The 54,773-nt window shown below is 65.8% G+C and carries 63 protein-coding genes and 1 pseudogene (2 of these 64 cut by a window edge); 55 read left to right on the top strand and 9 right to left on the bottom strand.

Annotated elements, in window-relative coordinates; all coding sequences use genetic code 11:
* The 54 genes from GH681_RS04080 to GH681_RS03815 all read left to right on the top strand — a co-directional run.
* A protein-coding gene (locus tag GH681_RS04080; protein ID WP_003050429.1) for a hypothetical protein crosses the window boundary here: on the top strand, positions 1-522 show its 3' portion. 225 nt of this gene lie to the left of the window's left edge; the window shows 522 of its 747 coding nt (coding positions 226-747); the start codon falls outside the window, past its left edge; its stop codon occupies positions 520-522.
* Between the two features lie 119 nt (positions 523-641).
* Entirely contained in the window at positions 642-854 is a 213-nt protein-coding gene (locus tag GH681_RS04075; protein ID WP_003050427.1) for an AlpA family transcriptional regulator, read from the top strand.
* 42 nt (positions 855-896) lie between these two features.
* Positions 897-1,772, top strand: a complete 876-nt coding sequence (locus tag GH681_RS04070; protein ID WP_003050424.1) for a ParA family protein — start codon at positions 897-899, stop codon at positions 1,770-1,772.
* On the top strand, positions 1,756-2,025 hold the full coding sequence (locus GH681_RS04065) for a hypothetical protein (RefSeq protein ID WP_003050422.1): 270 nt from the start codon (positions 1,756-1,758) through the stop codon (positions 2,023-2,025). Before GH681_RS04070 ends, GH681_RS04065 begins: the two co-directional genes overlap by 17 nt.
* Positions 2,018-3,691, top strand: coding sequence for a ParB family protein (locus GH681_RS04060; protein ID WP_003050404.1), 1,674 nt, complete (start codon positions 2,018-2,020; stop codon positions 3,689-3,691). Before GH681_RS04065 ends, GH681_RS04060 begins: the two co-directional genes overlap by 8 nt.
* 14 nt (positions 3,692-3,705) lie before the next feature.
* Complete coding sequence (locus tag GH681_RS04055; RefSeq protein ID WP_003050401.1) at positions 3,706-4,266, top strand: DUF2857 domain-containing protein; 561 nt, start codon at positions 3,706-3,708, stop codon at positions 4,264-4,266.
* Positions 4,267-4,269: 3 nt separating this feature from the next.
* Complete coding sequence (locus tag GH681_RS04050) at positions 4,270-5,502, top strand: STY4528 family pathogenicity island replication protein (protein ID WP_003050398.1); 1,233 nt, start codon at positions 4,270-4,272, stop codon at positions 5,500-5,502.
* Positions 5,503-5,921: 419 nt separating this feature from the next.
* The gene (locus tag GH681_RS04045) at positions 5,922-6,716 is read left to right on the top strand and encodes a PFL_4669 family integrating conjugative element protein (protein WP_003050396.1); all 795 of its coding nucleotides are present in this window, start codon (positions 5,922-5,924) and stop codon (positions 6,714-6,716) included.
* Positions 6,713-7,240, top strand: coding sequence for a DUF3158 family protein (locus GH681_RS04040; RefSeq protein WP_003050393.1), 528 nt, complete (start codon positions 6,713-6,715; stop codon positions 7,238-7,240). Before GH681_RS04045 ends, GH681_RS04040 begins: the two co-directional genes overlap by 4 nt.
* Positions 7,241-7,313: 73 nt before the next feature.
* Complete coding sequence (locus tag GH681_RS04035; protein WP_003050391.1) at positions 7,314-7,766, top strand: single-stranded DNA-binding protein; 453 nt, start codon at positions 7,314-7,316, stop codon at positions 7,764-7,766.
* 276 nt (positions 7,767-8,042) lie between these two features.
* Positions 8,043-10,076 carry a DNA topoisomerase III gene (locus GH681_RS04030; protein WP_003050384.1) on the top strand — a complete coding sequence of 678 codons (2,034 nt, stop codon included), beginning with the start codon at positions 8,043-8,045 and terminating at the stop codon, positions 10,074-10,076.
* 929 nt (positions 10,077-11,005) lie between these two features.
* A complete protein-coding gene (locus tag GH681_RS04025; RefSeq protein WP_003050381.1) occupies positions 11,006-11,563 on the top strand; it encodes a hypothetical protein in 558 nt (185 codons plus the stop codon).
* Positions 11,564-11,896: 333 nt separating this feature from the next.
* Complete coding sequence (locus tag GH681_RS04020; RefSeq protein ID WP_003050378.1) at positions 11,897-12,118, top strand: hypothetical protein; 222 nt, start codon at positions 11,897-11,899, stop codon at positions 12,116-12,118.
* A 21-nt stretch (positions 12,119-12,139) separates the two neighbouring features.
* A complete protein-coding gene (locus GH681_RS04015) occupies positions 12,140-12,532 on the top strand; it encodes a hypothetical protein (protein ID WP_003050375.1) in 393 nt (130 codons plus the stop codon).
* 180 nt (positions 12,533-12,712) lie between these two features.
* The gene (locus tag GH681_RS04010) at positions 12,713-13,399 is read left to right on the top strand and encodes a hypothetical protein (RefSeq protein ID WP_003050366.1); all 687 of its coding nucleotides are present in this window, start codon (positions 12,713-12,715) and stop codon (positions 13,397-13,399) included.
* A gap of 83 nt (positions 13,400-13,482) precedes the next feature.
* A complete protein-coding gene (locus GH681_RS04005; RefSeq protein WP_003050363.1) occupies positions 13,483-14,214 on the top strand; it encodes a hypothetical protein in 732 nt (243 codons plus the stop codon).
* Positions 14,215-14,310: 96 nt separating this feature from the next.
* Positions 14,311-14,589 (top strand): hypothetical protein, encoded by a 279-nt coding sequence (locus GH681_RS04000; protein WP_003050361.1) that lies wholly within the window; start codon positions 14,311-14,313, stop codon positions 14,587-14,589.
* A gap of 288 nt (positions 14,590-14,877) precedes the next feature.
* Positions 14,878-15,702 (top strand): hypothetical protein, encoded by an 825-nt coding sequence (locus tag GH681_RS03995; protein WP_003050359.1) that lies wholly within the window; start codon positions 14,878-14,880, stop codon positions 15,700-15,702.
* 124 nt (positions 15,703-15,826) lie between these two features.
* Complete coding sequence (locus GH681_RS03990; RefSeq protein ID WP_003050357.1) at positions 15,827-16,180, top strand: DUF3085 domain-containing protein; 354 nt, start codon at positions 15,827-15,829, stop codon at positions 16,178-16,180.
* Positions 16,181-16,330: 150 nt separating this feature from the next.
* The gene (locus GH681_RS03985) at positions 16,331-16,867 is read left to right on the top strand and encodes an XF1762 family protein (protein ID WP_003050355.1); all 537 of its coding nucleotides are present in this window, start codon (positions 16,331-16,333) and stop codon (positions 16,865-16,867) included.
* 228 nt (positions 16,868-17,095) lie between these two features.
* Positions 17,096-18,001: a DUF3577 domain-containing protein gene (locus tag GH681_RS03980; protein ID WP_003050351.1), complete on the top strand. Its 906-nt coding sequence runs from the start codon at positions 17,096-17,098 to the stop codon at positions 17,999-18,001.
* 144 nt (positions 18,002-18,145) lie between these two features.
* Positions 18,146-18,973 (top strand): DUF932 domain-containing protein, encoded by an 828-nt coding sequence (locus GH681_RS03975; protein WP_003050347.1) that lies wholly within the window; start codon positions 18,146-18,148, stop codon positions 18,971-18,973.
* Between the two features lie 94 nt (positions 18,974-19,067).
* Entirely contained in the window at positions 19,068-19,757 is a 690-nt protein-coding gene (locus tag GH681_RS03970; protein WP_003050344.1) for a DUF3275 family protein, read from the top strand.
* Positions 19,758-19,851: 94 nt separating this feature from the next.
* Entirely contained in the window at positions 19,852-20,190 is a 339-nt protein-coding gene (locus tag GH681_RS03965) for a hypothetical protein (RefSeq protein ID WP_003050341.1), read from the top strand.
* A gap of 106 nt (positions 20,191-20,296) precedes the next feature.
* A complete protein-coding gene (locus tag GH681_RS03960) occupies positions 20,297-20,704 on the top strand; it encodes a hypothetical protein (RefSeq protein ID WP_003050329.1) in 408 nt (135 codons plus the stop codon).
* 16 nt (positions 20,705-20,720) lie between these two features.
* A complete protein-coding gene (locus GH681_RS03955; RefSeq protein ID WP_003050326.1) occupies positions 20,721-20,981 on the top strand; it encodes a hypothetical protein in 261 nt (86 codons plus the stop codon).
* A 76-nt stretch (positions 20,982-21,057) separates the two neighbouring features.
* A complete protein-coding gene (locus GH681_RS03950; protein ID WP_153160115.1) occupies positions 21,058-21,708 on the top strand; it encodes a hypothetical protein in 651 nt (216 codons plus the stop codon).
* A 25-nt stretch (positions 21,709-21,733) separates the two neighbouring features.
* Complete coding sequence (locus GH681_RS03945; protein WP_219641870.1) at positions 21,734-22,882, top strand: DUF6094 domain-containing protein; 1,149 nt, start codon at positions 21,734-21,736, stop codon at positions 22,880-22,882.
* Positions 22,883-22,931: 49 nt separating this feature from the next.
* Entirely contained in the window at positions 22,932-23,252 is a 321-nt protein-coding gene (locus tag GH681_RS03940; RefSeq protein WP_003050315.1) for a hypothetical protein, read from the top strand.
* A gap of 85 nt (positions 23,253-23,337) precedes the next feature.
* Positions 23,338-23,643 carry a hypothetical protein gene (locus tag GH681_RS03935; RefSeq protein ID WP_003050312.1) on the top strand — a complete coding sequence of 102 codons (306 nt, stop codon included), beginning with the start codon at positions 23,338-23,340 and terminating at the stop codon, positions 23,641-23,643.
* Positions 23,644-23,775: 132 nt separating this feature from the next.
* Complete coding sequence (locus GH681_RS03930) at positions 23,776-26,055, top strand: helicase-related protein (RefSeq protein ID WP_153160114.1); 2,280 nt, start codon at positions 23,776-23,778, stop codon at positions 26,053-26,055.
* Between the two features lie 137 nt (positions 26,056-26,192).
* Positions 26,193-26,792 (top strand): PilL N-terminal domain-containing protein, encoded by a 600-nt coding sequence (locus GH681_RS03925; protein ID WP_013520773.1) that lies wholly within the window; start codon positions 26,193-26,195, stop codon positions 26,790-26,792.
* Positions 26,789-27,433: a hypothetical protein gene (locus tag GH681_RS03920; protein ID WP_013520774.1), complete on the top strand. Its 645-nt coding sequence runs from the start codon at positions 26,789-26,791 to the stop codon at positions 27,431-27,433. Before GH681_RS03925 ends, GH681_RS03920 begins: the two co-directional genes overlap by 4 nt.
* Positions 27,434-27,447: 14 nt before the next feature.
* Positions 27,448-28,173 carry a TIGR03759 family integrating conjugative element protein gene (locus GH681_RS03915; RefSeq protein ID WP_153160112.1) on the top strand — a complete coding sequence of 242 codons (726 nt, stop codon included), beginning with the start codon at positions 27,448-27,450 and terminating at the stop codon, positions 28,171-28,173.
* Positions 28,155-28,757, top strand: a complete 603-nt coding sequence (locus GH681_RS03910) for a transglycosylase SLT domain-containing protein (RefSeq protein WP_013520776.1) — start codon at positions 28,155-28,157, stop codon at positions 28,755-28,757. Before GH681_RS03915 ends, GH681_RS03910 begins: the two co-directional genes overlap by 19 nt.
* Positions 28,754-29,302, top strand: coding sequence for an integrating conjugative element protein (locus GH681_RS03905; protein ID WP_013520777.1), 549 nt, complete (start codon positions 28,754-28,756; stop codon positions 29,300-29,302). The genes GH681_RS03910 and GH681_RS03905 overlap by 4 nt, the downstream gene beginning before the upstream one ends.
* A gap of 4 nt (positions 29,303-29,306) precedes the next feature.
* On the top strand, positions 29,307-31,499 hold the full coding sequence (gene traD / locus GH681_RS03900; protein ID WP_013520778.1) for a type IV conjugative transfer system coupling protein TraD: 2,193 nt from the start codon (positions 29,307-29,309) through the stop codon (positions 31,497-31,499).
* Complete coding sequence (locus tag GH681_RS03895) at positions 31,496-32,257, top strand: TIGR03747 family integrating conjugative element membrane protein (protein WP_013520779.1); 762 nt, start codon at positions 31,496-31,498, stop codon at positions 32,255-32,257. The genes traD and GH681_RS03895 overlap by 4 nt, the downstream gene beginning before the upstream one ends.
* Positions 32,258-32,355: 98 nt before the next feature.
* Positions 32,356-32,739, top strand: coding sequence for an RAQPRD family integrative conjugative element protein (locus GH681_RS03890; RefSeq protein WP_003050229.1), 384 nt, complete (start codon positions 32,356-32,358; stop codon positions 32,737-32,739).
* The gene (locus GH681_RS03885) at positions 32,736-32,969 is read left to right on the top strand and encodes a TIGR03758 family integrating conjugative element protein (protein ID WP_003050225.1); all 234 of its coding nucleotides are present in this window, start codon (positions 32,736-32,738) and stop codon (positions 32,967-32,969) included. Before GH681_RS03890 ends, GH681_RS03885 begins: the two co-directional genes overlap by 4 nt.
* 16 nt (positions 32,970-32,985) lie before the next feature.
* Positions 32,986-33,345 (top strand): TIGR03745 family integrating conjugative element membrane protein, encoded by a 360-nt coding sequence (locus GH681_RS03880; protein ID WP_020307818.1) that lies wholly within the window; start codon positions 32,986-32,988, stop codon positions 33,343-33,345.
* Positions 33,346-33,356: 11 nt separating this feature from the next.
* Entirely contained in the window at positions 33,357-33,755 is a 399-nt protein-coding gene (locus GH681_RS03875; protein WP_003050133.1) for a TIGR03750 family conjugal transfer protein, read from the top strand.
* Complete coding sequence (locus tag GH681_RS03870; protein ID WP_003050116.1) at positions 33,752-34,444, top strand: PFL_4703 family integrating conjugative element protein; 693 nt, start codon at positions 33,752-33,754, stop codon at positions 34,442-34,444. Before GH681_RS03875 ends, GH681_RS03870 begins: the two co-directional genes overlap by 4 nt.
* A complete protein-coding gene (locus GH681_RS03865; protein ID WP_153160111.1) occupies positions 34,441-35,355 on the top strand; it encodes a TIGR03749 family integrating conjugative element protein in 915 nt (304 codons plus the stop codon). Before GH681_RS03870 ends, GH681_RS03865 begins: the two co-directional genes overlap by 4 nt.
* The gene (locus GH681_RS03860; RefSeq protein ID WP_047350884.1) at positions 35,345-36,763 is read left to right on the top strand and encodes a TIGR03752 family integrating conjugative element protein; all 1,419 of its coding nucleotides are present in this window, start codon (positions 35,345-35,347) and stop codon (positions 36,761-36,763) included. The genes GH681_RS03865 and GH681_RS03860 overlap by 11 nt, the downstream gene beginning before the upstream one ends.
* On the top strand, positions 36,744-37,193 hold the full coding sequence (locus tag GH681_RS03855) for a TIGR03751 family conjugal transfer lipoprotein (protein WP_003050109.1): 450 nt from the start codon (positions 36,744-36,746) through the stop codon (positions 37,191-37,193). The genes GH681_RS03860 and GH681_RS03855 overlap by 20 nt, the downstream gene beginning before the upstream one ends.
* Positions 37,193-40,075 carry a conjugative transfer ATPase gene (locus tag GH681_RS03850; RefSeq protein WP_003050106.1) on the top strand — a complete coding sequence of 961 codons (2,883 nt, stop codon included), beginning with the start codon at positions 37,193-37,195 and terminating at the stop codon, positions 40,073-40,075. The genes GH681_RS03855 and GH681_RS03850 overlap by 1 nt, the downstream gene beginning before the upstream one ends.
* 24 nt (positions 40,076-40,099) lie before the next feature.
* The gene (locus GH681_RS03845; RefSeq protein WP_003050104.1) at positions 40,100-40,864 is read left to right on the top strand and encodes a thioredoxin domain-containing protein; all 765 of its coding nucleotides are present in this window, start codon (positions 40,100-40,102) and stop codon (positions 40,862-40,864) included.
* Positions 40,865-41,040: 176 nt separating this feature from the next.
* Positions 41,041-41,535: a JAB domain-containing protein gene (locus GH681_RS03840; protein WP_003050103.1), complete on the top strand. Its 495-nt coding sequence runs from the start codon at positions 41,041-41,043 to the stop codon at positions 41,533-41,535.
* A 163-nt stretch (positions 41,536-41,698) separates the two neighbouring features.
* A complete protein-coding gene (locus GH681_RS03835; protein WP_087747799.1) occupies positions 41,699-42,145 on the top strand; it encodes a TIGR03757 family integrating conjugative element protein in 447 nt (148 codons plus the stop codon).
* Positions 42,142-43,089: a TIGR03756 family integrating conjugative element protein gene (locus tag GH681_RS03830; RefSeq protein WP_003050097.1), complete on the top strand. Its 948-nt coding sequence runs from the start codon at positions 42,142-42,144 to the stop codon at positions 43,087-43,089. Before GH681_RS03835 ends, GH681_RS03830 begins: the two co-directional genes overlap by 4 nt.
* Before the next feature lie 10 nt (positions 43,090-43,099).
* A complete protein-coding gene (locus GH681_RS03825) occupies positions 43,100-44,494 on the top strand; it encodes an integrating conjugative element protein (RefSeq protein WP_003050095.1) in 1,395 nt (464 codons plus the stop codon).
* Complete coding sequence (locus GH681_RS03820; protein WP_003050094.1) at positions 44,491-44,838, top strand: hypothetical protein; 348 nt, start codon at positions 44,491-44,493, stop codon at positions 44,836-44,838. The genes GH681_RS03825 and GH681_RS03820 overlap by 4 nt, the downstream gene beginning before the upstream one ends.
* A 15-nt stretch (positions 44,839-44,853) precedes the next feature.
* A complete protein-coding gene (locus GH681_RS03815) occupies positions 44,854-46,377 on the top strand; it encodes a conjugal transfer protein TraG N-terminal domain-containing protein (RefSeq protein ID WP_087747801.1) in 1,524 nt (507 codons plus the stop codon).
* 6 nt (positions 46,378-46,383) lie between these two features.
* On the opposite strand, the gene GH681_RS03810 is transcribed toward GH681_RS03815, so the two are convergent.
* From GH681_RS03810 to GH681_RS03800, 3 genes are all read right to left on the bottom strand, one after another.
* Positions 46,384-46,743, bottom strand: a complete 360-nt coding sequence (locus GH681_RS03810) for a DUF3742 family protein (protein WP_003050090.1) — start codon at positions 46,741-46,743, stop codon at positions 46,384-46,386.
* 84 nt (positions 46,744-46,827) lie between these two features.
* Positions 46,828-47,460, bottom strand: a complete 633-nt coding sequence (locus tag GH681_RS03805; protein WP_003050087.1) for an RES family NAD+ phosphorylase — start codon at positions 47,458-47,460, stop codon at positions 46,828-46,830.
* Positions 47,461-47,472: 12 nt separating this feature from the next.
* Entirely contained in the window at positions 47,473-48,099 is a 627-nt protein-coding gene (locus GH681_RS03800; RefSeq protein WP_003050085.1) for a hypothetical protein, read from the bottom strand.
* A 315-nt stretch (positions 48,100-48,414) separates the two neighbouring features.
* Here GH681_RS03800 and mobH point away from each other — a divergent pair, with 315 nt between their 5' ends.
* Positions 48,415-50,277, top strand: a complete 1,863-nt coding sequence (mobH, locus tag GH681_RS03795; RefSeq protein WP_003050081.1) for a MobH family relaxase — start codon at positions 48,415-48,417, stop codon at positions 50,275-50,277.
* A 50-nt stretch (positions 50,278-50,327) separates the two neighbouring features.
* Here mobH and GH681_RS03790 read toward each other — a convergent pair whose 3' ends face one another.
* The 6 genes and pseudogenes from GH681_RS03790 to GH681_RS03765 all read right to left on the bottom strand — a co-directional run.
* Entirely contained in the window at positions 50,328-50,810 is a 483-nt protein-coding gene (locus GH681_RS03790; RefSeq protein WP_013520789.1) for an AAA family ATPase, read from the bottom strand.
* Between the two features lie 47 nt (positions 50,811-50,857).
* Positions 50,858-51,097: a hypothetical protein gene (locus GH681_RS03785; RefSeq protein ID WP_202626418.1), complete on the bottom strand. Its 240-nt coding sequence runs from the start codon at positions 51,095-51,097 to the stop codon at positions 50,858-50,860.
* 62 nt (positions 51,098-51,159) lie between these two features.
* A pseudogene (locus GH681_RS03780) lies at positions 51,160-51,339 on the bottom strand (transposase); the annotation flags it as partial.
* 46 nt (positions 51,340-51,385) lie between these two features.
* Positions 51,386-53,326: a triacylglycerol lipase gene (locus tag GH681_RS03775; protein ID WP_003050063.1), complete on the bottom strand. Its 1,941-nt coding sequence runs from the start codon at positions 53,324-53,326 to the stop codon at positions 51,386-51,388.
* Positions 53,323-54,357, bottom strand: a complete 1,035-nt coding sequence (locus GH681_RS03770) for a DUF4105 domain-containing protein (protein ID WP_003050060.1) — start codon at positions 54,355-54,357, stop codon at positions 53,323-53,325. The genes GH681_RS03775 and GH681_RS03770 overlap by 4 nt, the downstream gene beginning before the upstream one ends.
* A gap of 8 nt (positions 54,358-54,365) precedes the next feature.
* Positions 54,366-54,773 carry the 3' portion of a TetR/AcrR family transcriptional regulator gene (locus GH681_RS03765; protein ID WP_068679673.1) on the bottom strand. It continues 231 nt past the right edge of the window, so 408 of the gene's 639 nt are visible here — the last part of the coding sequence; its start codon lies beyond the right edge, outside the window — the gene reads right to left on this strand; it ends in the stop codon at positions 54,366-54,368.

Below are 54,773 nucleotides of genomic sequence, written 5' to 3'. Positions count from 1 at the left end.
ATCACGCTCAATGATCCGAAGCTGCTGCAGTCGCCGGATCTGACCGTTCGCCATGTCGATCTGAAGCGCTGGATGCGCAACCACTATCCCGAGCACCGGCCAGGATTCCTGTTCAGCCGTGGCGAACGCATGGCGCATCCTTTTATCACCTTGGAAACAGGACAGGCGATCCTGATCGAGCGACTGGCCCTTCAGGCGGCCCTGGAGCATGCGCGTCGCCAGATGCAGGAATTGCAGGAGCAGCGCGACACCTTGCTCAAGCAGTCCACCGCGCTGCTGGCTTCCAAGCAATGCGAGATCAGCGAGCGAGCGGAGACGACGTATCTCAACATCATCGGCGGGATGCTGACGCTGATGCTGGGCCAGTCCCCTTCGGGTGTGCCCTATTCCAGCTTCAAAACACAGGAGGCACTCGTCTCGGCATTGGTCGCCCACTTCGGCGGCACCATGGGCATCACGGAGCGAACCTTGAACGGCAAGTTCGCCAACGCCAGGAAGTACGTCCGTAGCGCAAGCGCATGAGGTTTTTCCAGCTTGTATGTGCAACCGCGGAGATTGCATTTGCAATGTCTTTCCGCAGCCAGGTCTATTGAATAAAGGTCACGCCAACAAACGCCACCGAGCGTTCAGGAGTGACCGCCATGTCGCAGCCCCCTGTACTCCCGCCGAACGAGCGCCGCATCCTGCGGCTCGATGAAGTCGAAGCCAAGTCCGGCTTCAAACGCGCCCACATTTACAACCTGATGAAGAAGCGCCAGTTTCCCCAGGCGCTGCGCCTGGGCGTGCGCGCCGTCGGCTGGGATTCGATCGAAATCGACCAGTGGATCGCCGAGCGCCTCAACCACCGGACCTGACCCGTTCTCCCGCGGACTTCCCATTCCCAGCCGGAGAGCGCCATGCAGGTCGTATCCATCATTTCAACGAAGGGCGGCGTCGGCAAGACCACGACGGCCGCCAACCTGGGCGGGCTCGCCGCGGACGCGGGCCTGCGCGTGCTGCTGCTCGATCTCGACGTGCAGCCCACCTTGTCCTCCTACTACGAACTGACCCAGCGCGCGCCGGGCGGCATCTATGAGCTGTTGGCCTTCAACGAGCGCGACCTTGGCCAGCTCGTGTCCCGCACGATCATCGCGGGCCTGGACCTGGTGCTGTCCAACGACCACCGGGGCGAGCTGAACACCTTATTGCTGCATGCGCCGGATGGCCGCCTGCGGCTGCGGCATCTGCTGCCAGCACTTGCTCCCCTCTACGACCTGGTGCTGATCGACACCCAGGGCGCGCGTTCCGTGCTGCTGGAGATGGCGGTGCTCGCCTCCGACCTTGCGCTGTCGCCCGTCACGCCGGAAATCCTCGCGGCCCGGGAGCTTCGACGCGGCACCATGCAGTTGCTCGAAGACATCGCGCCGTACCGGCACCTGGGCATCGAACCGCCGCCGCTGCACCTGCTCATCAACCGCGTCCACCCGGTGTCGGCGAACGCCCGACTGATCCAGCAGGCCCTGCGCGACCTGTTCCAAGACCATGCCGGCATCCGCGTGCTCGCCACCGACGTGCCAGCCATCGAAGCCTATCCGCGCGCCGCGACGCGCGGCCTGCCGGTGCATCGGGTCGAGCACCGCCAGCCGCCCGGCAGGGTCGCGCCGGCCTCGCTCGACACGATGCGCGCGCTCGCAAGCGAGCTGTTCCCGCAATGGCAGGACAGATTTGCCGCAATGTCCGGTCGCCCGCCACGTCCTCTTGATGCCGGGAGGTCCCATGGCGAACGCACATGAACTGGCCCGCGGCCACAAGCGGCTGCGCGCGCTGATCGAGTTCGCGGTCGGTGAAGGCTGGCACGTCAAGCGCACGCCGGGCGGGCACCTCAAGTTCACCAAGGCCGGCTGCGCGGCGATCTACACCAGTTCGACCGCGAGCGACCACCGGGCCGAATTGAACGCCCGTGCGCAGATCCGCCGCGCCGAGCGAGAGGCCCGCATGGCGCCGGCCGGCGGTCGTGGGGACTGCGAGGGGTGCGGCCATGGCTGACATGACCTCGCAGGACATGGCCGGCAAGCTGCTCGCGGCCGGCTTCGAGCGCAGCGGCCCAGCGGCTACGGCCTTGAGCGACCCGATCGCGGACACGCCCATGGTCGTGACGCTGGACCAGCTGCGGCCCTACGACCATGACCCGCGCATGAAGCGCAACCCCGCCTACGAGGAAATCAAGGCGTCCATCCGCGAGCGCGGCCTGGACGCGGCGCCAGCCATCACCCGCCGGCCCGGCGAGGACCACTACATCATCCGCAACGGCGGCAACACGCGGCTGGCGATCCTGCGCGAACTCTGGTCGGAGACCAAGGACGAACGCTTCTTCCGCATATCGTGCCTGTTTCGGCCATGGCCGGAGCGCGGTGAAATCGTCGCGCTGACCGGGCATCTTGCCGAGAACGAACTGCGCGGTGGCCTCACGTTCATCGAGCGCGCGCTCGGCGTCGAGAAAGCACGCGAGTTCTACGAGCAGGAGAGTAGCGCCGCCCTGAGCCAGTCGGAACTGGCCCGCCGCCTGGCGGCCGATGGGTTCCCCGTCCAGCGGTCGCACATCACCCGCATGGCCGACGCGGTGCGCTACCTGCTGCCCGCCATTCCCACTGTGCTCTATGGCGGCCTGGGGCGCCACCAGGTCGAGCGGCTGTCGGTCATGCGGACGGCCTGCAAGCGCACCTGGGAGCACTATGCCAAGGACCGCACGCTGCCGCTGGACTTCGACAGCTTCTTTCAGGAGGTGCTGGCGCAGTTCGACACGCAGGGCGACGAGTTCGCGCCGCAGCGCGTGCAGGACGAGCTGATCGGCCAGATGTCCGAGCTGCTGGGCATCGGCTACGACGTGTTGGCGCTGGACCTGACCGAATCGGAAAGCCGCCACCGGGCGCTGGTCAGTGACCCGACGCCACCTGCGGCGCCGCCGGCGTTGCCTTCGCCCACCGCCGGCACGCCGCCTCCCCCGGGCGTAGCATCGTCCATCGCCAAGCCTGCAGCGGCGGCCAGTCCTCCACCCGCCAGCCCTCCGGCGTCCGAGCCCACCTTGCGCGAGGATACGGCCCGAGAGACGACAACGGAAAGCCCCACGGCCGCACCAGGCGATCTGCTTCTCGAGCACATCGTCTCGCCGGCACCGACGACCGAACGGCTGCAGTCGATCCAGCGCATGGTTGCCGACCAGTTGGGCGATGCGCTGCCGCCCGACTTCTCGGCGAGCGTGCTGCAGTCCATCCCGGTGCAAGCCGGCGGGCTCTATCCGATCTCCGACGTCTGGTACATCGACGCCGGCCTGGACACGCCCGATCGGCTGCGCATCCACATCGCGCAGTTCGCGCGCGAGATCGCCGGGGAGGCAGCCCTGGACGAGTGCATCGAGGATCGCTCCGATGGCATCGGCTTCGTTTGCTGCGCGCCCGCCCATGCACCATCGCCGCTCGGCCGGGCGGTGCTGGCGCTGCTCATCACTCTGACGGGTCAGCCCACTGCTGAAGCGGGCGTGGATGGCGCGCAGCTCGCCGCCGACTTGCCAGCACTGCTGCACGGCCAGGGTCAACACCACGGCGACTGCACAAGGCGCTTGAGCGACACGGCGTTGGTCAAGCTATTTCGGCTGCTCCGCCTGGCCCGGCGTCTGCTGGACCTGGAAGCCGGCACCACGGCGCCCGGGACGTGAGCGAGGGAGGCCGCATGTCCACATCGCATCCGCTCAACCAGGCCGTGATTGCCCAGGCGCTGTATGACCTTCGCAACGGCCAACTGCGCCGCTGCAAGGCCATGGGCTTCGGCGAGGCCGAGCTGGATGCGCTCAAGCACCCCGCGCTGATCAGCGTGCTGGCCAACGCCAGCGTCTCGTGGTGCTCGGTCACGGTCAACCGCGAAGTGCTGCAGCGCCTGCTCAACCAGGCACAGGACGTGGAGAAGGAAATCGCCACGGTCGATCGCATGCTGCGGCTGGGGGCCAGCACGGAGATGGTCAGCCGCTTCTATGGCCTGACCCATCAGGAAGTCGCCCTGCGGCGGGAGATCCTCGGCCTGCCCAAGCGCAAGGGGCGCCACCCCGTCCTGGACGAGACCCAGGACACCGAACTTTGGCGGCAATGGAAAGCCGTGACCAGCAGCAGGAACGTCGATCTGGAGGATGAGACCTCGATTCTCGATGCGGCCATGGACCTGGCCGAGGGCATGTCACTGCCGCTCTCGGTGGTCTGGGCCGCGATCAGGAACTGGGTCGATCAGGGATTGGACTAGGCCATGGCCGTGGACGACACCGCCCCACGAGCCCCGCGTCAAGGCCCCATCGCACTCGCCGACCTGTTCGACGCTGCGCTGAAGGACCTCACGCCCAATCCAAATCCCCGCGCGCCAGCGCCCATGGCAGTGCCCACGCCTGCGGCGTCCGGCGACGCCTTCCTATTCAGTGGCAATCGGCACGAGAGCGTGCCGCGGCGGCTGTTCGTCGACCGCCGCCTGACACCGCTGGAGCGCAACGCCTGGCAGGTGTTCCGGCTGATGCTCAACGACGACGGCGTCACGACGTTCCCGACCTATGAGCAGTTGCGCCCATGGCTGGCGTCCATGCCCTGCGCGGGACAAGCCTCCCACGAGACCGTCGCGCGGGCGCTGACGCTGCTGCGCCTGACGCGCTGGCTGAGCCTCGTGCGACGACGGCGCGACCCCAAGACCGGCCGCATCCTCGGAAACCTCTACGTCCTGCACGACGAACCCCTGACACTGTTCGAGGCCATGCAGCTCGACGCCGACTACCTGGCCCTGGTCAGCCAGTCGCTGGGGCATTCCGCCAAGGCCGTCCAGGTGGTGGGACTCAACACCCTCCAGGAGATCGCGGACGACCCGATGTTGTCCGGACGCACCTTGCCGTCGCGGCTGCAAGTGCTCGCCGAGCGCCTGGCCGACCAGGGCATCACCGCCACCGCAAGTTATCCACAGGAGGATGCGATCCACGATTCCGAAGAAGGGCCCGCCAGCCTTCTTCGGAATGGCGAACGCCCTTCTTCGGAATCCGAAGCAGGGCCGAAACCCGCGCCAGACGGCGCTCTTCGGAATCCGAAGCAGGACCGTACAGTACGTAGTAGTCGTATTGATGAAGTACGTACTACCGCGCAGGCGCGCGCGCTGGGCGACCTGCAATGGCCCAAGCGTTTCGCGGAACTGAAGGCGGAACAGCAAGCCGGCGCCAGGATGGCGTTGCAGCAAGTGGACGCTGCCCTGCGGCAGGCTGTGCTGGACGAGTGGGCCGCACGGTGCGGCAAGCATGGCATCCGCAACCCCGCCGGGTACCTGTTCGGCATCATCCAGCGCGCCATGCGCGGCGAGTTCAATGCGTGGGCCAAGCAGACCAGCCCGGCAGCGCCAACACCATCGGCGGCGCGAGCGCCACCGCCCGAGCCGCCGCGCAACGTCGTGCCGCCCGCGGTGGCCCGGCAGCACATCGAGCGCCTGCGCGATCTGCTGCGCAAATCCTGAGCGCAGGGCCTGGCAAGGCCATGAAGCAGACCTCCTTGGCGGTCGGCAGAAACGGTCCCCAGGGGACGGCTGTGTGGTGAAACGCCGGACGACGGCGCGACATGCTGCGCAAAACCTGAGTAGAGCGCCTGCAAGACCATGAAGCAGACCTCCATGGCGCTCAACGGAACGGTCCACTGGGGACGGCTGCGCGGCGAAGGATCGTGTCGAACGGCAGCGCGACGTGCGGTGCAGTACGCATACCGTCAACGACCGAGGCACGGAGCGCCAACGTGAATGCTCCGGCCTCCAAGGGACCGTTGCGCGCTGCGCCGCCAGCGCGCATAGAACCGGGGGCCGGCTCATTTCGGTTTGTTGACTGACTGCCTTCCGCTGCATGCGGATGCTGGCGGCTCCCTGTCCAACTGCGAGCGCTCACCATGGCAACCAGCAACGAACCATTGCAACTCAACCTCGGCTCCCTGCGCAGCGCGATGTCGCTGACGCTGCACACGCATCACGCTTCCCGCATCTGGCACGGCCGCGCCGCCGCCGAAGGGCGACCCGGCATCGTCGGCCTGAACGGCTACATCGCGGTGATGAATAAGATGAAGCGCGGCTCGGAGCAGGACGACCCCTACAGCGACTGGTGGATGCTGCGCATCGAGGACAAGCTCGACCAGACCAGGACCACGCTGCAGACCTTGCGCAAACAAGTGGACCAGGCACTGGCGGGCGTGCCTGCGGCATTGAGCCTGGGCGAGAACCTCAACGTGCAGCCCGTCAAGCTGCCGCTGTTCGTCAATGCGCAGTTGGGCTTTGCCGCCGTCTATCTCCTGGCCGACTACGACGACATCGCGCGCAAGCTGATCCTCGCCCACCACACCGCGCTGATCGACCGCAGCACTTTGGAGCGCTGGCTCAACGAGGGCGCGCACGCGCTGCGCAGCCTGTTCTCGCTGGCCCAGCAGTACCGCTACTCGGGCTGCACCCGCGACGATTTCGCGGCGAAGAATGCCGCAGCGCGGGTCGCGCTGGAGAAGTTCGGCGAGTTGCCGCAGGACGTCCTCGAAGGCACGCGCCGCTCGACGTTTGCGCCACCCATGGTGCGCCGTGGTCTGCAACAGCGCGGTGAGAATCCTGCCGCAGCCGCTACCAGCGTCGATGGTGATGCGGCCGCTGCTGCCGACCCGTCCGAAGGCGCAGCCACTGCCGGCGAGGACGAATCCGCATGAGCGATCTGAACCAGCCGACCCGCTACTTCCGGGGCCTGCAACAGGGAGCCTTCATGCGCCTGGAACACGCGGCCTCTCTAAAAGGCCTTTTAAAGCCTTTTAAAGGTAAAGGGGACTTGGAGGCCTGGGCCAGCCAGTGCTTCGCCATGCGCGACGAGTTGATCGGCCTGGCGCAGCGACAAGTGCTGCAACAGGCCGGTGGGCATCCCTTCCATCTGCTGCCCGTGGAACTGGCCCAGCAGACCACTGGCGCGGGAACGACGTTCCTGCGCTGGCGCAGGAACGACCGCTCGGCCATGGGCGTGGCCCTGTGGCAGGAGCTGATGGCGAGCACCAGCACGCCGGTCAACCTGCTGGCCGACCTGCACGCGATCGAGCTGCAGCGCATCACGCTGAACATGCAGATCAGCCTGTTGCACACCCTGGGTAGGCAGGCCCAGGAGTGCGCCAGCAAGGCCGCCGAGGCGGAAGACGCCTACCTGCGCCGGCTCGCGTCCATACCCCCCGGAGTGCGCGATCGGTGATCGCGTCGGGCACCCCAGCACGCGCCCGACGCCGACATGGCACGGGTATTTCAACCACCAAGGAGATTGCACCATGAGCACGCATTTTTCGGGCGAAGGCAACATCGGCTCGCCCCCCGAGTACCGGGAGTTCCCCAACGGCAACGACGAACCGCGGCGCTTGTTGCGGCTGAACGTGTATTTCGACAACCCCGTTCCCACCAAGGGCGGTGACTTCGAGGACCGCGGCGGCTTCTGGGCGCCGGTGGAAATCTGGCACCGCGACGCCGCACACTGGAAGGACCTTTACCAGAAGGGCATGCGCGTGCTGGTCGTCGGCCGCATGGAGCGCGAACCCTGGACCGACAACGAGGATCAGCCGCGCGAGACCTGGCAGATCAACGCGCGCAGCGTCGGCATCCTGCCGTTCCGCATCGAGTCCGTCGTTCTGAGCCCCAAATCGCAGGAGACCGCACAGGACGCGCAGCCCAAGCCCCAGGCCGCCCAGGAACCGGCAGCGTCGAAGGAGCCCAAGCGCAGGAAGTGATCCGGCGTGGGGGCGGCCGCAGTACGTTGCCGCCCCCCATGTCCTCGCGAGCTATCCCCAGGGGATAGCTCCATCAGCGTCCACCGGCTTCCGCGCGCTCCCGAACATCGCGGCTCCCGGCTCGCACACCGCCGGCCGCACGCCATCCCGCCCAAGCCGTTCCATCGGCGTGAAAGCGGTCGCTGCCGCATGCAGCTTGTTTGCTGCTGCCCCAACAGGCGCTCGGCATCCTCGATCCCAGCAACTCCATGAACAACGGGAAGCGGATGGACGGACATGCGGCTGTTTCTGTGCGAGAAGCCCTCCCAGGGCAAAGACATCGGCCGGATTCTCGGCGCCACGCAGCGCGGTGAAGGCTGCCTCAACGCCTCCGGTGTCACGGTCACCTGGTGCATCGGCCATCTCGTCGAAGCGGCAGCACCCGAGGTCTATGACGCGGCGCTCAAGCGCTGGTCGCTGGAACAGCTGCCCATCATTCCCCAGCAGTGGCGGGTCGAGGTCAAGCCGAAGACCGCCACGCAATTCAAGGTCGTCAAAGCGCTTCTGGCGAAGGCGACCCAGCTTGTCATCGCCACTGACGCCGACCGCGAAGGCGAACTGATCGCACGCGAGATCATCGACCTGTGCGGCTACCGCGGTCCCATCGAACGCCTGTGGCTGTCGGCGCTCAACGATGCGTCCATCCGCACCGCGCTCGCCAAGCTGCGGCCCTCGGCCGAGACGCTGCCGATGTATTACTCGGCGCTGGCGCGCTCGCGCGCCGACTGGCTCGTGGGCATGAACCTCAGCCGGCTGTTCACCGTGCTCGGGCGGCAGGCCGGCTACGATGGCGTGCTGTCGGTCGGGCGTGTACAGACCCCGACGCTCAAACTCGTGGTGGACCGCGACCGAGAGATCGCGGCCTTCGTGTCCGTGCCGTACTGGGCCATCGACGTGTCGCTGTCCGCAGGCGGTCAGACGTTCACCGCGCAGTGGGTGGCACCCGATGCCAGCACCGACGACGCCGGCCGCTGCCTGCGGCAGCCCGTCGCACAGCAGGCCGCGCAGCAGATCCGCGCCGCGGGCAGTGCCCAGGTGGTGTCGGTCGAGACCGAGCGCGTGCGCGAAGGCCCGCCGCTGCTGTTCGACCTGGGCACCTTGCAGGAAGTCTGTTCCAAGCAGCTTGGGCTGGACGTGCAGGAAACCTTGGAGATCGCCCAGGCCCTGTACGAGACGCACAAGGCCACGACGTACCCGCGCTCGGATTCGGGCTACCTGCCCGAAAGCATGTTCGCCGAAGTGCCCACGGTCCTGGACAGCCTGCTCAAGACCGATCCCACGCTGGCCCAGATCATGGGCCAGCTCGACCGCACCCAGCGCTCGCGCGCCTGGAACGACGGCAAGGTGACGGCGCACCACGGCATCATCCCGACGCTCGAACCCGCGAATCTCTCCGCCATGAGCGAGAAGGAACGGGCGTTGTACCGGCTGATCCGGGCACATTACCTGGCCCAGTTCCTCCCGCACCACGAGTTCGACCGCACCGTGGCGGATCTCTCCTGCGGCCAGCAGAAGCTGGTGGCTACGGGCAAGCAGGTCGTCGCCCGCGGCTGGCGCCTGGTGCTGGCCGAGTCCGAACGTGAAGGCAGCGCCGATGAGGATGGCGACGCCCCCGTGCGCACCCAGGTGCTGCCTGCGCTGCGTGACGGGATGGCATGCCAGGTCGCCGGGGCCGACATCAAGGCCCTCAAGACGATGCCGCCCAAGCCCTATACCCAGGGCGAACTGGTCAAGGCGATGAAGGGCGTTGCGCGTTTCGTGACCGACCCGCGCCTGAAGCAGAAGCTCAAGGACACGACGGGCATCGGCACCGAGGCGACGCGGGCCAACATCATCAGCGGGCTGATCGCCCGCGGCTATATCGTGAAGAAGGGGCGCTCCATCCGCGCATCGGATGCGGCGTTCACGCTGATCGACGCCGTGCCCGCGGCGATTGCCGACCCCGGCACCACCGCCGTCTGGGAACAGGCGCTGGACATGATCGAGGGCGGACAACTCACCCTGGATGTGTTCATCGGCAAGCAGGCCGCCTGGATTTCGCAGTTGATCGCGCAATACGGCAGCACGTCCCTGTCCATCAAGGTTCCCCAAGGACCGGCTTGTCCGCAGTGCGGCGCACCCACGCGCCAGCGAACCGGCAAGAGCGGCCCGTTCTGGTCGTGCAGTCGCTACCCCGACTGCAAAGGCACGCTGCCGGTGGCAACCGGCACGTCCAGGCGTGGTGCCTCGCGTCCACGCCGTACCAGTGGCGGTGGCCGCAAAGGCGCCTGACCGCCCCCGTTCCCCGTGAGCCATGCCCGCCATCGGCGGCGTGGCCCGTGTCCCGCATGCCCTGCGGGACGCCCCAGCGCGCAACGCCTTCTTGCTCCGTGTGCGCGTCCCGTCCGGCCGGCCCCGGCCGCGGGACCTGAAGGTGGCTTCTCCGCGAACCGCACCCCGCGCGTTCTCCTCGTCTGCATTCCTTCCGCCGCTGCGAAGGGTCCCCCGATGGCTTGCCTGTGCGAGCCATCCGGAGACCCTTCGCGGTCAGCGGTATTCGGTGCCGGTGCCCGCCGGCGCAAAAACGGGCTCCCTTTGTGCGCGGATGTGCGCCAGACGATGCCGGCCCCAGCCACGACATGGGCCGGGTGTGATTGCTGGATGAGCAGACGGTTCTAGCGACGACCGGGCCTGCCAATCAGCCCACGGGTGGTTCTTCTTTCCTCCCGAGCCGAAGGCCCCTGGGGCCTTCGGCGCCTTTCTCCTGCCTTTCAACGCCCCGGCCAGGGCGATGGCCCTGCGCCACACGAACGGGAGACCCACATGACCGCCAACATTGCAATCCGCCTCACTACGCACCGCCGATGCACCGAACTGCAAGGCGATCGGCAATTCCATGGCCGTGCTGTGCGTCGCGTGGCTGGGGACGCCGGCTGGTGCAGTACCTGCACAAGACGGGATCGATCGCTTCGGATTGATGCAAGACGCGGCCGGCGGGTCGCGCGATCCTCCCTCCTGCATTGCCGACGCATCGGCAACAGCCAGCAGCCAGGGTGTCCAGACTGCCGTGGGTTCCGCCCACGCCACCCGCCAGTTCGCCCCGGCATCTCTCCGGCGAACGCTGCCCACCGGGCATCGATGCCACCTTCCTCCAACCCACGGGATGTATGCCGCGTCCCGTCAGGGGCGTGTCGTCAACCCGGTCGATATCAGGACTTCCCATGGACACCATCACCCGACAAGACCGCATCACCCTCAAGAACCTCAAGGTCGCGGATTTCGCGAGCGAGGAAACGCTGTGCTTCACCGCCACCGTCATGTTCGACGGCAGGCCCATCGCCGAAGCCCGCAACGACGGACACGGCGGCTCGACGTTCGTGCGCGCGTTGCAAGGCCAGGCCGCGCTGCTGGCCCAGGCCGAGGAATTCGCCAAGAGCCTGCCGCCGGCATCGCTCGACGTCGAACGCGAAGACGACGAGCCGCTTCTCATCGACATGACGCTCGACTTCCTAGTGGACCAATTGGCCGATGCCATGCACGCGGAGCGCAAGCTGCGCACCGCGTTCAACCGCGACATCGGCAACAAGGTGCTGTTCATCAAGGACGGCAGGCTGCTGTTCCTCAAGGGCATCAAGCTCAAGGCCATTGCCGACCGCGCAGCGTATTTCGCAAAGCTGCGCAGCCGACAGGACCAGCCCATCGTCATCCTGGCCGAGCTGCCAGCGGACGAGGCATTCGCCATCTGGAAGCAGCATGTCCTGGGCGACAAGCCCCGCTGATCCAGCCTCACCGCACCGTCATGACCGCCCCGCACTTGCTGCGGGGCTTTTCTTTGTCTCTGCGTACATCAATCGGGGCTGGACCAGATGCCGATTTCCAACTGACGTGGCGCGCCCCCCCCACGAAGCTGCCCGCATGCTCGCTGATTCGTCAGCACATGCCAGCAGCCAGGGTTTCAGGCTGCCGCGGGGTTCTCCCCGCGCAACCCACCAGTCCGCATCGCATCCATTGCGCGGACGCGCGTCGCCAAGACGCTGATGCTTTTTTTCAACCGCGTGCGGGAGCTGCCATCCCGTGAGGGACAGGGCCCCGCTTTTCCAAGGAGCCCATCCATGTCCCAGCAAGCCTCTTTCGGCCGATTCGGTCAATTGGCCTTGACCTACTGCGGCAAGTTCCTGCCGCTCGAAGTCCTGCACAGCGCCGCCGGCCACTACATCGGCACGCGCGATACCGAAGGTCCCGTTTCGCGGGAATCTCGTGAGTACTTCCGCAGCCATGCCGCGGCTCAACGTGCCCTCGAAAGAGGCGGCTGGTCCCAGCTCGCCGTTCCCTGATCCAACTGGAGGAATCACGTCATGAACCAGCTACTGCCGCAGGAAGTCGTCGATCAGATCGTTCGGGAAGAACGGCATTTCAGCGCCGCGCCCCAAGCCTTTTTCGAGGCATGGAAGCGTGGTGTCGAGATCGCCGGCCCGCAATGGTTTGGCGATGGCACCCGTGAAGGTCTGAACCAGGCCAAGAGCAAGTGGGATCTGCGCCCCGACATGCTGCGCCTCAACGACGCCCTCGGCGTCCTGAGCAGCGGGGAACGCATGTTCCTGTCCGCGATGGTCAGCTTCTACAACGCGCGCGAGGGCGGTGCCATGCTCAAGCGCTGCCACTTCAACGGGTTGTCGGACTTCGACGGCCTCGATCTGCCTCGTCGCCAGGTGATCGCCGACCTCCTGCTGAACTACAGCGGTTGGTGAGCCGGTCCCCGGCACACCTTCATCACTGCGTTCACGCGACCCCATGAGGGACATGCGCCTCGCCCGAGGCCATGTCCCTCGCGTTTCTCCCCGCCCAGTGCCATCCGGCATCAGGCGGTTCCCCTGCGGATGCCATCGTCCGCAAGGGCTGGCTCCGTTCATTCATCGAAAGGAGCCTTCATGGCCAACAATTACTACGAAGCCACCGGCGTTCTCGTGCTCGACCGTGTGACGCCCGTCATCCAGGCGCTGTTCGGCGCCTTCGCGCTGGACGAGAGCCATCCCGGCAACGGGCAGGCCTACATCGCCCAGATCGCCGAGACCACCAATCCGCAATGGCCGGACGTGCTCGATGGCCTGGAAGACCTGGCCACGCAACTCGGCATTCCGATGCCGGACGACGAAGGGCTTTCGATCCCGCCGCTGCTCGAACTGCTCGCCGTGCACTTCGGTGCCGATGAGGACGAAGAGCTGGGGAACTTGATCGAGCGTCATTCGTTCGAGGACACCGCCGATCTCGACGCATTGTTTCTGATCGCCACCCGATTCGATGACGGCCACCACCTGACCGCCATCCAGTTCGAGGGATGCTGGTATTGCAGCAAGCCGCGGCTGTTCGAGTTCGGCGGCAACGGCTGCTACCTGAGCCGCGAGGTCCGCGTCATCAGTTCCTCCTCGCAGGCCCTCCAGCTCGGCGACCAACTGCGCAAGGCCATTGTGGCCGCCGACATCGAAGAGGCCTCGGCCCTGATTGCGCTGGAGACCATCAATCTGCTGGCGGGCGTCAGCGACGAGCCATTCCGCATGAATTTGCGCCGACGCGTCGCCGAGCGATTGGCCCAAACGCCAACGATCAGCGTCACCTGACGCTGTTTCCTTTCTTTCCACCCACCGGGGTCAATTCCCGGTGGCGGGGATTGGCTCCATCATTATTCTGTTGGAGAAATCCCATGTCCCAGAATCCCAATCCCTTTCTACGCGGCTACTGGAATCTGAAAATCGTCCGCACGCTGTCCATCAGCCACGAGGACGGAAGCCCGCATGTCTGGCGAAACATCCACCAGAGCCAAGAACACCTCTCCGATGAGGAGCTGGTTTCAGCATCCTGCATCGTCACCAGCGATTTCGCCGTAGTCAGCAATGGCCCAGACTCCGTGAGTGCCGAGGTGCTGGCCGAACGCGATGCCGGTGAAGGCGCCTACGGCGTGGTGGGTGCCGTGGTGTACGCGATCCACGGCGACGACTTCGACGGCCTCCCCGTCCACATTGGCGACACTTATTCGGCCGAGGCCGCACGGGAAGTCGTGCAGCGGTTGAGCTTCGAGACCGGCTACTACAGCCGGTGCTGGGAAATCAGCAGCGCGCACATCAGCCACGAAACCGGCCAGTACCTGGCCAACCTGGCTGACCTCGCGACGCCGGAAGCCTTTTTGTTCATTGCGTTCCGGGTTCCCTACAGCCCGGCGATCGGCGTCAAGCTGATTTCCACGCCCTGGACGGGCCAGCACCTGCAGGACGTCGAGGAGATCTCCGCCGAGCAGCTTCGGCAGGAGCACTGCAGCAAGGGCATGCCGGACGACCTGGCACAGATCCTTGCACTGGCCGGCCAGGCCGATGTGCGCATCCTCATTCTCGATGCCGACGCACCCGTGTTGCCGGGCCTGCCGTTGGCCGGCGAATAACTGCCAGACACATCCCCAGCCTACCTTTTCCTCACCGCATGCCGGCCCGTCTCCCGCCAGGGAGCCGGGCCGGTTCACTTTCATAGGAGCGATCCCATGTTCCCCGATCTCATCTCGCCCGTATCGGACTTCGAGCACCAGCTTGGAGCCTGCTTCAATGCCATGAGCCAGGACGATGCCATCGGCCAGATCCTGGTAGTCGAGCGCATGAGCGGCATGCTGCACATGCGCCATATCGCCAGCGCCGACCTGATGGACACCGACGTGGACGACTACGAAATGGTCATCTTCGACGGTGGCAACACAAGCGGGGACACGTGGAAGCACGTGTTCTTTCCGCGTCAGCGCGAGCACTACTTCGTGTACCAAGCCTGACCCCTCCGGCCCCTTTCGAGGGGCTTTTTCTTGTACGCAGCACAGGAATGCGGGCATGTTGCGGTGCCGTTTCCTGCGGGCAGGCCGACCACCCCGGGGCCATGCTTACCCCATGTCCGTCGGCGCTGCCGACACATGCCCAGGCAGTCGAGACCTTCGAGGCTGCAAGCACGGGAAACCGTGCTGGTCGTTTCTTCCTACGGACCTACCGCGTCCATCCACGCCACCCACAAGGGACCTCTCCCTTGCGGGCGGGGAATCCCTTGTTATTTCTCAAGGAGTTTCCCCATGGACCGTTCCCTCATCAAATCCATGATGCCTTCGCTGGTCGCAGGCCATGTGCCCCGTAACGTGCGATCGTTCAAGTACCGCGTGTTCGATGATCAGCCGCTGTCCTCAACGCTGGGCTTTGCCATCGACCCCCAACCCTTCGACGGCAAGGTGGTCGCTGCGACCGACGATGCCATCGTCGTCAAGCTCAAGCCTTCCGAGTTCGCGGTGCTCGATCCCAGCCTGGTGACCACGGTTCCTGCCGAAGGCGCCAAGGTGCATGTCCAACCCTATGCCCGTCGTCGCTTCGACGGACTGCGCGCGGACACGCCGGAGGTCATCACCGAGAAGACTTCGGACGGCACGCCGTACACCATCACGAGGCACATCCTCGGCTCGGCGCCGGCCAAGCTGCCCATTCCCACGCCGCAGTGCATGGAGTTGGGCCAGCTCATCGAGCAGTTGGAAGAGATGCCGGCCCCCGATCGCTTCCGGCGCATCACCCACATGCTGGTGGATGCCGGTGCCCGCGACTTCACCTGGGTCGATCCCACGCCCTCCAAGATCATCGAGACCCCGCCGGCGATCAGCTTCACGGTCTCGACCGCGAAGTTCGAGGGCCGGGTGACGATCCTCTACGACCGCGGCGGAGACACCTACGTGGTGGAACTGCACCGTCAGAACGGTGAATCGGTCGAACTGGTCGATCGGCACGACGAGGTGTATTTCGACATGCTCGGCGAAGTGCTGGAGCGGCTCATCGACGACGGGCGCTGGCGCCAGATCGACGTGAGCATCCTCGACGCGAAGGCGGCCCGTAAGCGCCAAGCCGTCCCGGCATGACGCCCCTCGGCTGACCCGAGGCACCCGCCACGGCGTTCCAGCCATTCCGGCCGCGTGACCTACAGGCCCTTCATCCCATCGGGTGGAGGGCCTTTCTCTTTTTTTAACACAGGAGATTTCATCCATGTCACTGCGATTCAAAGGCGCCGACCTGCGCCCCGTGCTGACCGAAGCCATCGCCAATCAGTGCCGCATCGTCCTGGTCAAGGACCAGGGCGTGTACTTCCTCGCCGAGCGTGGGGAGCGTCGCCCGGATGGACGCCAGCAACTGCTCGCCTACGCCGTCGGCTGCAACCCGGACACCGACCCGTTCGATGACTGGTGGCACCTCGCCGGCCGCGAGCTGGGTGGCGACGATTTTGCGGAGTATTTCGACCCGAAGGACGGCCTGTTCACGCGCCTCCTGCACTCGGCGGACGATCTCGTGCTGTCCGCCACCGCCACGCACCTGTCCTTGGCCGTGGTGCCTCCCGCCTGAAGCGGCAACCGCCGCGCAGCCCTCGCAGCCCCCGCACCGGGGGCTTTCTTTTGTTCGCACCGCGGCCATCGCCGCGCATGCGCGTTCGTCTCCAGCCGCCAAGGCACGCCCCGCGGGCCACAGCGCCGGCATGCCACCGGAGACGACCGCATGAACACATCATCGACCTCGCCGAGGCTGCACCTGCTGCCGGTGTCGCTGCGCACGGCCAACGTCTTCGTGCTGGCACACCATCACCGTCCGGTCCAGGCTGCGAAGTTCGCCCTGGCCGTCACGCTGGTCGACAGCGACCTGATCCGCGGCGTGGCCATCGTCGGCCGGCCGGTCGCGCGGCACCTGGACGATGGCTGGACGCGGGAAGTCACACGGCTGTGCACCGACAGCACACCCAACGCCTGCAGCAAGCTATACGGCGCGGCCTGGCAGGCGGCAAAGTCGCTGGGCTACATCCGCCTGATCACCTACACCTTACCCGACGAAGGCGGCGCCAGCCCGCGCGCCGCCGGCTGGCGGCTGATTGGCGCGCGCGGCGGCGGCGCCTGGAGCCGTCCCAGCCGCCCCCTCGCCGATACCCCGAGCACCTGCGCCGCCCCAAATGCCTGTGGCAGGCGCCGGGCGGCGCGGACAAAGGGAAGCACCCGGATGCCGATTGATTGCTGCCGCGCGCGCGAGGCCCGGCCATGCTGACCCCATGCCTGCTGACGTTGTCAGCGACATGCCAGGCAACCATCGGTCTTCGAGGTTGCGGCGCAGTTCCCACTGCGTGACCGAGCCAGCTCGCACCGCATCCATCCGCGAGCGGCCACCAGCCTCTGGTGGCGGATGCTTTCGCCTTATCAACCCACCGCGGGGTTACGCACCTTCCCCGCATGCGTGGGCCGGTGTGTCTCCGCTTCATCCCAATGGAGATTCACCATGAACACCACGTCCAACGAGAAATCGTATTTCGACCTCCACACCTCGGGCATCGGCTACGTCCAGCGTGTCCGTGAAGTGCCCGTCCGGGGCGGCCGCCGTGCGCAGCCTTTCCTTGCTTGCACCATCGCCGCGCTGGTCGGCCCCGCCCGGGACCCCAGCTACCGCTACTTCGACGTCAAGGTCTCGGGTGCCGAGGCCAAGAAGCTCGTTCAGCGCTACATCGGCGTTGACGATCCCAAGCAGCGCCCGCTGGTGCGATTTCGCCTCGGTGACCTGTGGGGCGATGCGTACATCCGCGACAAGGGTGAGCAGAAGGGTCAGGCCGCCGCGTCCCTCAAGGCGCGACTGCTCAAGGCCGAACTGATCGACCGGGCCGAACTGGCTTCGATCGAGCAGCACGAGCTGATCACCCGCGGCATCGGCTATCTCAATCGTGTGAAGGACGTCACCCCAAAGGCTGGCGACTCGTTCCTCTCTTGCACCGTCGCAGCACTGGCCGGGCCTGTCGATGAACCGGAGTATCGGTACTTCGACACCATCGTCGCCACCCCGGAAGCCGAGCATCTGGTTCGCCGGTGCGTTCAGGCCATCGAGGGTGACCGCAAGGTGCTGATCGCCTTCCGTCTGAACGACATGAAGATCGATCCGTACATCCGCACCAAGGGCGAGCACGCCGGGGAACCGGCCGCAAGCCTGGAATCGACGCTGGTCCACATCGGTCTGATCAAGATCGACGGCACCCAGGTCTATCCGACGAGCCAGGCGCAACCCGAGGCGCCGCCGGCCGAAGACGCATCCGCGTCCGAAGCCGACGACGCCATCGACACGGCCACCGAGCCCGCCGAGCGCGAGCCCGAGGCGCAAGTCGAGGAGCAGGAGCCGGCATTGGCTGCTTCGTTCTGATACGGCATGGCCCCTCACGGGGCCTTGTCGCTTCTCTTCCCGCATCCGCCGCGTCCCCATGACGCGCGCTTGCGCATTTCATCCCCCGAGTTCCGCGTGGTCTCACCGCCGCGCGGTTACCGCATTTCTCAAAGGAGATCAGCCATGTCTCTGGCATCCCGTTTTGCTCCGCAATCCCCGATCCTGCGCTCCGATCGTCCACTCTCGGACGACCGCATTCGTGCCGTCGTTCCGTCGATCTTCGCCGACGCTCCGCATGGGAGCCGGTCCGATCGGTATGCCTACATACCGACCTCGACCGTGCTGACCAAGCTGCGCCAGGAGGGCTTCGAGCCCTTCATGGTGTGCCAGACACGCGTGCGCAACGAAGACCGGCGCGAGTACACGAAGCACCTCATCCGACTTCGCCATGCGAGCCAGATCAACGGCGACGAGGCGAACGAGATCATCCTGCTCAACAGCCACGACGGCACGAGCAGCTATCAGATGCTCGCCGGCATGTTCCGGTTCGTCTGCCACAACGGCCTGGTTTGCGGTGACACCACCGCCGACATCCGCGTTCCCCACAAGGGCGACGTGGCCAGCCAGGTGATCGAAGGTGCCTACGGAGTCCTCGAAGGCTTCGAGCGCGTGCAGAACGCGCGCGATGCGATGCGCACCATCACCCTCGATGAGGGCGAAGCGGAGGTCTTTGCAAACTCCGCGCTCGCACTCAAGTACGACGATCCAGCCAAGTCCACGCCTGTCACGGAGAGCCAACTGCTGGCACCCCGGCGATGGGACGACCGCAAGAACGACTTGTGGGCCGTCTTCAACCGCGTCCAGGAGAACCTCGTCAAAGGGGGCCTGAACGGACGCACGGCCAACGGCCGCAATCAGCGCACCCGTCCGGTGCAAGGCATCGACCAGAACCTGCGCCTGAACCGGGCGTTGTGGCTGCTGGCCGAAGGCATGCGCCAGCTCAAGGCGTGATGCCACGCGGACCTCGCCCACCTCGGGCGAGGCCATTTCCTCTCATCCACCGGGTGCCGTCGGCGGCCCGTCATTCATCATCAGGAGAACCATCATGGCAACCCCATCGGCTTCCGAGAAATCGGTTGCGCCCATCGTCGTCCCCGGCCAGCTCACGCTGCGTACCATCCGCGGCAAGAACGGCCCGTTCACGGTTGGCCGCCTCGCCACGCACCTCGGTACTTTCGAGGTCAAAGACCCGGAGCTGGAGCAGTACCCCGAAGGCAAGTACGACGGGGAATTCATCATCAGGTACATCTTCCCGAAGTCCTATCCGGTCGGCGGCGGCATGCGGTTCGAGATCCGTGCCAGCCTCGACGGCATGACGCTCAACGGCATCGACAAACTCAGCCGCGACGAAGCCCGCAGCTTCGCCACCCAGGACGTCGATCCGCTCGATGAAGAGCAAGGGGCGCAGCCTGCGACAACGCCGGCCAAGCCGACCAAAGCGTCCAGGCCCGCCAAGCCCGCACCCGTGCAGGCGTCCGCGGACCCGATGGTCGATACCACGCCCTTTGGCGTGGATGCGCCGCCACCTGCTGAGGCTGCTGCCCCCGGCAGCACCCAAGACGGTGACCCCGCGCTCTTCGGCCTGCTGTGGCCGCTGGGCGAGTCCGTGAAACTGGATTCGACCATCGACCGCCGCGCTTTGCGTGCACAGATCGCCCGCCTGGGCGAGCTGGGCTACGCGCTGGACTTCAAGACGCAGGAGTGGAGCCGCCAGGCCGAACTGCAACCTGCGTGATCGTAGACGCCGCATGCGCGGTGTTCTTCATCCACCCGCCGGGGTTCCTTCCCCATGCGGGGGAGGCCCTGGCCATCTTCTGGAGGTCTTCATCATGTCCACCATCGCTTGCGATATCCCCCGCTCCGCGCTGGATGAACCCGCGTGGCGGGCTCTCTGCGAGACGGCAGCCGCACAAGCCACCAAGGGTTGCGGACTGTCTCACGACTACTACGTCGAACGCTTCAGTTCGGCGATCGACGCGCAACTCGGTCGATTGCCGGAAGAACAGCGCGCACAGGCGCTGAAGATCGCACAGGAATGGGACTACGCAACACCGGCCGAACGGCAGGAAACCCAGGACTGGAATGCGGAGCATGGCTATTGCTCGCATGGGATCGAGTTCGGCTGCTGTCCGGCCGGTTGTGATCGCGACGATGACGACTGGGACTAAGGGTAAGGCATAGGTTTTCCTTCGCTGCACCTGCGGCATTCCATCACCCACTGGGGGTTCTTCCCCACGGGGAGGCCTCCAGCTCAACTTTTCGAGGAGGCCTCTCATGGGCTGGTATTTCTCTCCCCAATCGCGGTCTGAACTGATCGCGGAACTGATCGCACCACAGCAGACCGAGCGCGTCAGCGCGAAGGTTATCGCTCACGCATTGCGCGGCAACGTGCTGTGGTCAGTGGTCGAACTGACCGCCAAGGTCGAAGGTGTGCATCGTGATCTCGCGCCGGGCCAGTCCTTGCGCTACATCCGCTGCGATCTGCTGGAACGCAGCGGCAACCAGTGGGGCTACAAGCCGTTGGAAGAGTCCATGCACCCGTACTACTACTCGTGCCCGCTGTCCTATCTGGACCTCGCACCGGAGCAGTCCGCCGACTGGCGTGCAGGCGTTCGCGCCTACCACGCACGGCGGCGCACACCCACGGCTGTCACGGCTCCCGCCGCGACGCTGATGGCCTGAGCCAGGAGGAACCAACATGGACCCGATCCTGGCTGCGCTCTCACCCTCGCTGCTGGCACTCGTTGAAGGAAGTTTGTCCAACGACGAAGTGTCCTCCGACGAGGAGATGCTGGAGTACTTCATCAGCAACGGCCTCACCGAGGAACAGGCACGGCAGGCACTGACCTACCGCGATCAGTACCTCAACAACATCTACCTGGACGGCTTCACGCCGATCACGGCGGTGGACGAGGCGCTTCACTTCAACCCGCACACCCGGCAATTCGAGCCGGACTGAGCGTTTTTCTTCCACCCCCTGGGGCAGTACTTGCCCCAGCGGGCGGTGCTGTTCCCGTTAATCCGAGGACACCACCATGCTCGCAAACACTTCTTCCACCACGCTGTACCGCATCGACGAATGCCCGGACGTGATGGCCGACGCTTGCGTCGGCGATGACCAGGGCAACCTGATCTTCCTGTCCATCTGGGCGCGCGACACCGCCGTCCAGCAGTTCCTGGCTCGCCTGACCCTCGGGCGCGACGAGCAGGGACTGGACCAGTTCCACATCATCACCGACCAGGGCGGCAGCGTCCCGGTGTTCATCGGCAACGTCGATCGCCTGGAAAAGCGCGTCACGCGCGCCTATCGGCGAACGCTGTTCGGTTCGCTGTCCAACGTGTGGCTGTTCGACCGCCGCTGCGTCAAGCCCGACAAGGCCAACGCCAGCGCACTGGCACTGCTGCCGCGCGACAGCGCCCACCGGCTCGACCGCCTGTGGATGCTGGTGCGGGACACCTGCCCATTGCCGCTGCTCGACCACTGGCGCGAGACCGTGCTGGAACTGCTGCAAAGCCGCGAGATGCTGGCCCGCCTTCCGTTCGCCCTCGGGCCGCTGGAAGGCCATCGGCTAGCCATCGACGTGCCGGCGCTGACCTTGGCGCTGGGTTCGCTGATCCGCAGTGATGTGCTCACCGCCTATCGATACCCGGCCAAGATCTGGACGCCGGAAGTGGTAGCGGCCTGACCCACCCACGGAGGCACGCCTTGGCGTGCTTCCGTGTTTCCTCCCCGCCAACCAGGAGACTTCCATGGCCCTCATGTTCCCGCGGCTCGCCCGCAATTTCGCTAAGAACGGTTACTACCCGACTGACGAACCCACGCTCGAAAGAGCCCTCAACGCACTGATGCCCAGCGACGGGCCCATGTGCATCCTCGATCCCTGCGCCGGCGAAGGCGTGGCGATCGCCGAAGCCGCCCATGCCCTCGGGCGCGAGCAGGCCAAGGCGTTCGCGGTCGAGTTCGACGCGGAGCGGGCACGCCATGCCCGCGGCCTGGTCGATCACTGCCTGCACGCGGACCTGATGGACACGATGGTCTCCAAGCAGTCGTTCGGGCTGCTCTGGCTCAACCCGCCGTATGGCGACTTGTCCAAGGACGTCAACGGCAACATCGGCTATCAGGGCCAGGGCCGTGCCCGCCTCGAAAAGCTGTTCTATCAGCGTTCGCTGTCGCTGTTGCAGTACGGCGGCGTGCTGGTCTTCATCGTCCCCGCCTACGTGCTCGATGCGGAGCTGGTCGGCTGGCTGACACGCCACTACACGGACCTGCGCATCTACCGAGCGGTGGAGACGCAGTTCAAGCAGGTGGTGATCTTCGGCCGAAGGGTGCGACAGCGTGAACAGGCTCCCGATGGCGTCAAGGCCGTGCGCAATCTGCTGCTGCAGGTTGGGCTTGGCGAAGTCGAAGCCGAGGAGCTGCCGAGCGATTGGCCGTTCCTGCCGTACATCGTCCCCGCCAGTCCGGCCGAGCCGGAGCATTTCTTCCGCGTGACGATGGAGCCGGAGCAGTTCGCCGATGAAGTCGGCCGGCTGCAAGGCCTCTGGCCGTCGCTGGACACGCACCTGGGGGCCGCGCAGCAGTCGCTGCGTCCGCCGGCGCGTGCCTTGTCCCACTGGCATCTCGCCCTGGCTCTGGCCGCGGGTGCGATCTCGGGGGTTGTGCGCTCCAAGACCGGGCGCGTGCTCGTCGTCAAAGGTGACACCCACAAGGACAAGACGCTCCAGCGGGAATTCACCGAACGCGAAGACGGCTCGATCGCCGAGACCCGCATCCTCACCGACAAGTTTGTTCCCGTCATCCGCGCATGGGACATGACGCCTGGCTCCCCGACACGGGGCGAGGTGCTGACCATCCGCTAATCCCCCGGACGCCTGACGTCCCGCTGCACTTCATCGAAGGAGAAACACCATGTTCCCCAATCCGTTCAAGCGGCCCGCGCCGCACAAGCAACCCTTGTTCGCACCGGCCTCGTTGCAGTTGAGCGAGAAGGTGCATTGGCTGGCCCGCCGAGGTCTCATCGATCCCTTGTCCTATGTGCAGCGCCACGTGCGCGGCGACTGGGGCGAGATCGACGAGGCCACCCGCCAGGCCAACGATGTCGCACTCGATCAGGACAACCTGATGATCTCCCAGTACCGGATCACGCCGGAACTGGTGTTGATCGTGAAGACCAGCGAAGACCACCAGACCACGGTGGTCCAGCTTCCCGAAGAGCGCGACCTGATCTGAAGGCACCGCCTCGTCATCCCATCCACCTGACGGAGCCACTTCACTCCGCCAGGGGTGTCGTGGCTCAATAACCAAGGAGGAGCCCATGGCATCGCATCGCATCGAAACCTACTGCCAGAGGCTGGCGTTCCCCATCGGGGCGCTTATCTTCAGCAGAGCCGTTGACCGCCTGGTCCGCGCGGGTCGCCTCGACCCAATCCCGTACTTCAGGCGCCACACCCGTGGCGACTGGGGAGACGTCAACGTCCAGCAATGGCAGGCCAACAGCACCGCGCTTCAATCAGGTGCTTCGCTGGAGTCGCACTACGTGATCCACCCAGGGCTGGCCATTCGCATCGTTACCGACGCGCAGCGCAGCGCCACCGTCATCGTGTTGCCGTCCGAGGACTGAGCACGGTTCACTCGCAGGCCACCCAGGCCCGCACCTTCAACCTTCGGCCACGCGCCGATTCTCTTCCCACTCCGGGGCATGCCATTGCCCCGTTGGGGGTGGTGCATGCCCCATTTTCTTTGGAGCATCACCATGTCCCTCGATCTCGACACCACTACCGCTGAAGCCACACCCGTGCAGGGCGAACTGCTCGACGCGGAATCCAACCCTCTGACCCTGAGCCTTCAGGATTTCGTTGGCGAGTTCGGCGACGAACTGCTCGACGCCCTCAACAGCGCCAATCCGCCGGTCTATACCGGCCAACCGCAGGCGCACCGGCAACTCATCGTCGCCAGCCTCAAGCGCAAGCTGTTCCCGGCCCAGGCCGAAGTCGTCCACGCTGCTGCCGAGCTGCTGATCGACCGTGGCGAACGCGCCGCGATCGTCAACGGCGAGATGGGTTGCGGGAAGACGACCGTCGGCATCGCCACGGCTGTCGTGCTCAACGCCGAAGGCTACCGCCGCACTCTGGTGCTTTCGCCACCGCACCTGGTTTACAAGTGGCGGCGCGAGATCCAGGAGACGGTAGCGGGCGCCAAAGTGTGGGTGCTCAACGGGCCGGATACGCTCGTCAAGCTCATCAAGCTGCGTGAGCAGTTGGGTGTCCAGCCCACGGGTCAGGAGTTCTTCGTCCTGGGCCGCGTGAGGATGCGGATGGGCTTCCACTGGAAGCCCGTTTTCACCACGCGGCGCACCCGCCACGGCGACGTGGCAGCGTGCCCGGACTGCGGCACGGTCATCACCGACCTCGACGGCGAGCCGGTCAACCCGGTCGCGCTCGAAGCCGAGGAATCCCGCAGGAAGTGCGGCCATTGCGCTGCGCCCCTGTGGACACTGATCCGCCCGCGCAGCCTGTCCGGCAGCGACCAGTCCTCGGCCGTGCTCAAAGCCTTGAAGCGCATCCCGACGATCGGGGAAGTCACCGCGCAGAAGCTGATGCAGAAGTTCGGCGACGGCTTCCTGGCCTCGATGCTCGGCGACAACATTCACGAGTTCATCAACCTCATGGATGGCAACGGCGAGCTGGTGTTTTCCGACCGTCAAGCCACGCGCATGGAACGTGCGATGGCCAACATGGAGTTCGGCTTTGGCGAGGGCGGCTATCAACCGTCCGAGTTCATCAAGCGCTACCTGCCGCAAGGCACGTTCGACCTGCTCATCGCCGACGAGGCCCACGAGTACAAGAACGGCGGCAGCGCCCAGGGCCAGGCCATGGGCGTGCTGGCGGCGAAGGCTCGCAAGACCTTGCTGCTGACCGGCACGTTGATGGGCGGCTACGGCGACGATCTGTTCTACCTGCTGTTCCGAGCCCTTCCCGGGCGGATGATCGAAGACGGCTATCGCCCGACCACGAGCGGCAGCATGACCTCGGCCGCGATGGCGTTCATGCGCGATCACGGTGTCCTGAAGGACATTTATTCCGAGAGCACCGGGACGGCGCACAAGACCGCGAAAGGCACGAAAGTCAGTGTCAGAACGGTCAAGGCCCCGGGCTTCGGCCCGAAGGGTGTGCTGCGCTGCATCCTGCCGTTCACGATCTTCCTCAAGCTCAGAGACATCGGCGGCAATGTCCTGCCGCCGTATGACGAAGAGTTTCGTGAAGTCGCGATGGACACGGCGCAAGCCGCGGCCTACCGCGATCTGGCAGGTCGGCTGACCGCGGAGCTGAAACAGGCTCTGGCGCGACGCGATACTACCTTGCTCGGTGTAGTCCTCAATGTGCTGCTGGCCTGGCCGGATTGCTGCTTCCGGTCGGAGACCGTTGTGCATCCGCGTACGCGCAACACCCTGGCGTTTGTCCCGGCTCAGTTCAACGAGTTCGAGATCAGCCCCAAGGAGCGTGAGCTGATCGACATCTGCAGGGAAGAGAAAGCACAGGGCCGCAAGGTTCTGGCCTACACCGTCTATACCGGCACGCGCGACACGACTAGCCGGTTGAAGGTATTGCTGGAGCAGGAAGGCTTCAAAGTGGCGGTACTGCGCGCAAGCGTGGATGCCAGCCGCCGCGAGGACTGGATCGCCGAGCAGTTGGACCGTGGCATCGACGTGCTCATCACCAATCCGGAGCTTGTCAAGACGGGATTGGACCTGTTGGAGTTTCCGACGATCGTGTTCATGCAGTCGGGCTACAACGTGTATTCGCTCCAGCAGGCGGCACGCCGCTCTTGGCGTATCGGGCAGAAGCTGTCCGTGCGCGTGATGTACCTGGGCTACGCCGGCTCCTCGCAGATGACCTGCCTGGAGCTGATGGCCAAGAAGATCATGGTCTCGCAGTCCACCTCGGGCGACGTGCCCGAATCGGGGCTCGATGTCCTGAACCAGGACGGCGATTCCGTCGAGGTCGCACTGGCCCGGCAGCTTGTCGCCGCATGACACGTTCCACTTACGGCCCTTCGGGGCCGTTTTTTTTCCGCTCCCGGTAAATCGGGCGCTGCGTGGTTCGCATTGTTTGCTGCCGTTCGTGGCCAGAGCGGCGATGGTGAGGGCTCGATGTTTCAGGACGCCGAGCTATGTGCCCCTCTCCACCCTGGTTTCACCATCCCGAACGCCGCCTGCTGGCGGGATTTCTCGGCCTGCTGTGGTCGGTGCTGGCCGGTGGCTGCGCGACGACGACTGCGCCGGTCGCGCTCGACACCATCGAGGAAGTCTCGGCCGCGCCCGAACCCGAAGCGCCCGAGTACATCCCGGTCGTGCGCTACGCCCGCTACACACTGGTCGAACTGGCACCCATGGCAGCGCAGCGCGACCTGCTGTTGCAGACCATCGACGTGTCCATGCCCGAGGATGCACGCGCCACGGTCGGGGATGGGCTGCGGCACGTACTCAAACGCAGCGGCTACGGCCTGTGCCAGACCGCGCATGCCGTGATCGAACTGTACGCGCTGCCGCTGCCGGCGGCGCACCTGCATCTCGGTCCCATGACCTTGCGCGATGCACTGCTCACCCTGGCTGGGCCGGCCTGGGAACTGCACGCGGATGACCGCGCCCGACAGATTTGCTTCGACCGGCCCGGCGACCGCGTGGCCGTCGAACCCACGCCCGAGCCGAGCGCCGCCGATGCAGTGCAGACCTTCCCGCTGATGCCTTCCATTCCAGGAGGCCAGCCATGAATGCTCCGCAACCTTCGCGGCGCCCGACCGCCGCCGTGGTGGTGCAAAGCCTGCTCTGGCTCTGGCTGATCGGCCTCAGCGTCATCGTGGCGCTCGGCTACCTGGCGATGCGCGACCAAACCGACCAGGACCGGCTGGATTCACGCCTGCAACGCCTGGAAGCGCAGGCGACTGGCCTGGCCGAGACGATCGAGGCTATCCAGCAGCGTCCTGCCGTCGCAACGGCCGCTGACCTCAAAGATACCCGCCAAATCCTGGAAGCGCGCGCCGCCCAGGTGGAGAAGTCGCTGAACGGCTATGCCGCCGCCGACGATCTTCAGGCACTGCGCGCGGAGATCGAGCAGATCAAGACACGCCAGACCGCCGCGCGTGCCGCAGCGCCCGTCCAAGCACGCGCACCAAGCAAGCCCGCCGCCTCCAAGGCCGAACCGCCGCCACTGCCGTTCCGCGTCGTCGGCGCCGAACTGCGCGCCGGCCAGCGCAGCGTGTCGGTCGCGCCGACAGCCGGGGACCTCACACCCGACCAGCTTCAGGTGCTGCTGCCCGGTGATGCGGTCGGCCCATGGCGTTTGCAGGCGGTCGAGGGCAACACCGCGGTGTTCCAGGCCGGCGACCAGACGCGCCGCGTGGCGATCCCCTGACCGGAGCACACCCCATGAAGCCGTCGATCCTCCTTTCCGTACTCGTGCTGGCGTCGGTGCAGTGCCCCGCCTGGGCGCAGCAACCCGCCACGGCACCCGCGCGCAATGCACAGAGCCAGGAGCGCCCGCTGGCCGCCCGCGTGCTGGACGACCGGACGGCCAGCGAATGGGGTCTGCAACGGCAGGAATGGGAACGCTACCGCGAGCTGATGGACGGGCCGCTGGGTATCTACTCGCCCAACCTGGACCCGCTTTCCGCCCTGGGCATCGAGGCACGCACCGACGAAGAGCGGCGGCGCTACGCAGAACTGCAGGTGCAGGTCGAAGCGCGCCGCGTCGAGAAGCTGCTCGCCTACCAGCGCGCCTACGACGAAGCCTGGCAGCGTCTGAATCCGGGCATGCAGCGCGTGAACCTGCCTGATGACAAGCCGGGCGCTGTCGCCACGCGCGGCAGCGGCCGCATGGCGGTGTTCGTCAAGGACGGCTGCGCCGCCTGCGGGCAGCTCGTGCAGCGCCTGCAATCCTCGGGCGCGGAGTTCGACCTGTACATGGTGGGCAGCCGCCAGGACGACGCGCGCATTCGGGACTGGGCCAAGCGCGCGCAGATCGACCCGGCGCGCGTGCGGGCCGGCAGCATCACGCTCAACCACGACAGTGGCCGTTGGTTGGCGCTCGGCCTGTCCGGTGACTTGCCCGCCGCCGTGCGCGAGGTGAACGGCCAATGGCAGCGCCAGCCGTAGCCGCCCGCGTATCGCAGTTCTTGCGCGCACTGGTGCTCGCCGCTGGCCTGTACACCTGCACGGGCCATGCCCAGGAGGTTCCGCCACCGGCCTACCAGCTTGCCGCCCAGCGCGCAGGCATCCCCTCGACGGTGCTCTACGCCGTGGCCTTGCAGGAGAGCGGCCTCCGGCGCAACGGGCGCATCGTCCCATGGCCGTGGTCCCTCAACGTCGCCGGCCAGTCCCGCCGCTTCGCCACGCGGGCCGATGCCTGCGCCGGCCTGCAGCAGGCGATGCGCGCCACGCCGCACACGCGCATCGACGCGGGCCTGGGCCAGATCAACCTCGGCTACCACAAGCACCGCTTCACCAGCGCGTGCGACCTGCTGGACCCGTACCGCAACCTCGCCATCGCCGCCGAGATCCTGAAGGAGCAGCACACCTCCGGCGAGGACTGGCTGCTGGCGATCGGCCGCTACCACCGTCCTGCGGGTGGCGAGCCCGCCGCCCGCTATCGGCGCAGCGTGTCCCGCCACCTTGCCCGCGTGCAGGGCGCACGCCCAACCGCCGCGGTCCTCGCCGCGCGCCAGGAGACCTCCCCATGACGAAACCCCATCCGGCCCATCTCGCATTCACGGTCCTGCTCGTGCTGCTGGCAGGCCTGCCGCTGGCCTCGCGTGCCGGCGAGCCGCTGATCGTGGTCGAGGACCATGGCGGCACGTCGGCGCTGCCGTACTACGAGGCCCTGAACCTCCAGCCGCGCGCCAACGCGCCGGCCCGGCCACCCATCCCGACGCCCCGGGTTCCCGCCACGCCAGCGGACGAAGCCGCGATGCTGCCGGTGCGCAGCACCAAGCTCACGCCCGGCACCGTCGCGCGGCGCGTGATCGAAGCGCCCGGCCTGCGGCCGTTCGCGGTCATCGGCGACGACGAGGCTTCCCGGGCCTGGTTGCAGCGGCGCGGCGCGGCTTTGCGCGAACGCGGCGCGGTCGGCCTGGTGGTCAACGTCGAGACCGTGCAGGGCCTGGCACGGCTGCGTACCCTGGCGCCGGGCGTGCCCCTCGCGCCCGTGGCCGGAGACGACCTGGCCGATCGCCTGGGCCTGCGGCACTACCCGGCGCTGATCACGGCCACCGGCATCGAGCAATGAAGCCATGTCGGGGAAACAGCCGGTCGAGGTTCTGCTACGTCCAGCGGTGGAGCTATACACCGTCGCGGCGTGTGCAGGCGCCGCGTTTCTGTGCCTGGTGGCCCCATGGTCGCTCGCGCTGAGCCCAGCGATGGGCGTCGGCAGCGCGCTGGCGTTCGGCGCCTACGGCGCAATCCGCTATCGCGATGCCCGCGTCATCCTGCGCTACCGGCGCAACATCCGCCGCCTGCCGCGGTACGTGATGACGAGCAAGGACGTGCCGGTCAGCCAGCAGCGGCTGTTCGTGGGGCGCGGGTTCCTCTGGGAGCAGAAGCACACCCATAGGCTGATGCAGACGTACCGGCCGGAGTTTCGCCGGTACGTGGAGCCGACGCCGGCCTACCGGCTGGCGAGGCGCCTGGAGGAACGGCTGGAGTTCGCGCCGTTCCCGCTGTCCCGGCTGCCCGCGCTCACGGGCTGGGACGTGCCCATGAATCCGGTGCGCCCGCTGCCGCCGGTCGGCGGCCTGCCGCGGCTGCATGGCATCGAACCCGACGAGGTGGATGTCAGCCTGCCGCTGGGCGAGCGCGTCGGGCATTCGCTGGTGCTGGGCACCACGCGCGTGGGCAAGACGCGGCTCGCCGAGTTGTTCGTCACCCAGGACATCCGCCGCAAGAACGCCGCGGGCGAGCACGAGGTCGTGATCGTCATCGACCCCAAGGGGGATGCCGATCTCTTGAAGCGGATGTACGTCGAGGCCCAGCGCGCGGGCCGCGAAGGCGAGTTCTACATCTTCCACCTGGGCTGGCCGGAAATCAGCGCCCGCTACAACGCCGTGGGCCGCTTCGGCCGGATCTCGGAAGTGGCGACGCGCATCGCGGGGCAGCTCTCCGGCGAAGGCAACAGTGCCGCTTTCAGGGAGTTCGCGTGGCGGTTCGTCAACATCATCGCGCGCGCCTTGGTGGAACTGGGGCAGCGCCCGGACTACATGCTGATCCAGCGCCACGTCATCAACATCGACGCGCTGTTCATCGAGTACGCCCAGCACTATTTCGCCAAGACGGAGCCCAAGGCCTGGGAGGTGATCGTCCAGATCGAGGCCAAGCTCAACGAGAAGAACATCCCCAGGAACATGATCGGGCGCGAGAAGCGCGTCGTGGCGCTGGAGCAGTACCTCTCCCAGGCGCGCAACTACGACCCGGTGCTCGACGGCTTGCGCAGTGCCGTCCGCTACGACAAGACCTATTTCGACAAGATCGTCGCATCGCTGCTGCCGCTGCTGGAGAAGCTCACGAGCGGCAAGATCGCCCAGCTTCTGGCACCGAACTACTCCGACCTGGCCGACCCACGTCCGATCTTCGATTGGATGCAGGTCATCCGAAAGCGCGCCATCGTCTATGTGGGCCTGGATGCGCTCTCCGACGCCGAGGTCGCCGCCGCAGTCGGCAACTCGATGTTCAGCGATCTCGTGTCGGTCGCCGGCCACATCTACAAGCACGGGATCGACGACGGCCTGCCGGGTGCATCGGCCGGCGCGCGCGTGCCGATCAATGTCCATGCGGACGAATTCAATGAACTCATGGGTGACGAATTCGTGCCGCTGATCAACAAGGGCGGTGGTGCCGGGCTACAGGTTACCGCGTACACGCAGACCCTCTCGGACATCGAGGCCCGCATCGGCAACCGGGCCAAGGCCGGCCAGGTGATCGGAAATTTCAACAACCTGTTCATGCTCAGGGTCAGGGAGACCGCCACGGCCGAACTGCTGACCCGGCAGTTGCCGAAGGTCGAGGTCTATACGACCACCATCGTCTCGGGCGCCACCGACAGCTCGGACATCCGTGGGGCGACGGATTTCACGTCGAACACGCAGGACCGGATCAGCAGCACCAGCGTACCGATGATCGAGCCGTCGCATGTCGTCGGCCTGCCCAAAGGCCAATGCTTCGCGCTGCTGCAGGGCGGCCAGCTTTGGAAGGTGCGCATGCCGCTGCCGGCGCCGGACCCGGACGAAGTGATGCCGGCGGACTTGCAGCAACTCGCGGGGTACATGCGCCGGAGCTACAGCGAGGCCACGCAGTGGTGGGAGTTCACCAGTTCCCCGGCCTTGCAGGATGCGTCCTTGCCCGACGATCTGCTGGATGACGCCGCTCCGGCCGAGCCTGGCGCGGTGGTCACCGGCGCCGAGGACAGCGCAGGCAACGAGGCATCGCCATGAAGGATGCCGCCTCAACCGCGCAACGGGAGCAGAACCAGCGCCAGGGCCTGATCGTCGGCACCATCACCTTGCCGTTCCGGCTGCTCGGGGTGCTGATCGGCTCGCTGCTGTTCTCGATCGTGGTGGAGTGCGTCGGCATGCACTTGTTCTGGAAGGATCAAGGCTGGCGGCATTCCCAGCAGATGCTGCAGTACGAGCTGGGGCACCTGTCGAACCACTTCACGCGCAGCGTGGTCGTGCAGGAGCCAGGGCGTACAGCACACCAACTGGTGGATACCGGCTACGAATGGGTGTTCGTGCGCTCAGGCTTGCTGGAGCGCACGAGCCAGACCGCAGAGCGCGCCCGTGCGCCCAGCCAGGGCAAGAGCCAGGACGGCGTGCGCAACTTCCGCTACTACATCAGCCAGGTCTATGTCTGGGCCGAGAGCTACCTGATCGCCGCAGCCTTCACGACGCTCACGTTCCTGGTGCGCCTGCTGGTCCTGGTGCTCACGCTACCGCTGATCCTTACCGCGGCCTTCGTCGGCTTGATCGACGGGCTGGTGCGGCGCGACGTGCGCCGGTTCGGCGCGGGCCGCGAATCGGGCTTCATCTACCACCGTGCGAAAGCCTCGTTGATGCCGCTAGCCGTGCTGCCGTGGGTCACCTACCTCGCGCTGCCGATTTCGGTGCATCCGCTGGTGATTCTGCTGCCCAGCGCGGCCTTGCTGGGACTCGCGGTGAGCCTGACCGCGGGCAGCTTCAAAAAGTACCTCTAAGCCATCAATCCGGTCATCCGCAGGTTCCTATTGTTTGCGGCCTAAAACAGCCCTGATCTCCACGATCACCCCATTGCTGATCACACAGGAATGGCGCGATGGTGGCTTCGATCTGGCTGCGCGCCGCGCATCGCGGCGTACCCACTCTTCTCGTGACGGCCCTCCTGCTGGGTCAGTCCCCGATGGCCTTGGCCGAGTCCCCTGCGCAGCGCCAGGAGCTGGTCGCCGCACTGCGCCAGCTCGACGCGCTGGAGCGCACCGTCGCGGACAGCGCCGCGCATGCCCCCATCCAGCCGGGCGAGCGCTACCACTTCGACTACCCGCGGCTGCTGGCTGACCTGGCGCGTGTTCGCGCCGGCATCCAGTTCCATCTGACGCCATCGCGCGCCCAGCCGCGCGACCCCTCCGAACTGGCCGGCGACTACCGCACCGAGCGGGCGACCGAGCCGCTGCCGGCGACGACTGCGGAGGGCAAGCCATGAACGGCGCCCAGGTCTCAGCATTTCAAGCCAACAGCGGCATCGCGCCTTCCGCGATGGCGACCGTCCTGGTCGGCGTCGTGTTCGCGGTCCTGCTCGTGTGGGGCGTCTGGGCCATCCGAACGGCCTACGTGGGGTGGTCCGAGAGCCGCCTCAACCAGCGCCAGTTCCTCGGCGTCTGCATCCGCTTCGTCGCGATGTACCTCGTCCTGAGTTTCTTCCTCCTGTCCTGACCTGAAAGGCCCGACCATGCACAACCGCATCTTCACTTCCCGTTTTGCCCAGCGCGCCGCCGTGGCCCTGGGCGCCGCCGCGCTGCCCGCGCTGTCGTTCGCGCAAGGCTTGCCGCAGTTGGAGAACCCGACGCGCGGCACCGGCAACGGCATCATGGAGACGATCCGCAACTACGGCTACGACATCATCATGCTCGTGGCCCTGTTGGTGGTGGCGTCGATGTTCATCGGCGTGTGCTACCACGCCTACGGCACCTACGCGGAAATCCACACCGGCCGCAAGACCTGGGGCCAGTTCGGCCTCACGGTCGCCATCGGCGCCGTGCTGCTCGTGATCGGCATCTGGCTGCTCACCGAAGCCACCGGCATCCTGTAAGCGAGGCCGGTATGTCCGAGCAGCAGCACGTCCGTGCGGACGGAACGGTCACCTTCCTTCCGCACCGGCTCAACCGCCATCCCGTTGTCGTGCGCGGCCTCACCGCCGACGAGCTGTGGATCTGCTGCGGCCTGTCCGGCGCCGCCGGCCTGCTGGTCGGCGCGCCGCTGTCCTGGGTGTTCCGCACGATCGCGCTGGCGCCGACGTTCGTCGTCCTGGGCGTGGCCTTGGGCGTGTTCATCGGCGGCGGCATCCTGCGCCGCCTCAAGCGTGGGCGCCCCGACACCTGGCTGTATCGGCAACTGCAATGGCGCATCGCCACGCGCCATCCGCTGATGGCTGGCTGGGTCGGTGGCCATGTGCTGATCTCGCGCTCGGGCTTCTGGTCCACCCGCAGGAGCATGCGATGAGCCGCTTCAAAAACGAGGTTACCCACCTGCAGGCGCACATCAAGACCTTGCGGCTGGGCGCGGGCGCGCTGGTCGTCGTCGCCCTGGTCATGGGCGGCGGCTGGTGGAGCGCGCCGCGCGACCTGACCATCCACGTCCCGCCCGACCTGCGCTCTGGCAGTACCCGCAAGTGGTGGGAAGTGCCGCCCGAATCGGTCTATGCGTTCACGTTCTACGTGTTCCAGACGCTGAACCGCTGGCCGACCAATGGCGAAGAAGACTACTCGCGCAACCTCCACACGCTCTCGCCGTACCTCACCCCGTCCTGCCAGGCCTTCCTGCGGGCGGACTATGACTACCGCCGCTCCACGGGCGAGCTGCGTCAGCGCGTGCGCGGCATCTACGAGATTCCCGGCCGCGGCTATGGCGACGACCCCACGGCGCGCGTGCGCACCGTATCCGATCGCGACTGGGTGGTGACGCTGGACATCACGGCGGACGAGTACTACGGCGCCGAGCAGGTTAAACGCGCCCTGGTGCGCTATCCGATCAAGGTCACGCGGGTGGACGTCGATCCCGCCCGCAACCCGTTCGGCCTGGCGCTGGACTGCTATGAGGGCGCGCCCCAGCGCATCAGTGCACCGGAGCCGGCGCGCCCGGCGCCGAGTGGCCTTTCTCCGCAAGCGCCTCAAGGAGGAAACACCCCATGAAGCATCCTGTACTCGCGCTGCTGGGGCTACTGGCCGTGGCCGCGGCACCCGTCGCCCAGGCGGTGGAGATCCTGCGTTGGGAACGCATGCCACTGGCAGTGCCGCTGAAGGTCGGTCAGGAACGCATCGTGTTCATCAACCGGAACGTGCGCGTGGGCGTGCCCGCGGGCGTGGGCGAACGCCTGCGCGTGCAGAGTGCGGGCGGCGCGGTGTACCTGCGCGCCAGCGAGCCGATCGAGCCCACGCGGTTGCAACTGCAGGACGCCGACACGGGCGCGCTGATCCTGCTGGACATCGCAGCTGAACCGCCCAAGGACGGGGAAGCCGAGCTGGAGCCGGTGCGCATCGTCGAGGGTGACAGCGCACCGGGACGCTATGGCGAGCAAGCCGACAGTGCCGAGGCCCCGGCACGCGCCCAGGGCCAGGCAGGTGCGCGGACCGCGCGGCGCGAAACTCCGGTCCCTGTCGTGCTGACGCGCTTCGCCGCGCAGAACCTCTACGCACCGCTGCGCACCGTCGAGCCGCTTCCGGGCGTCATGCGGGCCAACCTGCCCCGCGACCTCGACCTGGACACACTGATGCCAACGCTGCCGGTGCGCGCGGTCGCGCTCGCGTCGTGGCGCCTGGAAGACCAATGGGTGACTGCCGTGCGCCTCACCAACACCGGCGCCGACTGGGTCGCGCTCGACCCGCGCGTGCTGCAAGGCGACTTCCTCACCGCCACCTTCCAACATGAGGCGCTTGGCCCGCGCGGAACACCCGAGGACACGACCGTCCTGTACCTGGTGACGCGCGGTCGCGGCCTTGCGCAGTCGCTGCTGCCCGCGATCCACCGCTTCGACCCCGCCGCACATCTCCCGCTGCCGAAAGACAGGCCCACGGACGCCAAGGAGGCCCCCGATGCGCAGTAATGGACTCCTGAAGTGGCTGATGATCCCGGTTGCCTTGCTGGTGCTGTTCGTCGCCATCCGGCTGTTCTCGGGTGGCAGCACTTCGGCACCACCGGCCGCGGATGCCGGCGCCAAGCTCACGCCTGCGGAAATGAAAGCGTTGGGCATCGAGGGGGATACCCCGCGCGACACCGTGGCGACGCTCGTTGCCCAAGTGAAGCAGTTGCGCACCGAGCTTCAGACCGCGCTCTCGGACAACAAATCCCAGCGTGAGGAAAACCAGCGGCTGCGTCAGCGCGAGAACTCGATCGACCAGCGCATCAACTCTGCGCTGGAGTCCGAACGCTCCAACCTGCGGCGCGACCAGCAGCAGGCGGCCAGCGAGCGCCAGCAGACCGAGGGGCTGCTCGCTGACCTGCAGCGGCGCCTGGACAGCATTGGTGGGCGCGGTGGCAGCCATGCCGATCTGCCCGTGGGCCTGGGGCTGCAGGGGGGCGACGAGGCCGGGATGGAAGGCGGCATGCGCTGGGTTGAACCGGATGACGCGAAGCCTGCCGAGGGACGCAACAGGGGGCGCGGCACGGCTGGCGGCATGAGCTTCCCGACGAGCTTCGGCCCCGAGCAGAGCACGTTGCAAACCACGGCGGAAACCGTGGCGAACGCCGGGGCACGCGCCGCGGGCGTCAAGACCGCAAAGCCCGTCTATACCGTCCCCACGAACTCCACGCTCATGGGCTCGGTGGCGATGACAGCGCTGATCGGGCGTGTGCCGATCGACGGCACCGTCAACGACCCGTACCCCTTCAAGGTGCTGGTGGGGCCGGACAACCTCACGGCGAACGGCATCGACATTCCCGATGTGGCCGGCGCCGTGTTCAGCGGCACCGCCTCGGGCGACTGGACGCTTTCTTGCGTGCGCGGCCAGGTGCGCAGCATCACGTTCGTCTTCAACGACGGCACGATTCGCACGATCCCCGAAGACCGCGAAGGAAACCAGCAGAACAACCAGCAGCGCGATGGCTTGGGCTGGATCAGCGATCCCCACGGCATTCCTTGCGTCAGCGGCGAGCGGCGCAGCAACGCCCAGCAGTACCTCGGCTCGCAGGCCCTGATCACCGCGGCCGGTGCCGGCGTGGCCTCGCTCATCGAGAGCGACAGCGGCCGCATGTCCTATGTCGGCTCGGACGGCTCCATCGGCACCGTGGGCATCAGCGGCCAGGAGGCGGTCGGCCAGATTCTGGCGGGCGGCGTGCGGGACATGTCGGCCTGGGTCAACAAGCTCTACGGCCAAGCGTTCGCCGCCGTCTATGTCCAGCCCGGCGCGAAGGTCGCCGTCCACCTCGAAAAGCCGCTCGCCATCGACTTCGATCCCGAAGGCCGCAAGGTCGATCACCGCACAGGAGAAAGCCATGCTCTCGAACTTGAATAGCTTGGCCCGTGGCCTGGCGCTGGTCCTCGCCGTCGCGGCGCTCGCCGGCTGCGCCACCAGCAAGGAAAAGCTGCTGACCCACGGTGACCGCACGATGATGGACATCTGGCAGCAGGAGGCCGGGGACGGCGGTGGCGCAGCCGGACGGAACGCCGGCGGCCAACTGCTCGATGCGCGCCAGAGCCTGCGTCGGCCGCTGACCGACGCCGATATGCAGGCCGCACCTGCCGAGCAGATGCGCTACACGCGCACCGCGCGCAACGAGGTCCATCGCCAGTTCCAGCGCCTGCCCAATCCCGATCTCGTGATGTACGTGTACCCGCACCTGGCCGGCACCGATCCCGTGCCGGTGCCCGGCTACACGACCGTCTTCCCGCTGTACCAGCGCATTCAGTACGCGATGCCGGGTGAGCGCGTGGAGGACTACTGATGCGCTGGAAACTTCCCTGGCCTAAGCCGGCCGCGCTGAAGCTGGCCGCATCCGGCGCTGGTGATGACGAGCAGCCGGACGGCTGGCAGCGCCACATTGAGGCCTTGCGCCAAGCCGGCATCCCCGAACCCGGCTCGGCAGTCCGGGGCCGCAAACCGGCGACGGAGGCCGACGAGCAGGCGCTGTACGAGGTCGCACCGTCCTTCGTGGAACTGCTGCCCTGGGTCGAGTTCTTGCCCGAGTCAAGGTCCATGTTGCTGGAGGACGGCCAATCGGTGGCGGCCTTCTTCGAGCTGGTGCCGCTGGGGACCGAGGGCCGGGAACCGGGCTGGCTTGCCCACGCCCGCGACGCCTTGGAGAACGCGCTGCAGGACAGCTTCGATGAGCTGGACGAGAACCCCTGGGTGCTCCAGCTCTATGCCCAGGACGAGCCGAGTTTCGACCAGTACATGCAGACCCTGCGTGACTACGTGCAGCCACGTGCCCGCGGGACAGCGTTCACCGAGTTCTACCTGCGCTTCTTCGGCCACCATCTGCGTGCGGTGGCCAAGCCCGGCGGCCTGTTCGAGGACACGGTGGTCACGCGGCTGCGCTGGCGCGGGCAGACGCGGCGCGTGCGCATGGTGGTCTATCGACGTGCCACCGGGCAGGCAAGCCGCCGCGGCCAGACGCCCGAGCAGATGCTGAACATCGTCTGCGACCGCCTGTGTGGCGGGCTGGCGAACGCCGGCATCCAGGCACGGCGCATGGTCGCAGCCGACGTCCACGACTGGCTGCTGCGGTGGCTCAATCCGCGCCCCGCGATGCTCGGGCCCAGTACAGAGGACCGGGAGCGCTTCTACGCACTGGCGCGCTACCCGGACGAGACTGAGGCCGGCGAGATCGAACTGGCGAGCGGGCGGGATTTCAGCCAGCGGCTGTTCTTCGGCCAGCCACGCTCCGACGTGGAGCACGGCACCTGGTACTTCGACGGCATGCCGCACCGTGTGCTGATCACCGACCGGCTGCGCATGCCGCCCGGCACGGGACATCTAACCGGCGAGACCCGCAAGGGCGATGCGATCAACACGCTGTTCGACCAGATGCCGGAAGACACCTTGCTTTGTCTCACGATGGTTGCCACGCCCCAGGATGTCCTGGAATCGGATCTGAACCACCTGGCGAAGAAGGCCGTGGGCGAGACGCTGGCGTCGGAGCAGACGCTCAAGGACGTGCATGAAGCCCGCTCGCTGATCGGCAGCGCGCACAAGCTCTACCGGGGCACGCTGGCGTTCTACCTGCGCGGGCGCGACGAGGCGGAACTGGATCGGCGCGGCCTGGACCTGGCGAACGTGATGCTCAACGCTGGTTTGCAGCCGGTGCGAGAGGATGATGAGGTGGCGCCGCTCAACAGCTACCTGCGCTGGCTGCCGTGCTGCTACAACCCCGGCAAGGATCGGCGCCGGTGGTACACGCAACTGATGTTCGCCCAGCACGCGGCAAACCTGTCGCCGGTGTGGGGCCGTGCCCAGGGTACGGGGCATCCAGGCATCACGATGTTCAACCGCGGCGGCGGGCCGATCACCTTCGATCCGCTCAATCGCCTGGACCGGCAGATGAACGCCCACCTGTTCCTGTTCGGCCCGACGGGTTCCGGCAAATCGGCCACGCTCAACAATCTGCTGAACCAGGTCACGGCCATTTATCGGCCGCGCCTCTTCATCGTGGAAGCCGGCAATAGCTTCGGCTTGTTCAGCGACTTCGCCAGGCGCCTGGGCCTGACCGTGAATCGGGTCAAGCTGGCCCCCGGATCGGGCATCAGCCTAGCGCCGTTCGCCGACGCGCGCCGGCTGATCGAAACGCCCAGCGATGTGCAAACGCTCGATGCCGATGCGCTGGACGAAGACCTGCCACCCGATGCCTCAGCCATGGAGGCGGACGAACAGCGCGACGTGCTGGGCGAACTGGAGATCACGGCGCGGCTGATGATCACTGGCGGCGAGGACAAGGAGGAAGCCAGGATGACGCGCGCCGACCGCTCGCTGATCCGCCAGTGCATCCTCGACGCCGCCGAGCACTGCGTGGCCGAGAAGCGCACGGTGCTCACGCGCGACGTGCGCAATGCGCTGCGCACCCGCGGCCAGGACCCGACGTTGCCCGAGATGCGGCGCGTGCGGCTGCTGGAGATGGCGGACGCGATGGACATGTTCTGCCAAGGCACGGACGGCGAGATGTTCGACCGCGACGGCACGCCGTGGCCCGAGGCCGACATCACGCTGGTGGATCTCGCGACCTATGCCCGTGAGGGCTACAACGCGCAGCTCTCGATCGCGTACATCAGCCTCATCAGCACGGTGAACAACATCGCGGAGCGTGACCAGTATCTCGGCCGCCCGATCATCAACGTGACCGACGAAGGCCACATCATCACGAAGAACCCGCTGCTCGCGCCGTATGTCGTGAAAATTACAAAAATGTGGCGCAAGTTGGGCGCCTGGTTCTGGCTGGCGACGCAAAACATCGACGATCTGCCGCGCGCCGCAGAGCCCATGCTCAACATGATCGAGTGGTGGATCTGCCTGTCGATGCCGCCGGACGAGGTGGAGAAGATCGCACGATTCCGCGAACTCTCGCCGGCGCAGAAGGCGCTGATGCTTTCGGCACGCAAGGAAGCGGGCAAGTTCACCGAGGGCGTCATCCTCTCCAAGAGCATGGAGGTGCTCTTCCGCGCCGTGCCGCCGAGCCTGTATCTCGCGCTCGCGCAGACCGAACCCGAAGAGAAGGCCGAGCGCTACCAGCTCATGCAGCAGCACGGCGTCAGCGAGTTGGATGCCGCCTTCAAGGTGGCCGAGAAGATCGACCGGGCACGCGGCATCGAGTCGCCGGCCCTGGCCCTGCCCTGAATCTGCCGTGCACCGGAGAACGCCATGGAACAGAAACGCTCATCCATTCCGATGCAGGTCCAGGCGTTCCGCCGTCGGCGCTGGCGGGCCCGCTGGCCATGGGCGTTAGGCGCAGTGCTGGTTGCGCTGCTGCTGATCTGGCTCGTGTCCCGTTCGCCAGGCGAGTCCACGCCCCAAACCTCGGCGCCTGTCAGCGAGACGCAGGTGGCCGGGCCTCCTTGGCAGATGGGCAACCCGGCAGGTCGTTTCACGCTGACGCTCTACGCGGACCTCGAATGCCCGTTCTGCCGGTCCTATTTCCCTGTCCTCAAGCGTTGGGTGGCCGGCAATGCGGACGTGGCCTTGCAATGGCACCACCTGCCGTTGGCCGCGCATGAGCCGGCCGCGTCCGCCGAAGCGCGCTTGGTGGAATGCGCGGGCGAAGCCGGCGGCCATCCCGCCTTCTGGCAGGCTGTCGAGTGGGTCTATGTCCACACACACAGCGACGGCCAGGGCTTGCCCGAAGACCTGCGCCACCCCGCCCTGACGCCAGCCATCGAACAGTGCATTGCGAGCGAGCGGCCCGACGCGGCGATTCGTACCCAAACTGCGGAAGCCACGAACAGCGGCGTGACCGCCACGCCGTCGCTGCGGCTGCACGATCGCGAAACCGGCAAGGCGATCCTGCTGCAGGGCCCGATCGAGGGCGATGCCTTGCTGTCGGCCATGGACATGCTCGCGGCCGGCGATCCCGCCGCCACACCCACATCGGAAATGCCTGCCGACGTCGTCGGCGACATGCCCAGGTAGCCCCGGTCTTCAAGGCTACGGCGCAGTCCGCTGCGCTGACCACAACCCCGTTCGCCTCGCATCCTGGCCGCGAACGATCACCGCTGCCGCGGTGATGGATGCACCTTGTTCGTTCCCCAGGAGGGCTTGCCCTCCCAGGGCGAGTGCCCTCCGATCTCACCGTCTGGAGGTTCGCCATGTCTTTCGCCGTCAATGACTCCTGCCTGGAGTCGCTTTCCGCCATCGCTGCCCAACACGAGGACTGGATCATCCAGCAAGCCATCGTGCTGCTGGAGAGACGGGTCTTCAAAGCTGGACCGTGCCTCAGCCAACCGGCCGCTGTACGGGACTACCTGCGTCTGAAACTGGTCGCTGAGCCCAATGAGATATTCGCCGCTGTGTTCCTGGACAGCCTGCACCAGGTGCTGGCCTACGAGCCGCTGTTCAGGGGCACGATCAACGCGACTTCGGTCTATCCGCGTGTCGTCGTGCAGCGTGTGCTGGAGTTGAATGCCGCCGCGGTGGTCTTCGCCCACCAGCATCCTTCGGGCGTCTCCGAGCCGTCCAGCGCGGATCGCATGCTGACCCAGCAACTGCAAGCCGCGCTGGCGCTCATCGATGTGCGGGTACTGGACCACATCATCGTCGGCCAGGGTGCCCCGTTCTCCTTTGCGGAATCCGGCCTGCTGTAGCAATGGCACCGGCTCCTTGATCCACGCGGAGGCTTCGGCCTCCGCTTTTCATTGGCGCAAGACAAGCAGGTATGCGGGCAGTCCGCGATGCGCATTGTTTGTTGGGGCCGCATGGCGTTCGGCGTTTGACTATGGCCCTTGACAACTCTTGGGGGCGCTCGACATGCCAGCATCTTCATCCAGGTTCGCATCGGGCTGGCGAACCCTTGGCCTGGCCGTTGCGCTGCCGGCTTCCCTGGCCGTGTTCAGCCCGGCCAGCTTCGCCGCCGATGTGGTGGTCATCACCGACAGCCGTCACCCGGTCAGGACCATGGGTGGCGAGCAGCTGATCGAGCTGGATGAAGCGCCCCGGATCGAAGCGGAGCTTTCTGCGGCGCTGCCCGCCGATCCCGGACAGGCAACAGCCATCGTGAAGCGCCGGCTGAGCCAGGGGGGCGCTGACCTCCAGCGTCGCATCGCCACCGCATACCAGGGCGTTGCCGACGCATGGAGCCTGGGCATCACCACCATTCCGGCTGTCGTGGTGGATCAGCGCTACGTGGTCTATGGCGAGCCTGACGTGGCCCGCGCCATCGCGCGCATCGAACAGCACCGGAGGGCCGAACCGTGATCCGCTCATTCGACCTTCTGCGCCGCATGCGGGCTGCCGTCACCTCCGTGCTGCTGCTCAGCGCCACGGGCAGCTACGCCCTGAACACGGCGACCATCGTGGGTTCAGTGGCTTCGCCCGATTGCCTGGAGTACCGGGTGGTGGGTATCTGCTACTGGCTCTACTGCACCTGGACCGGCTGCACGGTGCGCACGTCCGTCAAGGTCAGGCACTACATCCCCGATGCGGTGGTTTCGTCCTACTCGAACACCGGCGAGAACCCCTGGGTCGAAGTGCGCGCCATGAGCACGCCCAACCCTTCGGCCCAGGCCGGCGGGGACGGCACCACCAATGAAGATCACGAAAACAATCTCGCGAAGTTCAAGAACGCGGACGTCATCGGCCACCCCGGCGTCGAGGTGTTCAACCAGTTCGTCTCGTCCTCGGGCTATTTCTGCGAGGGCGCAGGCACGGCCTTCATGCCGTACCTGCTCAGTACGCTGGACACGCCGGCCTGGCGCTACAACGTACCGGAGATGGTGTACCCGGAGGCATTGATCCCGGGCATGCGCGAGGTCGGCGCGCGCTCGACCCTGAACCTCTGGGGCAACGTCTATCCGCGCGGCGGCTTCCTGCACCAGACGGACGACCACAAGGCCGGTGCCGTGGTGGCCCAACGGGCCGGCGATGTGGTCACGCGCCGCGGGCAGATCCACGTCTATCAGCCGCTGCTCGCCAACTCCCGCGATGGCTACTGGCCGGCCGGCGCGCTGATGGAGGGCGATGCCTCGACCGGCAAGTGGCAGGAACTCACGCCCGTCCTGTCCTCGTCCTGCACGGTCTTCCCGCGCAACGGCTTCCTGACACAGGCCCAACAAGGCGACTACGCCTGGGCGTTGTGGCGGCCCTATGCGTGCTGCGAACGCCGGGGCCAGGTGTTCCTCGGCAGCGTCGATTTCTATTGAGGGTACGGCGATGAAGCGTCCTGAACTGATGAACCCATCCGCCAAGGTTCGCCGCCCGCTGCGCCCCACGGCGCTAGCCGGCGCGCTCGCCCTGGTCTGTGGCCTCGCGTGGGCGCAGGCCGGCTTCCAGACCAGCGGCCCCGTCATCGGCGATGAGGTCATGTACTCGATCGGCGGTGGCAGTGCGGTGTCCATGGGCCGCGCCGCTGGCATGCGTTCGATCGGGGTCGGCCTGGGTTGGAACAGCAACCTCATCTGCGGCGACATGAGCATCCAGACCACGCTGCGCAATCAGCTCAATGGGATCACGAATGGGTTCCAGCAGATCATGAGCAACGTGATCCAGAGCGCGACCAGTGCCGTGGCATCGCTGCCGGCGCTGATCATCCAGCGTGCCGATCCGGGGCTGTACAACCTGCTGACCAATGGTGTGCTGCAGGCGAGGCTGGATTTCGACCGCTCCAAGCTGACGTGTCGCGCGATGGCCGAGAAGATGGCCGAGACGGCGGGCGGCCAGCTCGGATGGAGCCAGATGGCGGAAGGCATGGCGCTGCGCGATGCGGTGTCGAGCACGGATGCCGTATCGGCGATCGAGCAGGCCGAGACGCGCCGCGGCAACGACGGCGTGCCCTGGGTGGGCGGCAGCAATGCCGGCGGCGCGGGCCAGTCGGCCATCCGGGTGGTCGGTGACGTGACGCGGGCGGGCTACAACCTGGTCAACGGGCGCAGCGTGACTGACACGTCCTCCATCGCGCCCGCCAGTTGCGCGAGCCTGTCCTGCCAGACCTGGACGTCGCCGCAGCAGGCGACCGAATGGGCGACGCGGGTTCTCGGGGAACAGGTACAGCGCACGTGTGATTCCTGCACCAAGACCGAGACCGTGCCTGGCGTCGGGCTGACGCCGCTGATCCAGGAGGAGTACGAGACCAAGCTGGAGGCCTTGCAGGAACTGGTCTCTGGGACGCGCAACACGACGTTCGAGAACCTGCATGCAGCCGGCAGCACCTCGCTGCCCATTACACGCGGCGTCATCGAGGCGCTGCGCGACGAGCCAGACCAAGACCTGCTGGCGCGACGTCTCGCGTCCGAGGTCGCGTTGTCGTCCGTGCTGGAGAAGGCATTGCTGCTCCAGCGGACCCTGCTGACCGGCAAGAAGGAACCCAACGTGGCGGCCAACCAGTTGGCGGTCGAGGCCGTGAACCACGAGAGCGACACGCTCGATCAGGAGATCCGCAACCTCAAGACCGAACTTGAACTGCGGCGCGAACTGGCGAACAACTCGCCCATGGCCATCATCCAGCGCCACGGGACGCGCGCGGCCGGCTCGCGCGGCATCTACGAAGGCGACCCGGTGCCCGACCGCCTCGATCGGTTGCAGCGGGGCAACCCGGGAGGCACGCCATGAACGCGGCCTGGCTGCGCCCGCGCTGGCTTTTCAGCCGGCGCGCGGCAAAGGCGCTGCTCCTGGCGGTGGTCATCATCGCCGCGGCCGTGGGCGCCAATCTCGTCGGCATCTACCTCGTCGGCAGCGTTGCCGGCTGGGAGCGGTGGCTGGCTGCCAGCGCGGGCTACTTCCTGGTGTGGCGGCTGTGCCTGTACGGCGCGACGGTCTATGGCTGGGTCTGGATGCGCCGCCGGCTGCTGGCCCGCGAGGAAGACGCGCAAGCGCGGCGACGCCTGGTGCGCAGCGAGATCGCCGGCGTCGTCGCCATCGTGGCGCTGGAAGCCAGCCTGCTGATGCAGAGCTGAAGAGGGAGCCGCGCCATGACGCTTTTTACGACCGACTACCTGGAGTACTACCTGACGCTGGTGTCCTGGATCGTCAACAACGGCATCTGGGCGGTGCTGGTGTCGAGCGGAGTATTCGCGCTGCCGTTCGTCGCCATCATCGTGCAGGAGTGGTTGAAGGCCCGTGCGGAAGGTGCCGACGAAGGCAACAAGGGCGTGCTCTCGGCTGCGCGCATCGAGAACCGGGTCTTCGTCGCCATCGTGGTGGTGATGTTCGCTGGCATCCCGTTCATCGACGTGGACCTCAACACCATCCAGTACGACAGCTCGCGCTCGGCCCAGTGCCAGGTCAGCGTGCCGCAGCCCACGGATACCGGCTGGTCGCAGTCCTTCAGCACCATCAACAACCAGTCGGCGAAGGTGCCGGTCTGGTGGGCTTTCATGCACGCGCTCTCGCGCGCCGTCACGAGCGCCTCGGTGGCGGCGATCCCATGCGGCACGGACCTGCGGCAGATGCGCATGGAGATCGACGCGACCCGCATTGACGACCCGGTACTGGCTCAGGAAGTAGCGGATTTCTCGCGGGATTGCTATGGGCCTGCGCGGGCCAAATTGTTCATGCAGCGCCCTCAGCTTGATGAGCAGCAGATGCACGACGTGACCTGGATAGGGTCGAGGTTTTTCACGGGCACGGGCGGCTACTACGACACCTACCGCTCAAGCACGCCGCGCGACGACTGGCCCTACGACAGCACCCGCGATGCGGGGCTTGCACAGGTGGGCAGCGGTGGCGGCTACCCGACCTGCAGGCAGTGGTGGGCCGATGGCGGCAATGGCCTGCGGGCACGCCTGCTGGGACAGGTGGACCCGAACCTGTTGAATCGCCTGGCAGGCTGGGCCGGGTTCCTGAGCAGGGCCGAGGTGGACGACTCGGTGATCCGCGCCATCGCGTCACCGCGGCAACAGAAATTGAACCAGGGTAGCGTCTATACGGACTATGGCGGCCAGATCGACAAGACCTTGCCGAACATCGTGACGCGGGCCACGGGAGACGTTGGGATGGCCGTCGGCGCGATTGCCGCGTTTCCCGCCATGGACGTCGTGAGACAGTCTCTGCCCATGGTCCTCGCCTTGCTCAAGATGGCGCTGGTCATCTGCATCCCGCTTGTGCTGGTCGTAGGCACCTACGATCTGAAGACGGTCGTTACCGTCAGCGTCGTGCAGTTCGCGCTCTTCTTCACGGACTTCTGGTTTCAGCTTGCGCGCTGGATCGATTCGACGATCCTGGATGCGCTCTATGGCTGGGGGTTCGGCTGGAATCGGCCGCACACCAACTTCGACCCGCTGGTGGGGCTGAACAACGCCTTCGGAGACATGCTCCTGATGTTTGTCACGGGCACGATGTTCATCGTACTGCCTACGTTCTGGATCATGGCCTTGGCTTGGGCGGGCGTTCGTGCCGGCAACGTGTTGCAAGGCCTCGCAGGAGCCACCGGAGATGCCAAGGCTGCTGGCGGAAGGGGAGGAAGCATTGCGATCAATGCAGTGTCGAAGAAGTGATCGCTGCTAGTCGTCCTCGACATGAGGATCAATGCGGAAACCGTCGTAGGTGTATAGGCCGAATCCTGCTGGTCCGTTTCGCCACTCTGGCTCGGGCAACTCCTCGCCCAAGTCGGTGTTGCGGGCCATCCAGGCAACCACCATGACGCACACCATCACCAGGGCCAGCCAGAAGGTGGTGTACAGCAGCACCCCGAGCGCAGCCAGCTTAACCATCCACACGAGCGCGGTGGCTCCAGCCGTCGGCATGCCCTTGGAAACCAACCAGTTCGACGCCCGCCGTTCACAGCGCGCGTAGGCACGCCATCCGCGGCCAAAGGCGCGGCCGAGGCGTTCTGCGGTGCTGGTGCGAGTCGTGGTGTTCATGGTCGTCTCCTACTGCTGAGGGATGCCTATTTCAGTTTGGTCCATTTCATTCTGTTTAGGGCTTCAATGTGTTCTCTTGCTGCTTCAGGACGCTTCGTCATCCGGTTCCAACGGGCCAGGGTCGGGCTCCACGCCGATGCGGTATGTAGCAACGAAACGCGGCCAGTCCACATGGTCAACGAGATCGATGTCCTCGATGACACTGACCTTCGCGCTGGCACGCTCGAACAGCGCGATGCTCTTGGCGGGATAGTTGTTGCGCGACGGATAGAGCACCCCGTCGAACAGCACCTGGCCGTCATCTCCAAGCATCGCATGCACCTGGGCCGACACCTGCTGCGTGTGCGTGTAGTCGCGGCTGGCCAACTGCTCCAGGTTCAGGCCGAAGTAGCCCGCCATGACGCCCGGCGCCGTGAGGTCGGCCAGAAGCACGTCGTCCATCACGCCCACTGCGCGCACCATCCGGCTCTGGACTTCTTTCAGCGCGATCGAGCGCTTCGTGTCCGCAAGCCACTGGTGCTTATGAAACACCGACTCCATCAGCGCCGTGGGCAGGTCGCGCCCCAGGTAGAGCACCCCGTAGGCCTGGGCCGGGTCATCGTAGCGATTGGTGCTGCTGCGGCCATAGTACAGCGGGCTGCCCCGATAGACGACGCGGCTCACATGCTGGAGCAGCTCACCGGCATCGATCAGGAACGAAGGCAGCTCGTGGCTCATGGCGATCTCGCTTCAATGCACCTGAACGCCCAGCACGTTGAACACGGCCTCGGCCACGTCGTCGATCGTGCCATGCGTCACCGCATCCACTGGCGAGCGGCCGCCCAAGCCTTCGAGCGGTTCGGACAGTGCGCGGTAGATCGTCCAAGGGTCGATGCCCTCGACCTCCTGAAGCACGGTTTGGGTCAACTGCTGCTTCACCGGGTCGAGCTGCCAGTCGGGCAGTTTCTGGCCTCGCGGCCCCACGTTCAGCGCCAGCAGCCGACGGGCGAGGATGTCCTTGTAGATCTGCTGGCGCGACTTGTCCGCCAGCTTGGCGTACTCCGCGGGCGGCAGGTTGTGCGGCTGGTTGAAGGTTTCCAGCAGCACGGCGCGGCCTCGCTGGACGTCGGTTTCAGTCGGCGCCCAGCGCGTCTCAGCGCGCAGCGCAGCCGTCTTACGCTTCAAGGCGTGCTCCACCGTTTCACCTTCGAGGTTGGCTGGCAGCTTTACCGCCTCCACGCGCTCGTGAATGAACGCCTGCAACTCGGCCGCGAAAGCCGGCGCATCCCGGATTTCGACGGTATCCGCGAAGCGGCGCACATCCTCCACGGTGACACGCGGCAGACGGTCGGCAATGAATTCAATGGCGGTGGGCATGGTCATCTCCCAGGTAGGTTTGAGACAGGACTTACTCTAGTCGCCTTTGTCGCATTTGTCAACTTTGACGCCTAGAGAGCAACCTACCTGGCGAAAACAGCGTCTCCGCAGCATAGGCCGAGGCCAGCGGCTGGTCGCCGCGCAATCCATTCGTGCGGGTTCCACATTGACGCTGGAACCGCAACCCAGGCCCCGCTATACCGAAACGGTTAAAGGCCAAAGGGCCGAAACGGCAAGGGAATGGGGTGCAAGGGGAAAGGCCCTACCTCGAAAAGGCAAAAAGGCCTCCCGGTCGGCCCGCCACAGGACACCCGCATGCTCTCCCTGTTCCAGCGAAAACGGCCCCCGGTCGCCGGCGCGCCACCGCCAGCACCCGCCACCGTCCTCCCGAAAGGGTTGATGCGGCCCGAGTCGGCCGCATCGCTGCTGGCCACCCCGCGCCGGCAGAAGCTGCTGGAGCACATTTGGCAGCGCACCTCGCTGTCGCGCAGGCAATTCGCCACGCTGTACCGAGCGCCCCTGGAACGCTACGCCGAGCTGGTCCAGGCCTTCCCGGCCTCCGAGGCGCATCACCATGCCTATCTGGGCGGCATGCTCGACCACGGCCTCGAAATCGTCGCCTACAGTCTGAAACTGCGGCAGTCCCATCTGCTGCCCATCGGCGCCAGCCCCGAAGACCAAGCGGCACAGTCCGAAGCCTGGACCGCCGCCGTCGCCTACGCCGCGCTGCTGCACGACATCGGCAAGATCGCCGTCGATCTGCACGTCGAGCTGGCCGACGGCAGCATCTGGCACCCTTGGCACGGCCCGCTGCGCCAGCCATACCGATTCCGCTACCGCGACGATCGCGAGTACCGCCTGCACAGCGCCGCGACAGGTTTGCTCTACCACCAACTGCTCGACCGTGAGGCCCTGGACTGGCTCAGCGGCTATCCGTCCCTGTGGGCACCACTGCTCTACGTCCTGGCCGGGCAGTACGAGCACGCCGGCGTACTGGGCGAACTTGTCGTGCAGGCAGACCGGGCCTCGGTGGCCCAGGAGCTGGGCGGCGATCCGGCCCGCGCCATGGCTGCGCCCAAGCACGCGCTGCAGCGCAAGCTGCTCGACGGGTTGCGCTACCTGCTCAAGGAACAGTTGAAACTGAACCAGCCGGAAGCCTCCGATGGCTGGCTCACCGACGATGCCCTGTGGCTGGTGAGCAAAACGGTCTCGGACAAACTGCGTGCGCACCTGCTGTCCCAAGGCGTCGATGGCATCCCTGCGAACAACACCGCGGTGTTCAACGTCCTCCAGGATCACGGCATGTTGCAGCCGGCGCCCGACGGCAAGGCTATTTGGCGCGCGACCATAACCAGTTCCACCGGCTGGTCCCACTCGTTCACCCTGTTGCGCCTCGCTCCTGCGCTGATCTGGGAATCTGGCGAGCGACCGACGCCTTTTGCAGGCACGGTAGCGATCGACGCGGCAGTCGCCGAAAACGACGCCGAGGCGCCGAAAATGCCGCCTGCGGCCATGGCGAAGGCAGCCCCGAACGGTCAGAAACTTCCATCTTGGGAAGGCAGTAGTACCGTCACCGCCTCACCGCCTAAGGCCCAGCCCGTGTCCGATGTCATGGAGGACATGCTGGCAATGGTGAGCACGAGCGGCTCGCCTGGTGCCGAGCAGGATGTGGAGCCGGTTGCACAGAGAAGCTACCCCGCAGACCCCAGCACTCCTATGCCAGCGACTGCCGCAGTGCTTCCTTCGCCACCACCATCTACTGCTAAACCACCCCTAACAGCAGCGCCCCCGTCAGGCGAACATTTCATGATGTGGCTGAAACAGGGAATTGCTTCGCGCCGGCTCATCATCAACGACGCAAAAGCGCTCGTGCATTCCGTGAATGACACGGCCTACTTGGTCAGCCCAGGTGTGTTCCAGCGCTACGTCCAGGAGCACCCTCATGTCGGCACGCTGGCACGGCAGGACAAGATGCCGGATTGGCAGTGGGTGCAGAAGCGCTTTGAGAAACTGGGGTTGCATCGAAAGCACGACAGCGGCTTGAACATCTGGATCTGTGAAGTCACCGGGCCGCGCAAGTCCCGGAAGCTGCATGGGTATTTGCTGATCGATGCGAATTGGTTGTTCGATGCAGTACCACCCAACAATCCTTATCTCAGAGTTACGCAAGAGATTTGAGCATGGAGTCCTACGTGGCGGTGAGATACGGTAGAGTTCGCCTTGGTAGGTTAGCGGCTAGCCAAGGTGTCCAGCACAAAGTCAGCGCGTTGCGCCACTCTGATCTTGGGCAACCGCGATACCGCATAGCCCAGCGCTGGATAGGTGCGCTGAAGCCGCTCGAATTCAGCCCGCGCTTCATCCATGCTGTGACGGCGTTCTTCGTCCTGCACATAGATTTCAGGCCACGGCGGGGCCAGAAAGATGCGCGAGTGGTAGCGATGCGACTGGGCAATCGTGTCCAGAATAGTAGTGCCGTCCAGTGCCTGGGGTGCTGCCGCCGCGTCGATCAGGCCACGGTCGAAGAACACCCATTGCGTATTGCTGCGTGGCGCATTGGCATGGTTGTCTAGCGCAAGGTCGATGGCCCCGCGCAGGAAGGCCGTCATGTCGAGCCACGGCAGGGCCTGGCCGCCCGTGCGTGTTTGTTCCTGAACGATACGCCGTCCAGGCTCCTCAATTACGGCATCCCTGGATTTCCATTCAACCCCCACAAACGAGAACGACGATCAACTATCTCCTGAAAGGCCATCAGCATCCATCAAGGCCAGCATGCCAACAATGAGTGCGTGCATGCCCTGTTGAGTTCGGCCTCCATCTCGGCTTCCTCCGTCGCACGGTCTGCATCCACGACGGGTTCCCGTTCGGCGACCGAGTACACCGTGTCGGCCACGGCAAGGCAGTGGAACGCCACGGTGGTCAACAGCCAGCGCGCATGCTCCATCGATATGCCGTAGGCCTGAGCGATGTGGCGTTGGTGGCCGACGATCTTGTCGAGCATGGGCTGGGTCGCCGCCAGACGGCGGATCACGTTGGGTACGCCTTGCCGTCGCCAAGATGCTTGGGCTTGAGCATCGGCGTCTCGTGGGCGTGCAGCACCACGTGGCGACGCAGTTCGTCATCCAGCGCCTTTACCATCGGCTGCAGTTGCGCGCCGCACGCACCGACCCACTGTGCCAGCGTCGAGCGGGCAACAGTAAGTCTGATGCTCTTTGCGCATTCAGATGAATGCATTACGCCCATACGAAATCCGAAATCAGCTCGGCCGCGCACAGCAGATGGCAGTTGTCTATGGCTGTAAATGCGCTTCCCGCAGAGCCATGTCCTCTCTCAGAATACGCTGGATCTCCAGTATCGCGGCCGCGCTCTGTTGCACGCTGTGCCCCGAAATAATGACTTTCTCGGACTGTGCGCCGGGAAGATGTGCGCTGCGATAAGGCACAAGACCGTCATCGGAATCATCGAGGGCCACTTCGGAATTGGCTTGGGCCACGATCGAGTGATAGCGCACCTGGGATGAGATGGGAAAGCCCGCCGCCGTACGCACGAACGGATCGTTTTCGTCGAGATTGTTCACGCTATTGGGAATGGTTGCCAGGCTTTCACGGCTGCTGGCGGCCGCATTGGGTGTCAGTGTATGGGCGAGTTCTTCGAGCACCGTAATGGGAAAGCGGATAAATCCCGCCATCCAGCGCCCCAGGCGTCCACCCGCGACCGATGTGCCCCGATGAGGCGCCGCGATGAAGATGGCACTGCTGACATTCGGGAAGGGCTCGAAGCGCAACATGGGATCAATGCGCCTGATCTGCTGCGGCGTCAACCGACTGTGATCCGCAGCCAATTGCACCAGCGATTGATCGGTTGACGACACCATCAACCGCGCGATGACCCCGCCCATGCTATGCCCCACCAGCACGAGGTCGGACGACGCCGGCGCTTGGCCGGATGGGTCGAAATGCGTCAGCGTATCCCCGAGCGCCCTGCGAATCATGGCGTGGTTCAACGCGACTGGCATGTTGGTCGGGTAGTAGACCTGCCAGATCTGGTAATGCTGGCGCAGGGCCTCATCGCCCAGGATTTCGTTGGCGAGTTCCACCCAGGCTTCAGGGCTGCTGGCCAGTCCGTGCAGCATGACGATGATCCGCCTGTTCGGATCGTAGGGCTGCATCAAGTAGACGTGCGGGCGGTCGATGCCACCCTCGCGCCCGAGCAGGCTGCGCAGCGACTGGCGGTTGAAATTGGCACGGGCCAGCCATACGCCATAGCCGGCCGTGAAATTGGCCGCCAGCGGCACACGTTGGCCGCGCAGCATAATGGCCGATTCCACATAGGGGTCATGCACCGTCAGACGGGCTGTACGAGCATGCAGCACGCTGTCCAAGTTGTCTCCGTCGGGATGCAGCAGAACCGTCATGGACGGCGCGGGCATCTCGCTCCAGGGCAGCGGTTGCTGATCATGTTTTGCCGCTGGGCGACCACCCCGAGTTGGGGCGGCGCTCAGGGACTCGTCCGGAATGACCGCCACAAGCTCGGCGCCAAAGCCGTCGCGCCGGTAGAGGCTACGCAATCCACGGAAAGACAGGGACGAGGCTGGCAGGAGTTCGGCTGGCACCGCCGTACTGCCCGGTAAGCGCGCGCCGCGCATATCCAGCTTCAGTTCCCAGCCTGCAATGTTCCAACTGGTCTGGTCGGACAACTGCGTCGGCATTTGTTGCCGAACTTCGAACATGCCGGTGGCCGCATGCTCGACGGCATAGTTATACCAATCCCGCACTTGGGTCTGGCGATCCTCGAAGGCCCGCTCTCCCGGAGTATGGTCACCAAGGAACAGATAAGCATAGGCATAGCGAATCGTCTCAAGCCAGGCGGCTTGCTGCGCTGAACCGGGCTTCATGGCCTGAGCCTGCGCCAGCCATAGTTCGGACAGTGCAGCCAGGCGTCTATCCGTGGCAACCCCCGTCACGGTAGCCAAGGCCTCCGCGCACTCCGAGGAGATCGGCTTTGCGCATGCCTGCTCATCCAATGCCGCCACCCTGATGGTCTGGACAGTCGCATCGCTGAGCTTGCCACGTGTCAGGATGTCGCCGCGCTTGAGTTCGATGGCCTCCCTGGTAGGTAGCGTATGAACTTCAACCACTGGGCCGAACTCGCGCAGGATCGAGCAGCCCCCCAGCAGCAGCGGAGCAAGAGCGGCGCATGTAATGAGAAGGCAGGCCTGCGGGAACCTCATGGATTCACCTCGTTGGCAGGGATGCCTGGCACGCCTTGTCGAATCGACATCGAGAAGTCATCCTCTGACACATCGGAAGCAAGGGCACGTTCGTTGATATGCCCCAGTGCCTGCAATTCATCGTAACGATAGCCAGGCGTCAATCCATGCATGTCGTAGACGTACCGCGCAAAATATCCAGACAGCAGCAGGCGATAGTCCATTGGCAATGCGGGCGCAATGACCCGGGCCAGCTCGAATACGATGGTCGTGCAGTTACTGGTTAACGTGTTGTAAAAGCGCGGTTTCTGCCGCAGTTCATTGGCCGCGTTCAGAAACTCCAGAAACAACGCGCGGGCACTCGCCTGATTCATCTGCAAGCGATAGAGATAAACATCTTCGCCTCGCGCGTTGCTGCGCGTACGCACAATGTCTCGCTCATCGGCGGCTACCAGGATCTGCTCGAACTGACGGAAGAATCCTCCTACCGCCGAGAAGGACTCATGGCGTTCCTTGCGAATTTCCAGCGAGAACACCACGCGATCACCGCCATCGAAGCCGAACGACACCAGGGTGTGGGCGATGTGCGGCCCCATCCAGTAGGAAAGCACCAAGTCGGCGCTGCGCAGACGATCCAGGTCGTATGTGCGGCTCTCCCACTGCGGGGTGTAGTCGGTTTCGCTGCGCCACTGGAAGTTGCGCACATTATTCAGGTGAACATGGTTGCCGTCGATCCTGGCCTCCAGCAACTGGGCGACATCGTCAGCCCATACACGCTGGTGTGACGGCTGCAGCGTCCCCCACCACATGAGCAGGGAGGCGGCTGCGATCACAAATGCGAATCCGGCGATGTTGCGATTGCGCCGCCCAAGCAAGCCCGCCCGCGACAAGACAACGGTCACACCCAACGTAGACCACATGGCAATGACGAACCATCGCACCACCGAAGGTCCCGGCATCTGATGCCACAGAGCCAGCGCACCCCACACAGTCAGCAGCAGTACCACAAAGCCGATCGCCAAGCCTGCAAGGGCGCGCAGGACTCTGTGCATCACTCCGCTCATTGAGGCTGCAAAAGCTCAAGCAACAGTTGCCGGTGCGCATCCCGTAACTGCACCAGCGAGATGGAAGGACTGCCCTTGGACAGCATCGAGGAACTCAGCCACAGCACTGCGGGCGCGAGCGCCAACGGGAAGAAGTGTTCGGTCAAGACGCCTGGGCGAATGACGCCTCGGCGTATGTTGCGGTGGATGATGGTCTGCGCCCGCTCTTTCAGCCCGAGCGCAACTTCGTTGTGCCAACGCTGCACCAGCTCTGGAGTTCGGGCGCTTTCGGCCAGAAGCAGCCGGTAGATCGACATCGTGGCAGGGGAGCTGAAGGTCGCGTACAGGCGATCCAGGTAGACATCTACCAGCTCTGGCAACGTCAGATCCTCATCCGGGAGCCAGCCCTGGAAATCACAAATCTG

The organism is Zoogloea sp. 1C4, from assembly GCF_009469605.1.
GTDB classification, from domain to species: domain Bacteria; phylum Pseudomonadota; class Gammaproteobacteria; order Burkholderiales; family Rhodocyclaceae; genus Zoogloea; species Zoogloea oryzae.
The sequence above is the reverse complement of the archived record's forward strand: the minus strand, read 5'-3'. Positions and strand labels throughout refer to the sequence as shown.

Excerpts from the sequence above, each read along its gene's own strand:
- GH681_RS04075 (WP_003050427.1), top strand. The coding sequence starts at position 642 with ATGTCGCAGCCCCCTGTACTCCCGCCGAACGAGCGCCGCATCCTGCGG.
- GH681_RS04070 (WP_003050424.1), top strand. The coding sequence starts at position 897 with ATGCAGGTCGTATCCATCATTTCAACGAAGGGCGGCGTCGGCAAGACC.
- GH681_RS04065 (WP_003050422.1), top strand. The coding sequence starts at position 1,756 with ATGGCGAACGCACATGAACTGGCCCGCGGCCACAAGCGGCTGCGCGCG.
- GH681_RS04060 (WP_003050404.1), top strand. The coding sequence starts at position 2,018 with ATGGCTGACATGACCTCGCAGGACATGGCCGGCAAGCTGCTCGCGGCC.
- GH681_RS04055 (WP_003050401.1), top strand. The coding sequence starts at position 3,706 with ATGTCCACATCGCATCCGCTCAACCAGGCCGTGATTGCCCAGGCGCTG.
- GH681_RS04050 (WP_003050398.1), top strand. The coding sequence starts at position 4,270 with ATGGCCGTGGACGACACCGCCCCACGAGCCCCGCGTCAAGGCCCCATC.
- GH681_RS04045 (WP_003050396.1), top strand. The coding sequence starts at position 5,922 with ATGGCAACCAGCAACGAACCATTGCAACTCAACCTCGGCTCCCTGCGC.
- GH681_RS04040 (WP_003050393.1), top strand. The coding sequence starts at position 6,713 with ATGAGCGATCTGAACCAGCCGACCCGCTACTTCCGGGGCCTGCAACAG.
- GH681_RS04035 (WP_003050391.1), top strand. The coding sequence starts at position 7,314 with ATGAGCACGCATTTTTCGGGCGAAGGCAACATCGGCTCGCCCCCCGAG.
- GH681_RS04030 (WP_003050384.1), top strand. The coding sequence starts at position 8,043 with ATGCGGCTGTTTCTGTGCGAGAAGCCCTCCCAGGGCAAAGACATCGGC.
- GH681_RS04025 (WP_003050381.1), top strand. The coding sequence starts at position 11,006 with ATGGACACCATCACCCGACAAGACCGCATCACCCTCAAGAACCTCAAG.
- GH681_RS04020 (WP_003050378.1), top strand. The coding sequence starts at position 11,897 with ATGTCCCAGCAAGCCTCTTTCGGCCGATTCGGTCAATTGGCCTTGACC.
- GH681_RS04015 (WP_003050375.1), top strand. The coding sequence starts at position 12,140 with ATGAACCAGCTACTGCCGCAGGAAGTCGTCGATCAGATCGTTCGGGAA.
- GH681_RS04010 (WP_003050366.1), top strand. The coding sequence starts at position 12,713 with ATGGCCAACAATTACTACGAAGCCACCGGCGTTCTCGTGCTCGACCGT.
- GH681_RS04005 (WP_003050363.1), top strand. The coding sequence starts at position 13,483 with ATGTCCCAGAATCCCAATCCCTTTCTACGCGGCTACTGGAATCTGAAA.
- GH681_RS04000 (WP_003050361.1), top strand. The coding sequence starts at position 14,311 with ATGTTCCCCGATCTCATCTCGCCCGTATCGGACTTCGAGCACCAGCTT.
- GH681_RS03995 (WP_003050359.1), top strand. The coding sequence starts at position 14,878 with ATGGACCGTTCCCTCATCAAATCCATGATGCCTTCGCTGGTCGCAGGC.
- GH681_RS03990 (WP_003050357.1), top strand. The coding sequence starts at position 15,827 with ATGTCACTGCGATTCAAAGGCGCCGACCTGCGCCCCGTGCTGACCGAA.
- GH681_RS03985 (WP_003050355.1), top strand. The coding sequence starts at position 16,331 with ATGAACACATCATCGACCTCGCCGAGGCTGCACCTGCTGCCGGTGTCG.
- GH681_RS03980 (WP_003050351.1), top strand. The coding sequence starts at position 17,096 with ATGAACACCACGTCCAACGAGAAATCGTATTTCGACCTCCACACCTCG.
- GH681_RS03975 (WP_003050347.1), top strand. The coding sequence starts at position 18,146 with ATGTCTCTGGCATCCCGTTTTGCTCCGCAATCCCCGATCCTGCGCTCC.
- GH681_RS03970 (WP_003050344.1), top strand. The coding sequence starts at position 19,068 with ATGGCAACCCCATCGGCTTCCGAGAAATCGGTTGCGCCCATCGTCGTC.
- GH681_RS03965 (WP_003050341.1), top strand. The coding sequence starts at position 19,852 with ATGTCCACCATCGCTTGCGATATCCCCCGCTCCGCGCTGGATGAACCC.
- GH681_RS03960 (WP_003050329.1), top strand. The coding sequence starts at position 20,297 with ATGGGCTGGTATTTCTCTCCCCAATCGCGGTCTGAACTGATCGCGGAA.
- GH681_RS03955 (WP_003050326.1), top strand. The coding sequence starts at position 20,721 with ATGGACCCGATCCTGGCTGCGCTCTCACCCTCGCTGCTGGCACTCGTT.
- GH681_RS03950 (WP_153160115.1), top strand. The coding sequence starts at position 21,058 with ATGCTCGCAAACACTTCTTCCACCACGCTGTACCGCATCGACGAATGC.
- GH681_RS03940 (WP_003050315.1), top strand. The coding sequence starts at position 22,932 with ATGTTCCCCAATCCGTTCAAGCGGCCCGCGCCGCACAAGCAACCCTTG.
- GH681_RS03935 (WP_003050312.1), top strand. The coding sequence starts at position 23,338 with ATGGCATCGCATCGCATCGAAACCTACTGCCAGAGGCTGGCGTTCCCC.
- GH681_RS03930 (WP_153160114.1), top strand. The coding sequence starts at position 23,776 with ATGTCCCTCGATCTCGACACCACTACCGCTGAAGCCACACCCGTGCAG.
- GH681_RS03925 (WP_013520773.1), top strand. The coding sequence starts at position 26,193 with ATGTGCCCCTCTCCACCCTGGTTTCACCATCCCGAACGCCGCCTGCTG.
- GH681_RS03920 (WP_013520774.1), top strand. The coding sequence starts at position 26,789 with ATGAATGCTCCGCAACCTTCGCGGCGCCCGACCGCCGCCGTGGTGGTG.
- GH681_RS03915 (WP_153160112.1), top strand. The coding sequence starts at position 27,448 with ATGAAGCCGTCGATCCTCCTTTCCGTACTCGTGCTGGCGTCGGTGCAG.
- GH681_RS03910 (WP_013520776.1), top strand. The coding sequence starts at position 28,155 with ATGGCAGCGCCAGCCGTAGCCGCCCGCGTATCGCAGTTCTTGCGCGCA.
- GH681_RS03905 (WP_013520777.1), top strand. The coding sequence starts at position 28,754 with ATGACGAAACCCCATCCGGCCCATCTCGCATTCACGGTCCTGCTCGTG.
- traD (WP_013520778.1), top strand. The coding sequence starts at position 29,307 with ATGTCGGGGAAACAGCCGGTCGAGGTTCTGCTACGTCCAGCGGTGGAG.
- GH681_RS03895 (WP_013520779.1), top strand. The coding sequence starts at position 31,496 with ATGAAGGATGCCGCCTCAACCGCGCAACGGGAGCAGAACCAGCGCCAG.
- GH681_RS03890 (WP_003050229.1), top strand. The coding sequence starts at position 32,356 with ATGGTGGCTTCGATCTGGCTGCGCGCCGCGCATCGCGGCGTACCCACT.
- GH681_RS03885 (WP_003050225.1), top strand. The coding sequence starts at position 32,736 with ATGAACGGCGCCCAGGTCTCAGCATTTCAAGCCAACAGCGGCATCGCG.
- GH681_RS03880 (WP_020307818.1), top strand. The coding sequence starts at position 32,986 with ATGCACAACCGCATCTTCACTTCCCGTTTTGCCCAGCGCGCCGCCGTG.
- GH681_RS03875 (WP_003050133.1), top strand. The coding sequence starts at position 33,357 with ATGTCCGAGCAGCAGCACGTCCGTGCGGACGGAACGGTCACCTTCCTT.
- GH681_RS03870 (WP_003050116.1), top strand. The coding sequence starts at position 33,752 with ATGAGCCGCTTCAAAAACGAGGTTACCCACCTGCAGGCGCACATCAAG.
- GH681_RS03865 (WP_153160111.1), top strand. The coding sequence starts at position 34,441 with ATGAAGCATCCTGTACTCGCGCTGCTGGGGCTACTGGCCGTGGCCGCG.
- GH681_RS03860 (WP_047350884.1), top strand. The coding sequence starts at position 35,345 with ATGCGCAGTAATGGACTCCTGAAGTGGCTGATGATCCCGGTTGCCTTG.
- GH681_RS03855 (WP_003050109.1), top strand. The coding sequence starts at position 36,744 with ATGCTCTCGAACTTGAATAGCTTGGCCCGTGGCCTGGCGCTGGTCCTC.
- GH681_RS03850 (WP_003050106.1), top strand. The coding sequence starts at position 37,193 with ATGCGCTGGAAACTTCCCTGGCCTAAGCCGGCCGCGCTGAAGCTGGCC.
- GH681_RS03845 (WP_003050104.1), top strand. The coding sequence starts at position 40,100 with ATGGAACAGAAACGCTCATCCATTCCGATGCAGGTCCAGGCGTTCCGC.
- GH681_RS03840 (WP_003050103.1), top strand. The coding sequence starts at position 41,041 with ATGTCTTTCGCCGTCAATGACTCCTGCCTGGAGTCGCTTTCCGCCATC.
- GH681_RS03835 (WP_087747799.1), top strand. The coding sequence starts at position 41,699 with ATGCCAGCATCTTCATCCAGGTTCGCATCGGGCTGGCGAACCCTTGGC.
- GH681_RS03825 (WP_003050095.1), top strand. The coding sequence starts at position 43,100 with ATGAAGCGTCCTGAACTGATGAACCCATCCGCCAAGGTTCGCCGCCCG.
- GH681_RS03820 (WP_003050094.1), top strand. The coding sequence starts at position 44,491 with ATGAACGCGGCCTGGCTGCGCCCGCGCTGGCTTTTCAGCCGGCGCGCG.
- GH681_RS03815 (WP_087747801.1), top strand. The coding sequence starts at position 44,854 with ATGACGCTTTTTACGACCGACTACCTGGAGTACTACCTGACGCTGGTG.
- GH681_RS03810 (WP_003050090.1), bottom strand. The coding sequence starts at position 46,743 with ATGAACACCACGACTCGCACCAGCACCGCAGAACGCCTCGGCCGCGCC.
- GH681_RS03805 (WP_003050087.1), bottom strand. The coding sequence starts at position 47,460 with ATGAGCCACGAGCTGCCTTCGTTCCTGATCGATGCCGGTGAGCTGCTC.
- GH681_RS03800 (WP_003050085.1), bottom strand. The coding sequence starts at position 48,099 with ATGCCCACCGCCATTGAATTCATTGCCGACCGTCTGCCGCGTGTCACC.
- mobH (WP_003050081.1), top strand. The coding sequence starts at position 48,415 with ATGCTCTCCCTGTTCCAGCGAAAACGGCCCCCGGTCGCCGGCGCGCCA.
- GH681_RS03785 (WP_202626418.1), bottom strand. The coding sequence starts at position 51,097 with ATGCTCGACAAGATCGTCGGCCACCAACGCCACATCGCTCAGGCCTAC.
- GH681_RS03775 (WP_003050063.1), bottom strand. The coding sequence starts at position 53,326 with ATGAGGTTCCCGCAGGCCTGCCTTCTCATTACATGCGCCGCTCTTGCT.
- GH681_RS03770 (WP_003050060.1), bottom strand. The coding sequence starts at position 54,357 with ATGCACAGAGTCCTGCGCGCCCTTGCAGGCTTGGCGATCGGCTTTGTG.